Source organism: uncultured Flavobacterium sp., assembly GCF_963925185.1.
Lineage (GTDB): Bacteria > Bacteroidota > Bacteroidia > Flavobacteriales > Flavobacteriaceae > Flavobacterium.
This window is the reverse complement of record NZ_CAWURC010000035.1, coordinates 1-44,466: the sequence shown is the minus strand read 5'-3', so window position 1 is coordinate 44,466 and position 44,466 is coordinate 1. Positions and strand designations below refer to the sequence as shown.

33 protein-coding genes are annotated in these 44,466 nt (G+C 35.1%); 19 read left to right on the top strand and 14 right to left on the bottom strand.

Going from position 1 to position 44,466, the window contains the following annotated elements:
• Positions 1-231: 231 nt before the first annotated feature.
• The 3 genes from AABM59_RS08490 (at position 232) to pepT (ending at position 3,030) form a co-directional block, all read left to right on the top strand.
• Complete coding sequence (locus AABM59_RS08490; RefSeq protein WP_338408536.1) at positions 232-909, top strand: hypothetical protein; 678 nt, start codon at positions 232-234, stop codon at positions 907-909.
• Positions 910-1,265: 356 nt separating this feature from the next.
• Positions 1,266-1,490, top strand: a complete 225-nt coding sequence (locus tag AABM59_RS08485; RefSeq protein ID WP_338408535.1) for a hypothetical protein — start codon at positions 1,266-1,268, stop codon at positions 1,488-1,490.
• 295 nt (positions 1,491-1,785) lie between these two features.
• Positions 1,786-3,030 (top strand): peptidase T, encoded by a 1,245-nt coding sequence (gene pepT, locus AABM59_RS08480; RefSeq protein ID WP_338408534.1) that lies wholly within the window; start codon positions 1,786-1,788, stop codon positions 3,028-3,030.
• Positions 3,031-3,137: 107 nt separating this feature from the next.
• Here the strand turns inward: pepT and yajC are convergent, their stop codons facing one another.
• Positions 3,138-3,419 (bottom strand): preprotein translocase subunit YajC, encoded by a 282-nt coding sequence (gene yajC / locus AABM59_RS08475; RefSeq protein WP_338408533.1) that lies wholly within the window; start codon positions 3,417-3,419, stop codon positions 3,138-3,140.
• Between the two features lie 31 nt (positions 3,420-3,450).
• Positions 3,451-4,362: a transcription antitermination factor NusB gene (gene nusB, locus AABM59_RS08470; protein ID WP_338408537.1), complete on the bottom strand. Its 912-nt coding sequence runs from the start codon at positions 4,360-4,362 to the stop codon at positions 3,451-3,453.
• 156 nt (positions 4,363-4,518) lie between these two features.
• Here nusB and AABM59_RS08465 point away from each other — a divergent pair, with 156 nt between their 5' ends.
• Positions 4,519-6,279 carry an ABC transporter ATP-binding protein gene (locus AABM59_RS08465; RefSeq protein ID WP_338408532.1) on the top strand — a complete coding sequence of 587 codons (1,761 nt, stop codon included), beginning with the start codon at positions 4,519-4,521 and terminating at the stop codon, positions 6,277-6,279.
• Between the two features lie 70 nt (positions 6,280-6,349).
• Positions 6,350-6,730: a PUR family DNA/RNA-binding protein gene (locus tag AABM59_RS08460; RefSeq protein ID WP_338408531.1), complete on the top strand. Its 381-nt coding sequence runs from the start codon at positions 6,350-6,352 to the stop codon at positions 6,728-6,730.
• A 93-nt stretch (positions 6,731-6,823) separates the two neighbouring features.
• On the opposite strand, the gene AABM59_RS08455 is transcribed toward AABM59_RS08460, so the two are convergent.
• A complete protein-coding gene (locus tag AABM59_RS08455) occupies positions 6,824-8,362 on the bottom strand; it encodes a carboxypeptidase (protein WP_338408530.1) in 1,539 nt (512 codons plus the stop codon).
• Between the two features lie 59 nt (positions 8,363-8,421).
• The gene (locus AABM59_RS08450) at positions 8,422-8,757 is read right to left on the bottom strand and encodes a tRNA-binding protein (protein ID WP_338408529.1); all 336 of its coding nucleotides are present in this window, start codon (positions 8,755-8,757) and stop codon (positions 8,422-8,424) included.
• Positions 8,758-8,867: 110 nt separating this feature from the next.
• Here AABM59_RS08450 and AABM59_RS08445 point away from each other — a divergent pair, with 110 nt between their 5' ends.
• Entirely contained in the window at positions 8,868-9,428 is a 561-nt protein-coding gene (locus AABM59_RS08445) for a thioredoxin family protein (RefSeq protein ID WP_338408528.1), read from the top strand.
• A 75-nt stretch (positions 9,429-9,503) separates the two neighbouring features.
• Here the strand turns inward: AABM59_RS08445 and AABM59_RS08440 are convergent, their stop codons facing one another.
• A complete protein-coding gene (locus tag AABM59_RS08440; protein ID WP_338408527.1) occupies positions 9,504-10,436 on the bottom strand; it encodes a peptidylprolyl isomerase in 933 nt (310 codons plus the stop codon).
• Between the two features lie 119 nt (positions 10,437-10,555).
• On the opposite strand from AABM59_RS08440, the gene trmD reads away from it, so the two are divergent.
• The 10 genes from trmD to AABM59_RS08390 all read left to right on the top strand — a co-directional run bounded on the left by trmD (position 10,556) and on the right by AABM59_RS08390 (position 24,374).
• Positions 10,556-11,233 carry a tRNA (guanosine(37)-N1)-methyltransferase TrmD gene (gene trmD / locus AABM59_RS08435; protein ID WP_338408526.1) on the top strand — a complete coding sequence of 226 codons (678 nt, stop codon included), beginning with the start codon at positions 10,556-10,558 and terminating at the stop codon, positions 11,231-11,233.
• A 165-nt stretch (positions 11,234-11,398) separates the two neighbouring features.
• Positions 11,399-11,749, top strand: a complete 351-nt coding sequence (rplS, locus tag AABM59_RS08430) for a 50S ribosomal protein L19 (RefSeq protein ID WP_338408525.1) — start codon at positions 11,399-11,401, stop codon at positions 11,747-11,749.
• 255 nt (positions 11,750-12,004) lie between these two features.
• Positions 12,005-13,228, top strand: coding sequence for an NADP-dependent isocitrate dehydrogenase (locus AABM59_RS08425; RefSeq protein WP_338408524.1), 1,224 nt, complete (start codon positions 12,005-12,007; stop codon positions 13,226-13,228).
• A 130-nt stretch (positions 13,229-13,358) separates the two neighbouring features.
• On the top strand, positions 13,359-15,740 hold the full coding sequence (locus AABM59_RS08420) for a carboxypeptidase-like regulatory domain-containing protein (protein ID WP_338408523.1): 2,382 nt from the start codon (positions 13,359-13,361) through the stop codon (positions 15,738-15,740).
• 4 nt (positions 15,741-15,744) lie between these two features.
• Positions 15,745-16,566 (top strand): DUF4249 domain-containing protein, encoded by an 822-nt coding sequence (locus tag AABM59_RS08415; RefSeq protein WP_338408522.1) that lies wholly within the window; start codon positions 15,745-15,747, stop codon positions 16,564-16,566.
• A gap of 104 nt (positions 16,567-16,670) precedes the next feature.
• Complete coding sequence (locus AABM59_RS08410) at positions 16,671-17,333, top strand: thiamine diphosphokinase (RefSeq protein WP_338408521.1); 663 nt, start codon at positions 16,671-16,673, stop codon at positions 17,331-17,333.
• Positions 17,334-17,462: 129 nt separating this feature from the next.
• Complete coding sequence (rlmF, locus tag AABM59_RS08405; RefSeq protein ID WP_338408520.1) at positions 17,463-18,419, top strand: 23S rRNA (adenine(1618)-N(6))-methyltransferase RlmF; 957 nt, start codon at positions 17,463-17,465, stop codon at positions 18,417-18,419.
• A 191-nt stretch (positions 18,420-18,610) separates the two neighbouring features.
• Positions 18,611-21,553, top strand: a complete 2,943-nt coding sequence (locus AABM59_RS08400) for a TonB-dependent receptor (RefSeq protein ID WP_338408519.1) — start codon at positions 18,611-18,613, stop codon at positions 21,551-21,553.
• A 118-nt stretch (positions 21,554-21,671) separates the two neighbouring features.
• Positions 21,672-23,660, top strand: a complete 1,989-nt coding sequence (gene uvrB, locus AABM59_RS08395) for an excinuclease ABC subunit UvrB (RefSeq protein WP_338408518.1) — start codon at positions 21,672-21,674, stop codon at positions 23,658-23,660.
• Positions 23,661-23,906: 246 nt separating this feature from the next.
• Positions 23,907-24,374: a DUF1456 family protein gene (locus tag AABM59_RS08390; RefSeq protein WP_338408517.1), complete on the top strand. Its 468-nt coding sequence runs from the start codon at positions 23,907-23,909 to the stop codon at positions 24,372-24,374.
• Between the two features lie 55 nt (positions 24,375-24,429).
• Here AABM59_RS08390 and sucC read toward each other — a convergent pair whose 3' ends face one another.
• Positions 24,430-25,623, bottom strand: a complete 1,194-nt coding sequence (gene sucC / locus AABM59_RS08385; protein WP_338408516.1) for an ADP-forming succinate--CoA ligase subunit beta — start codon at positions 25,621-25,623, stop codon at positions 24,430-24,432.
• 421 nt (positions 25,624-26,044) lie between these two features.
• Here sucC and gltB point away from each other — a divergent pair, with 421 nt between their 5' ends.
• From gltB to lysA, 3 genes are all read left to right on the top strand, one after another.
• On the top strand, positions 26,045-30,562 hold the full coding sequence (gene gltB / locus AABM59_RS08380; RefSeq protein WP_338408515.1) for a glutamate synthase large subunit: 4,518 nt from the start codon (positions 26,045-26,047) through the stop codon (positions 30,560-30,562).
• A gap of 2 nt (positions 30,563-30,564) precedes the next feature.
• Entirely contained in the window at positions 30,565-32,019 is a 1,455-nt protein-coding gene (locus AABM59_RS08375) for a glutamate synthase subunit beta (RefSeq protein ID WP_338408514.1), read from the top strand.
• Positions 32,020-32,198: 179 nt separating this feature from the next.
• Complete coding sequence (gene lysA, locus AABM59_RS08370; protein ID WP_338408513.1) at positions 32,199-33,419, top strand: diaminopimelate decarboxylase; 1,221 nt, start codon at positions 32,199-32,201, stop codon at positions 33,417-33,419.
• Between the two features lie 142 nt (positions 33,420-33,561).
• Here the strand turns inward: lysA and pafA are convergent, their stop codons facing one another.
• From pafA to AABM59_RS08330, 8 genes are all read right to left on the bottom strand, one after another.
• On the bottom strand, positions 33,562-35,178 hold the full coding sequence (pafA, locus tag AABM59_RS08365; protein ID WP_338408512.1) for an alkaline phosphatase PafA: 1,617 nt from the start codon (positions 35,176-35,178) through the stop codon (positions 33,562-33,564).
• A 94-nt stretch (positions 35,179-35,272) separates the two neighbouring features.
• Positions 35,273-35,686 (bottom strand): hypothetical protein, encoded by a 414-nt coding sequence (locus tag AABM59_RS08360; protein WP_338408511.1) that lies wholly within the window; start codon positions 35,684-35,686, stop codon positions 35,273-35,275.
• Positions 35,687-35,730: 44 nt separating this feature from the next.
• Positions 35,731-36,675, bottom strand: coding sequence for a nitronate monooxygenase (locus AABM59_RS08355; RefSeq protein ID WP_338408510.1), 945 nt, complete (start codon positions 36,673-36,675; stop codon positions 35,731-35,733).
• Between the two features lie 14 nt (positions 36,676-36,689).
• Positions 36,690-38,309 (bottom strand): S8 family serine peptidase, encoded by a 1,620-nt coding sequence (locus AABM59_RS08350; protein ID WP_338408509.1) that lies wholly within the window; start codon positions 38,307-38,309, stop codon positions 36,690-36,692.
• A 26-nt stretch (positions 38,310-38,335) separates the two neighbouring features.
• A complete protein-coding gene (mnmA, locus tag AABM59_RS08345; RefSeq protein ID WP_338408508.1) occupies positions 38,336-39,523 on the bottom strand; it encodes a tRNA 2-thiouridine(34) synthase MnmA in 1,188 nt (395 codons plus the stop codon).
• 71 nt (positions 39,524-39,594) lie between these two features.
• On the bottom strand, positions 39,595-40,311 hold the full coding sequence (locus AABM59_RS08340) for a hypothetical protein (protein WP_338408507.1): 717 nt from the start codon (positions 40,309-40,311) through the stop codon (positions 39,595-39,597).
• Positions 40,312-40,398: 87 nt separating this feature from the next.
• Complete coding sequence (yidC, locus tag AABM59_RS08335; protein ID WP_338408506.1) at positions 40,399-42,300, bottom strand: membrane protein insertase YidC; 1,902 nt, start codon at positions 42,298-42,300, stop codon at positions 40,399-40,401.
• 36 nt (positions 42,301-42,336) lie between these two features.
• Positions 42,337-43,950 (bottom strand): CTP synthase, encoded by a 1,614-nt coding sequence (locus AABM59_RS08330; RefSeq protein WP_338408505.1) that lies wholly within the window; start codon positions 43,948-43,950, stop codon positions 42,337-42,339.
• Between the last annotated feature and the right edge of the window lie 516 nt (positions 43,951-44,466).

Below are 44,466 nucleotides of genomic sequence, written 5' to 3'. Positions count from 1 at the left end.
AGATTGGAGCCATTTTATGGCACCTATATACAAGTTGGCGGTAATTGCACTAAAACAAAATTGAAAATAAAAGGAAAATGTTGTTATTAAATAGCTGGAAAGGGGAAAATGGTTCTAAAAATTCAACGTACGTGTATATTTTTAAAGATTCAATAATTTAACATCATGTCGCACAGGGAAAAAATACTAAATAGTCTAAAAAAGCACGGTGACGTCAGGCAAGTACAAAGATTGGATGACATTCCAGCGACCGATTATGTCTACACTGTAATTAATGGTGACAATGTCTTGCAAATTGGAAAATCCAGTCCAGGAAACAGAGGCCGCCTCAAGCTGCTTTTTAATGGTAGCATTCTAGGTAAACATAACAAGGCCTTTATCTGCGGCCTGTACCCATCTCTCGTGGCTTCTGATAATGAGTATTATGCCATCGCTCTAAAAGAAGGCCATGACAAGTCAATAGTCGAAAGCGCCATTCATAAAGATATGGGCATCACTACAAACGTAGAGGCTGCTACTTTCATTGATGACATAACCAATGAAGGTATTCCTGAATTCCATCTCTTACTTTGGGAAAGATTCAAAGAGCATCCTAGGTACGAACAAATGGATGCAATCGAAAAACTTATGGCACTTGAACTATATGAGCTGGTCACTTTTGGAACCAGCCAAATCACTCGGACTAGTGGTAAAATAAAGCCCAGTAAGCAGGCTGACAATCTTGAAGGTAATATCCTCAAGTGTTTAGACAAGCTATACCTCACCACCATCTGGCTCAAGATGTGCAACAGCTACTTTCGTTACGGCAATGCCCACTCCATTTCTAATGCTGAGTTTCAGGCAGCCAAAGAAAAATACCAGTATAAAGAGCGTAGAGTTCCATTTCAAGTGTTTGGTGAATCTAGGTAAAACAGATGTATAAAAATTTGATTCATTACAATTATGAAATGGGTCTCAACATAATTCAAGAATAGATTCAATTAGAGCGTACATGAAGTTCTTATTAATAATGTATAAAACAAAATGATAAAACTACCGCCAACAAAGCCTAAACTGCATTAAAACGCCGTTTAGCCAAAACCGATGGTAGGCAATCCCTCCGGGCTTGCCTACCATCGGCCCCCGGCTACGCCGGCGATGACGTCCGCCCCTTTCAGGGACTGCCGACATCACCGCCTTGGACGCATTCCTTTCGGGAGAAAACTCCCTCAGGAACGACGACCAAGCCGGGGGCCGACGTTAAAATAAAACTAAAAATTTAACAAATGGAAAAAAAATGGATACTATTAATCGCAATACTGATTTTCTTAATATTCACTTTTCTGTTTTGGAGGCTGACTAGTGGTTATGCTAAAAAAGGATATGGTACAAAGATTTGGAATCTTTGGCCAACCAGATTATACTATTGGCAAGCTGCAATTTTATATAGTATTGGATTTACAGCTATAACAATGTTTCTTTTAAAATGGGGAAATGTTTTGAAGTTTTAGAAGTTTAAAACAGAATGACATAACTTGAAGTCGCAACCGATTTTAAAACTTTTGCTGAATCCGAAAAATATGCCACGGTTGACGGACAAACTTTAAAAATCAAAAACAAAATCAAAAACTAATATTGGATATACCGATTGGGATAAAGGGAGTCAATTTGGTGTTATGCTTCAAAATATGTAAAATTTTGAAGAAATAATGTGCTTATCTACTTCTAGAAAATTCTATATATAAGTTGTTCTTTTCCGGAATTTCACTCCTGAAAAATTGATTATATTTGTATAAAAAATATAAAATGCAAAATATCATTGACCGCTTCATTAGTTACGTAATTATTGACACCGAATCCGATTCGAATTCAAAAACAACTCCCAGCACAAAAAAACAATGGGTTCTTGCCGAAAAGCTAGTAGAGGAATTAAAAGCCATCGGAATGCAAGAGGTAACCATTGACAAAAAGGCTTATATAATGGCGACTTTGCCTTCTAATGTTGACCACGATGTGCCAACAATTGGATTTATTTCGCACTTTGATACCACGCCAGATTTTACAGGTGCCAATGTAAAGCCACAAATTATTCCGAATTATGACGGCAAAGACATCATTTTAAATGCCGACCAAAATATTATTTTATCGCCAAAATATTTCAAGGATTTATTGCAATACAAAGGACAAACTTTGATTACAACAGACGGAACCACACTCCTTGGCGCAGACGATAAAGCCGGAATCACCGAAATTATGACCGCAATGGAATTCCTGATAAAAAATCCAGAAATAAAACACGGAAAAATAAGAGTTGGATTCACACCCGATGAAGAAATTGGTCGTGGCGCACATCATTTCGACGTAGAAAAATTTGGATGCGATTGGGCTTACACCATGGACGGAAGCCAAGTGGGCGAACTCGAATATGAAAATTTTAATGCAGCTGGAGCTAAAATTACTTTCAAAGGAAAAAGCGTTCATCCTGGTTATGCCAAAGGGAAGATGATAAATTCGATGCTTATTGCTACTGATTTTATCAACGAATTACCAAAGGGTGAAACTCCACAAGAAACAAGAGGTTATGAAGGTTTTTTTCATGTACATCATTTAACAGGAAGCATCGAAGAAACCATTTTAGAATTAATTATTAGAGATCACAGCAAGAAAAAATTCGAAAAACGCAAAGAATTAATTGCCAAAATCACCAAGAAATTGAATAAGAAATTTGCAAAGCAATTTGGCGAAGACATTGTAATTAGTGAAGTAAAAGACCAATATTACAATATGAAAGAAAAGGTTTTGCCTGTAAAACACATAGTTGATATTGCCGAAATTGCGATGAAACAATTGGGAATTAAACCACTCATAAAACCCATTCGTGGTGGAACTGATGGTTGCCAATTATCGTATAAAGGTTTGCCATGTCCAAACATTTTTGCCGGAGGACACAATTTTCACGGAAAATACGAGTATGTCCCTGTCGAAAGTATGCAAAAAGCAATTGACGTGATTGTAAAAATCGCGGAGTTAACAGCTTTAAAAGAGAAATAGAAATAATTTACCTTAAAAAAACCGCAAATTTGCAAATTAGATCAAATGATTTGATATCTATAATTTGCAAATTTGCGGTTACTATTTTTTCTGAATCTAATCCAGAATTATTTTTTGTTCAACGTGGCGCTCATTTCCATAGAAATAGCAGAACGCTCCATTTTAAGTTTTCCAGCCATAGTTTCGATTACAACAGTTGTATCAGAAAGCTCAGCAACTTTTCCGTGAAGTCCACTTTTTGTGATGACTTTGTCACCTACTTTTAAAGCGCTTTCGAAAGCTTTTTCTTGTTTGGCTCTTTTTTGTTGTGGTCTAATCATAAAGAAATAGATTACCACAAACATTAATAAAAACGGTGCAAATTGTCCTAATTGTCCTAATCCTTCCATAATTTTAATCTTTTTTTGTTTATTATTTATATTACATTAATCCACGACCCACTTTAATAATCCTATTGTTGGCCTGTAGTTCTTTTACTAAATTGTCTAAAATTCCGTTGATAAAAATACTGCTTTTTGGCGTAGAATATTCTTTGGCAAGCTCTAAATATTCATTTAAAGTTACTTTTACAGGAATCGAAGGAAATTTCAAGAATTCGCAAATCGCCATTTTAAGAATAATGGTGTCAATTTCTGCAATTCTATCGCTATCCCAGTTAGGGGTTTTGTCTATGTATTCTTTCGCTAATTCTGATTCGTTTAAGGCTGTTTTTCTATATAAATCCTTGACAAAATCCCTATCTTCATTGTCTTTATATAATTTTGGAACCCTGAAATTTCCTTCTTCAACAGGTTTTATAGCTTTTAATTGCTTAATAATCTCTGTATTTACTAAAGGAATATCGTCAACCCAAGTCAACTTGTTATCTTCTAAATATTCATACAGTTTGTCATTGGGAACAATAACATCCATAAACAAATTAACAATAAATTCCTTGTCTTCTTCAAAAGTATTAATGGCATTACTCATGTATTTTGCGTACAATTTACTTTGCTTTATGTCATTAAGAAGAATTAGAATGTAATCATCGTTTAACGTCCAATTGTTGATTTTACGGTTTTCCAATGCCGTACTTAGAGAATTATTTTCGGCAAGAATTTGAAAAATACTATTCTTGATAAACTTCTCGTTTGGTTTGCGTTCCTGAGGAGTGGCAAGATGTTTTTGACTTGATTTATGCAAAAAGATGGTTTCTTTTTTACAAATTTCTATCAACGATGAAATCATAATAAGATATAAATCTTGGATGGCATCAATACTGTGAAAAAGAAATTTTTCTTCTTTTTCTAAATCATCTGATCCATTTTGATGCATCGCATAAATGGATTGCATGACCTTAACACGAATATGTCTTCTATTTACCACCTTGTAAGAACTTTTATTAATTAGTTGGCAAAAATATGAATTTCATTTTTTAAAATATAATTAAACTTGAAAAATATCTTAATTTCATCTTACCTTTGAATTTCTAAAGAATCTTTAATCCACATGAAAGAATTAAGTTACTTAAATAAATATTTCGTCAAATATAAATTCAGTTTTTTGCTGGGCATTTTTATAACCATTATTGCCCAGATATTTTCTTTGTTTACACCAAAATTAATCAGCAAATCATTTAAAATAATTGAAAGTTTTTCCACAGACAATACTACTGGAAAAGCTATTGTTCAACAGGAATTAATTTCAAACATTTTATGGATAATTGCCACGACAATGATAGCTGGTTTTCTTTCCTTTTTGATGAGACAAACTCTTATTGTAATGTCACGTCATATCGAATTTGATTTGAAAAATGAAGTTTTTAGACAATATGAAAATCTTTCGCAGAATTTTTACAAACAAAATCGAACTGGAGATTTGATGAGCCGGATTAGCGAAGATGTTTCAAAAGTAAGAATGTACGTGGGGCCTGCGGTGATGTACTCTATAAATACGTTTGTCCGATTTGCCATCGTGATTATATATATGTTCAACGTTTCGCCACGACTAACTTTTTACACCTTGATTCCTTTGCCTATTTTGTCTTATGCTATTTATAAAATAAGTTCAGAAATCAACAACAGAAGTACAGTTTTTCAACAATATTTATCCAAAATTTCCAGTTTCACCCAAGAAATATTTTCGGGAATTCGGGTAATTAAAGCCTATTCATTAGAAGACCAATACCAAAAAAATCTTGGAGAATTAGCCAATGAAAGCAAAAGCAAGAGTTTAAATTTGGCAAGAATACAGGCATTATTTGGACCCCTGATGATTGCACTTATCGGAATTAGCAACTTGATTGTTATTTATTTTGGCGGATTAATGTACATTGACGGAACCATAAAAAGTATTGGAACCATCGCTGAATTTATCCTATATGTAAATATGCTTACCTGGCCAGTGGCTTCCCTAGGTTGGGTTTCGTCTATGGTTCAAGAAGCAGAAGCTTCTCAAAAAAGGATTAATGAATTCTTAAAAATCGAACCCGAAATACAAAACAAGAACCCCGAAAAATCAATTATAGAAGGTGCCATTTCTTTCGAAAATGTTTGTTACACTTACGAAGACACGAATATAAAAGCACTACAAGGCGTTAGCTTTAAAGTTAATAAAGGGGAAACTTTGGCTATTTTAGGAAAAACAGGTTCTGGGAAATCAACCGTCATTTCACTAATTTCTCGTCTGTACGAAGTAACCGAAGGGCAAATCACCATTGACGGAAACGAAATTAGTAAGATTAACTTATCCGATTTGAGAAATAGCATTGGAATCGTGCCACAAGATGCTTTTTTGTTTTCAGACTCTATTAAAAATAACATCAAGTTTGGCAAAGAAGAGGCCAGTGATGAGGAAGTTGAAGCTGCTGCTAAAAGTGCCGAAGTTCACGATAATATTATTGGTTTCAACAAGCAATACAATACAATTCTTGGCGAAAGAGGAATCACGCTTTCTGGCGGACAAAAACAACGAGTTTCTATTGCTAGGGCAATCATTAAAGACCCAAAAATATTACTTTTCGACGATTGTTTGTCAGCTATTGATACGGAAACCGAAGAAGCTATTTTGAATAATTTACAGGGGATTTGCAAGAGCAAAACAACCATTATTGTGAGTCACAGAGTCTCTTCAGCTAAAAATGCAGATAGAATTATTATCCTCGATGAAGGGAAAATAATCGAACAAGGCTCTCATAATCAATTGATAAATAAAAATGGCTATTATGCCGCCTTATATTTGAAACAACTTTCTGAAAAAGAATTGCAATAATAGTTGTGTAATACAACTATTTTTTAGATTTTTGATTACTGCTTAACAACACACACTTGACAGAAAGATTATGAGAGAAAATGATATGTTAGAAAAAGAAGAGATATTTTCTAAAGTTTTACGAGCTGGAAGAAGAACCTATTTCTTTGATGTAAGAGCCACAAAAGCGGACGATTACTATATTACCATTACTGAAAGCAAAAAATTTACCGAAGCCGATGGTTCTTTTCACTTCAAGAAACACAAAATTTATTTATACAAAGAAGATTTTACCTCTTTCGCCGAAATTCTTGACGAAATGACTTCCTACGTTTTGAACCATAAAGGCGAGGAAGTAATCTCTGAAAGACACCAAAAAGATTTCAAAAAAGAATACACTTCTGACAAAACAGAAGAAGATGAATTACCTTCAACATCAAGTTTCACTGATATCGAATTTGATGACATTTAATTAGCATACAAAACCAAAAAACTAACCAAACCAAAAAAGTCCAGAAATCTTTCGATTTTTGGACTTTTACTTTATAATTCGGTCGTTACTTTTTTAATATTTTGCGGGTTGACCTGGTTTTTGCAAGGATTCTTTAATAAACTGTCTAATATCCTCATTAGCATTTATTAAATCTTCATATCGAAGATACATCATGTGCCCGCTGCGATAGCCTTTCCAGGAAATCCGTTCTTTCAATTTGCCACTAGGATCCATTTGCCAAAGATTATACTTCGCATTAAAGTAATCACAAGCTCCATCATAATAACCTGATTGCACCATTAAATGCATATATGGATTTTGTGCCATCGCTTTGCGTAGATTTTCACCCGTGTTATCGCCCGTATTATCCCAAGGACGAACTGCCCCGAACATATTGTATTTTAAATCCGTTTTAAAATTCAAATTATTACGAAGATAGATGTTGATTGCAGGCGTAAATGAATGAAGCCAAGAAGTTAATTCTGGATTAAAATCAGGACTATCGCCAGCGGCTTTAGCATCAATACCTCTATAACGCGAATCTAAACGACCAATTGTAAATCCTTTATCACGCAATAATTCCTTCCAAAAATAATTTAATGGAACGTTCAAGTTATTATCCAAAATTACTTTTTCAGATAAACCAGAATAGCGAGACATCCTTGCGGCAATTTCATTCCGTTTTTGATCTTCTAGAAAACTTCCTTTACTTATGGCTGGAAGAAGTTCATTTATAGTGAAATTCTCCACTTCTGGTAACATGTCGGTTAAGTCTTTATTCTGTAAATCAGAAGCTAACATTTTATGAAACCAAGCAGTGGCTGCAAAATAAGGCAGTTTTAGTGCTGCTTGAGAAGCAACGCCGCGTTCAATTCCTAATGTTGTAGGAGAAACTAAAATAATCCCATTAAGATACATCCATTCATTTTCTTGTAATTCAAGTGCAAGTCCTGAGACCCGTGTAGTTCCATAGCTTTCGCCAATAAGATATTTAGGTGAAGCCCAACGATTATTTCGGGTTACAAAACTATTGATCCAATCTGCCAAATATTTAATATCGGCATTGACCCCGAAAAATTTTGTCTTTGGAATGTCTTTACTAATAGGTCTAGAATAGGCGGTATTAACTGGATTAACAAAAACAATATCGGCAACATCAAGAATGGATTCCGGATTTTCTTTAATTCCGTAGGGCTGAACCGGATACCCCTCATCGTCAATATTAAGCAAATGGGGACCTGTATAAGCAATTTGCATCCAAACAGAAGCAGAACCTGGTCCACCATTAAATGAAATAATCAAAGGACGCGTGGAACGGTCTTTAACATCCGAACGTTCATAATACGTATAAAACAAACCTGCTATAGTCTTACCTTCTTCGTCCCAAACCGGCATTGTTCCAGTAATAGCTTGAAAAGGAACCCGTTGACCTTTAATTGTAGTGATGTGTTGTGTAATTACATTTGAATCAGGATTGAATTTAATATCTGATTCAAAACTTGCTTCTTTAGCCGCGGGAACTTTTGCCGCTGCTGCTTGGTTTTTAGACTCTTGTGCATAAGCCAAGGATAAAAAACCAGTAAAAATAAAAGAAATCAACAATTTTTTCATAATGGTATTTGTTAGCTATTATTTATAAATGTATTCTTCAAAATATTCGTGAGTACTTATTAACCAATTCGCAAACCATTTTCTATCTTAAAATTGGGCGCTAATAAAATAACATCCCCATCCTCTCCCATTGCTCCTAAAATAAGACATTCGCTCCAGAATTTTCCAATTTGCTTTTTGGGAAAATTTACTACAGCAACAATTTGTCTTTGAATTAATTCTTCTTTTTGATAGCGTTTAGTGATTTGCGCCGATGTTTTTCGAATACCAATTTCAGAACCAAAATCAATCGTAAGTTGATAGGCGGGCTTTCTTGCTTCAGGAAACTCATTGACTTCCAGTATTGTACCCACACGCATTTCTACTTTTTCGAATTCAGTCCAAGTTAAATCCATTCAAAATTTAAGGTTTTAGTATTAAAATTTATGGACTAAATTACTGTTTTTTGCCTAAAAAACAATCCTTTTTTAGTAACTTTAAACTTTAAACACAAAAAACACAATTTATGTCACGGACCCCATCGAATATGCTGGAACTTGAAACAATTGCTCCTGAGTTTTATATAAAAGACACCGCTATTGACAATGCTTATTTCTCTTTTGCGGATATAAAAGGAGAAAAAGGAACTTTGGTAATGTTTATTTGTAACCATTGCCCGTTTGTGCATCACGTTATTGATGAAGTAGTGCGAATTGCAAATGATTACAGAGTGCAGGGTCTTGGCGTTTTAGCAATTTCCAGTAATGATGTCATAAATTTTCCACAGGATTCCCCTGAATTAATGACCGAATTCGCTTTCGAAAACAATTTTGAATTTCCCTATTTATACGACGAAAGTCAGGAAGTAGCAAAAGCATATGATGCTGCCTGCACGCCTGATTTCTTTTTATTCGACAGACAAAATAAATTAGTTTATCGCGGTCAACTTGATGACAGCAGACCAGGAAACGGAATCCCGTTGAGTGGAAATGATTTGCGTGGTGCGATTGACAGCGTTGTTTATAACCGAATTAGCAATCCCAATCAAAAACCGAGTATTGGATGTAATATTAAGTGGAAAAAATAAAAGTTTTCTAAAAAAAAAGCTTCCAGCCTTTGAAAGACTGGAAGTTTTAAAATAAGATTGCTCCTTATATTAAGATTATTTTACGTCCATTAATTCAACGTCAAAAATCAAAGTAGCGTTAGGTGGAATTGCTCCTCCAGCTCCTGCAGGACCGTAGCCTAAATCGGATGGAATTACAAAACGAGCTTTATCTCCCACTCTTAACAAAGCTATACCTTCATCCCAACCTTCGATAACTTGACCTATTCCTAATTTAAATTCGATTGGTTTTTTTCTTGGATAAGAAGAGTCAAAAACTTTTCCGTTCTCTAATGAACCTTCATAATGAACAGCAACTGTTTTCCCTTTTTCGGCTTGTTTTCCATCGCCTTTTTGGATGAATTGGTAACGCAAACCGCTTTCTGTTTTTTCGAAACCAGCAGCCAATTTTTCCATTTTTGCTTCCGATTCTGCTTTTAAAGTTGCTTGTTTTTTTAAACGAGCTCCTTTTAAACCAACATAAGCTTCAATTGCATTCCAATTTTTAGCTTCCTCACCTACTCTAATAATTTCAAGCGTTTCTAATGTATCGCCTTGAGCAATTGCATCAACAACACCTTGACCTTCAATTACATTTCCAAAAACGGTGTGTTTATCATCTAACCAAGGTGTTGCCACGTGCGTGATAAAAAATTGAGATCCGTTTGAACCTGGACCTGAGTTTGCCATAGACAATACACCTGGCGTATCGTGACGCAAATCTTGGTGAAATTCATCATCAAATTTGTATCCTGGATCTCCAGTTCCAGTTCCTTGAGGACAACCCCCTTGAATCATAAAATTCGGAATTACTCTATGAAAATTTAAACCATCGTAGAATTTAACTCCTTGAGGTTTAATTTTATTTTCCATATTTCCTTCGGCAAGAGCTACAAAGTTTCCTACAGTTCCTGGTGTTAAATCATGTGATAGTTTTACTAAAATTGCACCTTTTGTGGTGTTGAATTTAGCGTATATTCCGTTTTCCATTTTTTATTTTTATTTATTGAAATGCAAATTTACGAATTAAATAGAGAATTTGAAAATTTGGAAACCTTGAACTTTTCAATCTACAAAACTTCGTACCTTTGTAACCTAGAAAATAAATTATGCGCATCGATATTATTACCGTTTTACCTGAATTATTACGAAGTCCGTTTGAGGCTTCGATGATGAAACGTGCTATTGACAAAGAAATCGTAGAAGTACATTTTCACAATTTACGGGATTACACAACTAACAAGCAGAAGAGTGTAGATGATTACCCTTATGGAGGTGGTGCCGGAATGGTAATGAATATACAACCTATTGATGATTGTATAACCCATTTGAAAAGCGAAAGAACCTACGACGAAATCATTTATATGTCGCCTGACGGAGAAACTTTGAATCAGAAAATGGCCAATACCATGTCGATGTATGAAAATATAATCATTCTTTGCGGACATTATAAAGGTGTAGATCAACGCGTTCGTGATCATTTTATCACCAGAGAAATCTCGATTGGTGATTATGTTTTAAGCGGTGGCGAATTAGGTGCTTTGGTTTTATGCGATACTTTAATTCGTTTAATTCCCGGAGTTTTAAGCGATGAAACCTCCGCTTTGACAGATAGTTTTCAGGACAATTTATTGTCAGGTCCAATATATACAAGACCTGCCGACTACAAAGGCTGGAAAGTCCCCGAAGTTTTAACCAGCGGAAATTTTGCCAAAATCGATAAATGGCGTGAAGACATGGCTTATGAACATACGAAGAATCGACGACCGGATTTATTAGAAGAATAAGCCCCTTAACTCCCAAAGGGGAAACTAAAAGTTGATGTAAAAAACTTTTTGAACTTTAAACTTTAAACTTTGAACATTTTTTTTTACATTTGCGCCCACATTAGACCAACCTCTGGCGAAAACCGTGAATGTTGCTCCGATTTAAAACCATAATTATACAATAAAATGGCAGATTTAATGAAATTCGTTAAAGACGAATTAGTTGCAAAAAAAGATTTCCCTGTTTTCGGAGCTGGTGATACCATCACCGTTTATTACGAAATTAAAGAGGGTGAAAAAACAAGAACACAGTTTTTTAAAGGTGTTGTTATTCAAAGAAGAGGTTCTGGAAACACAGAAACTTTTACCATTCGTAAAATGTCAGGTGCAATTGGAGTAGAGCGTATCTTCCCAGTAAACTTACCCGCTTTACAAAAAGTTGAAATAAACAAAAAAGGTGCTGTTCGTAGAGCTAGAATTTTCTACTTTAGAGAACTTACTGGTAAAAAAGCTAAGATTAGAGATAAAAGAAGATAGTCAAACATCTCTTTATAATAAAGTCCCGATGTTTTTCGGGACTTTTTTTTGATAAAAATTAGACTGTCGAATTCATAATTTGACAATAAAAATCATTCTATTTTTTTTATTCTCATTTATGAAAGCAAAAAACAAAGAATTCATAATTTTATAAGTGGGATTAATAAACTTAATAAAAACGCATTCCATTTTACGATAACGTTTTATTACCTTTGCCGCGCACATTATAAAATATAATATTTACATCAATACATTATGACAAAAATTAAAGTAGCTAATCCAGTAGTTGAATTGGATGGAGATGAAATGACTCGAATTATTTGGTCTTTTATAAAAGAAAAATTAATCCTTCCTTTCTTGGAATTAGATATCAAGTATTATGATTTAGGAATTGAAAGCCGCGAAGCTACTAAAGATCAAATAACGATTGACTCGGCGGAAGCCATCAAAAAATACAATGTTGGAATCAAATGTGCCACCATTACTCCTGATGAAGATCGTGTCAAAGAATTTAATCTTTCTAAAATGTGGAAATCTCCAAACGGAACTATTCGTAACATCGTAGGAGGAACCGTTTTCCGGGAGCCAATCATTATGAAAAATGTACCTAGATACGTTCAAGGCTGGACAAAACCAATCGTTATTGGTCGTCATGCTTTTGGAGATCAGTATAAAGCCACCGATACCGTTATCAAAGGAAAAGGAAAATTAACAATGACTTTCGTTCCTGAAGAAGGGGAAACCAAAACCTGGGAAGTTTATGATTATCAAGGCGATGGGGTTGCAATGGCAATGTACAACACCGATGAAAGCATATACGGATTTGCACATTCTTCGTTCCAAATGGCTTTGACTAAAAAATGGCCCTTGTTTCTTTCGACAAAAAATACGATTTTGAAAGCATATGATGGGCGTTTTAAAGATATTTTCGAAGAAGTTTTCCAAGGACATTATAAAGCACAATTCGAAGCTGTCGGAATTACTTACGAACACAGGCTTATTGATGACATGGTTGCATCTTGTATGAAATGGAATGGTGGATTTGTTTGGGCTTGCAAAAATTATGATGGCGATGTTCAGTCTGATACCGTTGCACAAGGATTTGGTTCTTTAGGCCTAATGACTTCTGTCTTAGTAACTCCTGATGGAAAAACTGTAGAAGCAGAAGCAGCACATGGAACGGTAACACGTCACTATAGAGAACACCAAAAAGGAAGAGCTACTTCTACAAACCCAATTGCTAGTATTTTTGCTTGGACTAGAGGTTTAGAACACAGAGGAAAATTGGACGGAAATCAAGAATTAATAGATTTTTGCCATACTTTAGAACAAGTTTGTATTGATACCGTTGAAAGTGGAAAAATGACTAAAGATTTAGCAATTCTAGTGAAACCAGAAGGAATGACAGAAGCTGACTATTTGACTACCGAAGCTTTCTTAGCAGCAATAAAAGAAAATTTGGAAGCGAAACTAGCTTAATTTTTTCTATTATAAATACTTCTAAAAAGACAACTGGAAGCAGTTGTCTTTTTTACTTAATAACATTTTAACACTTGTTAACTCTCGATATAGTTTTAAATTAGCGAAATTTGCAGTTAAAATTTCATCCATGGTTTTAAAGAAAATTCTCCCGTTATTTCTCGTTATAGTTTCGAGTCTGTCTTCTTTTTCTCAGGAAAAATTTACGCTTAGTGGAACAATTACCGATGCTAATAGCAACGAAACTTTGATTGGCGTAAATGTTTCGATTCCCGAATTAAAAACAGTAATTCCCACAAATGAATATGGGTTTTATTCGCTTACGCTGCCAAAAGGTATTTATAAAGTTCAGATAACTTCCTTGGGGTATCAAACTATAGAAGAAACCATAAATTTGAATAATAACATAAAAAACAATTTCAAACTTATTGGCGACGAAACCGTTTTACAAGAAGTCGTTATTCTTGACAATAAGAATGCTGCCGTAATTCGAAGACCGGAAATGAGTGTAAATAAACTCTCTATTTCAAACATCAAAAAAATGCCAGTTATTCTTGGAGAAGTCGATGTTTTAAAATCTATTTTATTACTCCCTGGAATTACTAATGCTGGAGAAGGCGCTTCCGGTTTCAATGTTCGTGGTGGCGGTGCCGACCAGAATTTAATTTTACTAGATGAAGCCACAATCTTTAATTCTTCCCATGTTTTTGGTTTATTCTCCGTTTTTAATCCCGATGCTATCAAAGATTTAAAATTATATAAAGGTGGTATTCCCGCTCGTTTTGGAGGAAGAGCCTCCTCGGTTTTAGATATTTACCAAAAGGATGGGAGCAGCAAAGAATTTCACGTAAATGGAGGAATTGGTTTGATTTCTAGCAGGCTTTTGGCTGAAGGACCAATCGTGAAAGACAAGGGTTCTTTTCTAATTGGCGGTCGGGCTTCCTATGCCCATTTGTTCCTAAAATTATCCGAAAAACAAAAAAATAATTCTGCCTATTTTTATGATTTAAACACCAAATTAAGTTACAAAATTAACCCAAACAACAATCTATACTTGTCGGGATATTTTGGTAGAGATGTTTTTTCTTTGAACAAGAGTTTTACAAATACCTATGGGAATTCTACCTTAAATCTGAGATGGAGTCATTTATTTTCCGATAAATTATTTTCGAATTTATCTCTAATTTACAGTGATTATTATTATGGTTTAAACTTGGATTTTGTAGGTTTCAAATGGGATTCGGGCATCAAAAATTACAATATTAAATATGATTTTAAGAATTATATTTCCGATAAATTCAAATTGAATTATGGTGTAAATGTCATTTATTATGAATTTAATCCAGGAGTTATTCAACCATCAAATCTGAATTCAGGTATTAATTTTCTACAATTGGACAAAAAATATGCATTTGAACCCGCTCTATACATCAATGCTGAACAGGAAATATCGCAAAAAATATCACTTTCTTATGGACTTCGATACAGCCAGTTTTATCGTCTTGGACAATCAACCCTGAATATCTATGCCAACAATAATCCCGTGATTTTCAATCCGGATATGCAGATTTATGAAAAAGCAACTCCTATTGAAACTAAATTCTACGGCAAAAATCAAGTAATTCAAAGCTATGGCAACTTGGAACCAAGATTTTCTATCGGATTTGAACTCCATGAAAACCAGTCTGTAAAGGCAAGCTACAATCGAATGGTTCAGTATTTACAACTCATTTCGAACACCTCGTCTCCTACTCCATTAGATGTATGGACACCAATCGATAATTTTATCAAACCGCAAATTGCCGATCAAGTGGCGTTGGGCTATTTCAGGAATTTCAAGGAAAATTTGTATTCCCTCGAAATAGAAACCTATTATAAAGAAGTGCAAAACCGATTGGATTATATTGACGGAGCCAATTTAGTTGCCAACAACGCCATCGAACAAGTTATCTTGAATGGACAGTTAAGATCATATGGTTTGGAAATTATGTTTCGAAAAAATGAAGGAAAATGGAATGGCTGGATTTCGTATACTTTATCAAAATCAGAACAACAAACCCCCGGAAGAACTCCAAGCGAAACAGGAATCAACAACGGAAATTGGTATAATTCTGTTTATGACAAAACACATAATATAGCCATCACAGGCTCTTATAATTTAAATAAAAAATGGTCTTTTGCTTCCAATTTCATTTACCAAACGGGTCAACCTGTAACGTACCCGAACGGCCAATATGAATATCTAGAAATGACCATTCCAAGCTATGGATTAAGAAATGAAAACCGCCTTCCCGCCTATCATCACTTGGATGTATCGGCTTCTTTGACACCTCACAAAAATGACAAACGAAACTGGAAAAGCGAATGGGTTTTTAGCATTTATAATCTCTATAATCGAAAAAATGCAGCATCAATAAATTTCAGACAAAATATCGACACTGGCGAAAACGAAGCTGTGAAAACTTCCATCTTTGGGATGGTCCCTGCCGTTAGTTATAATTTTAAATTTTAAGAAAATGAAAAAAGCAACCCTCTTTTTCGTGGTTTTAATTGCTATTCTCTTCAATAGTTGTGAAGATGTCGTTTCTGTAAATTTGAATACGGCTCCTCCAAAACTAGTTATAGAAGCCTCTATAAACTGGTTAAGAGGAACTGCTGGAAATGAACAAAAAATAAAATTATCAACGACTACTGACTATTACAGCAATGTAATTCCAAAATTTTCGGGAGCCACCGTATTTATCAAAAATGGCTTCAATGCCGTTTTTAATTTTGTTGAAAAACCCAACTCAGGTGAATATATTTGCAGCAATTTTGTTCCTATAATCAACGAAACTTATATCTTAACCATCATTAGCGATGGACAAACCTACACGGCCACCGAAACACTTAAGGCAGTTGCACCCATCACAAAAATCGTTCAAAACTACCAAGAAGGATTTAATGGAAGCACCATTGAAATTAAAGCGTTCTACAATGACCCTTCAAATGAAAATAATTATTATTTGTTCAAATACCTGTATTCAAACCAAGTGAAATCGAATTATAATGTAAATGAAGATACGTTTTATCAAGGAAACGAATTCTTCAGCATTTCCCGAAATAGCGAATTAAAAATAGGAGACACCGTGCAAATAAGCCATTTAGGGGTTTCAAAAACATATTACAACTATATGAGTGTTTTAGTAAGCCTTGCTGGAAACAGCGGAGGGAGACCGTTTCAATCTCCGCAGTCAACCATTAGGGGAAACATAATTAACACAACAAATATAGACAACTATGCCTTGGGTTATTTTTCTTTAAGCGAAGTAGATACCCGAAATTACGTAATACAGTAAGAATCATTTTCTATCCTGGCTAAAATAATTACGAATTAAAAATTACGAATTATGAAACACTATCTTTGCAATCGTAATTTTCAATTTGTAATTCATAATAAACTATGTCTTCACACCACATTGTTCGCGACGACCAAGAACCAGCATTAATAATAGCTAATGGTGCTTCCTGTAATATTGAATTGTTAGGGCAATTGCTCGAATGGTCACCTTTAGTAATCGTTCTCGACTCGGCAATGGATCGGGTTTTGGAATTGGGTATCAAAGTAGATGTTTTACTTGGTGATTTCGACCGAGGTTTTGATCCCAATTATTACAAGGAAAAACAATATCCACTAGAAATTGTCCACACTTTAGATCAAAACAAAACGGATTTAGAAAAAGCTTTCGACTATTTAATAGAGAGAAAAATTCCTGCGGTGAATGTGGTTTGGGCAACCGGGAAGCGAGCTGATCACACCATAACTAACATCACGAATATTACTCAATACAGGGACACCTTAAAGATTGTGGTTCTCGACGATCACTCCAAAATATTCTTATTGCCAAAAAAGTTCGAAAAATGGTATCCCGCAAATACGCCCATTTCATTGATTCCCATTGGGAATGTGACGGGAATTCATTCCAAGAATTTATTTTATCCTTTAGAAAATGACACTTTAACCATTGGCTACCGAACCGGAAGCAGCAATCACGTTACAGCAGATGGATTAGTAAGAATAGAACATAAAGGCGGCGACTTACTGTTGATGGAATGTTGGGATTAAATTTTAGATTGCAGATTTTTGATCCCATAAATCAATAATCTTTTTTATTTATCAACACCAAATCTAAAATCCGAGCTCTAAAATCTAAAATTCTTATTTTACAACTATCTTTGTCTCGAAATGGAAAAAATGAAACCGAAAACGATTACCGAAAAAACCAATTTACATCCCAGAAATCTGCATCGATTAGGATATAATTTTGAACAATTGATTGCCATTTATCCTGAACTGCAAAAATTTGTCGGCAACAATATACACAATCCAGAAGATTCGGTACAAACCATTGATTTCAGCAATCCCAAAGCTGTAAAAGCACTCAATAAAGCATTATTGATGGCAGATTACGACATCCAAAATTGGGATATTCCAGAAAATTATCTTTGCCCTCCAATTCCGGGACGAGTTGATTACATTCATTATATCGCTGATTTATTGGCTTCGACCAATAACGGAATTATTCCTGAAGGCGAAAACGTACAAGTTTTGGATATTGGTATTGGTGCCAATTGCATTTATCCAATTTTGGGAAATTCTGTTTATGGATGGTCATTCGTAGGAACGGAAATCGATGAAAAAGCCATTCAAAATTGCAAAAAAATCATTGAAGATAATCCGAAATTGATGGATGCAATAAGCTTGCAACTGCAAATAGAATCCCGTTTTATATTCAAAAACATAATCACTCCCGAAGATAAATTTGCTCTCACTATATGCAATCCTCCTTTTCATAATTCCAAGGAAGAAGCTACAAAAGCGGCTATTCGCAAAGTCAATAATTTAGAAAATACCCGAACTAAAGACCCAGTCCTAAATTTTGGCGGACAAAACGCCGAATTGTGGTGTGATGGAGGTGAATTCGGTTTCGTTACTCAAATGATTTTCGAAAGTGCCAAATACCCAATGCAAATCCTTTGGTTTACTACATTAGTTTCTAAGAAAGAAAATCTTTCTAGTTTTTACAAAACCTTGAATAAAGTAAATGTCGCCGAAGTAAAAACAATTGACATGGCACAAGGTCAAAAAACAAGCCGAATCCTGGCATGGACTTTCCTAACAGAAGCCCAAAAAAAAGCGTGGAAGTTTTAAAAATAACTAGTTCTCTGATTAATATTAAACTAATTTAAGCATTGTAAACTTGGTAACTTATTCGCTTATTTTTTATCAAAAAGTTATTAAAAAACAACATTTTTTTAACTTTATGTTTTTATTTACATAGATATTAGGAAAGACTAATTAATTGTTTACTTTCGTGTCTTAAACTCAAAAAAAAAAAAAAAATGAAAAAATTATTTTTTATTCTAACTTTAATTTTCACGGCAAGTATTACTGCCCAAGAAATTAAAGTTTCTGGAGTCGTTACTGACGACTCAAAAGCACCATTAGCAGGTGCATCAATCAATGTAAAAGGAACTCAAAATGGAGCTTCAGCTGATTTTGACGGAAAATTTACAATCAATGCAAAAATTGGAGATGTCCTACTTGTTTCTTTTATTGGCTTTGAAACTAAATCAATCACTGTAAAAGGTTCAACAGTAAATGTTAGCTTAGTAACAAGTGGCGAATTGCTTCAAGATGTTGTTGTTATAGGTTCTCGTAGCTCTGCAAGAACAATTACCGAATCTGCAGTGCCAATTGATGTGATTAGCATGAAAGATATTGCTTCACAAGGGCCACAGGTCAATTTAAATCAAATTTTGAACATGGTAGCGCCTTCGTTTACTTCAAACACTACAACAGTAGCGGATGGAACAGACCACATTGACCCAGCTCAATTAAGAGGTTTAGGACCAGATCAAGTTTTAGTATTAGTGAATGGAAAAAGAAGACATAATTCTTCCTTAGTAAACATTAATGGATCACCAGGAAGAGGAGCTGTAGGAACAGATTTAAACGCTATTCCAGCATTTGCAATAGACAGAATTGAGGTTCTTAGAGATGGTGCTTCTGCTCAATATGGTTCTGATGCTATTGCTGGTGTTATCAACATCAATGTAAAAAAAGCTACCAACAAATTAGACATTGCTCTTTTTGGAGGAAGTCATTATTCTAAAAATGCAAACGACCATACCGGCGGGAATGATGGTAACAATATCCAACTTGATTTGAACTACGGAACTGGTCTTGGTAAAGATAAAAGTTTCATCAATGTTACTGGTAGTTTTCAGCTAAGAGACCAAACTAGTAGAACAAGAGATGTAACAGGAGAATTATTAAGTGCTTTTAATGCTGTTGAACAAAGAGCATCTCAAGCTGGAACAAACATTAACGCTTTATGGGGAAATATTACAAACACTCCCAATTCTGCTCAAATCCTTTCAGCTATTCATACTTATGCTCCTCAAGTAAGTTATTTTACAAGTGCACAACAAACTGCAATTAGCAACGCTTCAACTATTGGGGCAATGCAAGCAGCATTAAAATTTGACGCTACTGAAGGAGAATTAGCCTATAGAGGATTAGAAAGAAGCAATTTTAACATGAAAGTGGGACAATCTTCTCTAGAAAGTGCGCAGTTTTTTGTAAATGGTGCTTACCCTATCAATGAAGATCTTGAAGTGTATGCTTTTGGAGGAACTAGTCATAGAACTGGTCAAGCGGAAGGTTTTTTCAGAAAACCAAATCAATCTAGAGCTTATACCGCTATATTTCCAAATGGTTTCTTACCTGAAATTCATTCTACTATCAAAGATTTATCTGTTGCTGCTGGTTTAAGAGGTAAAATATTCAAAACTTGGAACTTTGATTTAAGTAATACTTACGGTAAAAATAGTTTTGATTACAACATCGAAAACACATTAAATACCACACTAAGAGAAGACTCTCCAACTGAATTTGATGCTGGTGGATTGGCATTTTCTCAAAACACAACCAATTTTGATATTAACAAAAAATTCGACAAATTAAATGTAGCTTTTGGTTCAGAATACCGTCATGAAAACTTTACCATTAATGCGGGGGTTCCAGATTCATACAATCAATATGATATCAATGGAAATGTTGCTTCTGGAATTCCTTCAGAAAGTAATCTTTTGCCAACTGATTTCTATGGTGCCGTTAGACCAGGTGGTGCGCAAGTATTTCCAGGTTTTAGACCTGCAAATGCAATTGATAATGGACGTAACAGTGTTGCTTTATACACTGATTTAGAATATGATGTTACTGAAAAATGGTTGTTGAACGGAGCGCTTCGTTATGAAAACTATTCTGATTTTGGTAATACAACCAATTACAAATTGGCAACTCGTTATAAATTAACAGATAACATTAACCTACGTGGTGCGGTATCAACAGGATTTAGAGCGCCTTCGTTACACCAAATTTATTTTAATTCCACTTCCACTTTATTTACAAACGGAGTTCCATCAGAAGTGGGTACGTTTAGTAATGATTCTCAAGTGGCTAAACTGTTGGGTATCCCACAATTGAAACAAGAAGAATCTCAAAGTGCGAGTGTTGGTTTTACTGCTAAAATTCCAGATGCAAAAATCACTTTAACTGCTGATGCTTATATCGTGAGAATTGATGACAGAGTAGTACTTACAGATCAGTTCGTTCCAAACACTCCTGAATTAGTAACTCTTTTTAATCAAGCTGGAGCGACTAAAGCCTCTTTCTTTTCCAATGCAATTGATACTGAATCAAAAGGAATTGATATCGTTATTAGCCATAAAGCTAACATCGGAAATGGATTGACTTTGAAAACTGATTTATCAGGAACGCTTTCTAGTACAAAAAGAGTAGGTTCTATTCATGCCTCTAAAATATTAGAAGATGCAGGTCAAATAAACAGTTACTATTCTGAATCAAGTAGAGTATATCTTCAAGAAGCTATACCAAGAGTTAAGGCTAATTTAACTAACTCTATGACCGTTAAAAAATTCGATTTCTTTTTAAGAAACGTATATTTCGGTCAAGTTACAGATCCTAATACAGGTGATGCTAATGGAGATGGAAAAGTAGATACTGCAATAATTAATGGTAAAACAGTTAATGTTGAACACCCAGTTTGGGGAGCAAAAGTAATAACTGACCTATCTGTAGGATATAAATTTACAGAAAGTGCTAAAATTGTAGTTGGTGCAAATAATCTTTTTGATGTTTATCCAGATGAAAATCTAGAATCATTAAAAAGTTCAAACCAATTTATATATTCAAGAAACGTATCTCAATTTGGACAAAACGGTCGTTTTGTGTTCGCTAGATTAAGTTATAATTTCTAAAATATATTTTCTTTTTATTGAAGAGGCTGTCCTAAACGGGCAGCCTCTTTTTTTTGGATTTAACTTTCGATTACAATGATAATAAACTTTGTAACTTTGCAACTCTGAATCTTTTTAAATGAAATTCCAAGTTGTATCCGATTATCTACCAAAAGGCGACCAACCACAAGCCATTGAAAAATTAACTCAAGGCATTGAGGCGGGCGAACGCTATCAAACTTTATTGGGTGTTACCGGTTCCGGGAAAACTTTTACAGTGGCCAACGTCATTCAGGAAGTCCAAAAACCAACTTTGATTTTGGCACACAACAAAACCCTGGCAGCGCAATTATATTCCGAATTCAAGCAATTTTTTCCAAATAATGCCGTAGAATATTTTGTTTCTTACTACGATTATTACCAACCTGAAGCTTTTATGCCTGTTTCCGGTGTCTTCATTGAAAAGGACTTATCCATCAATGAAGAATTGGAAAAAATGCGTCTGAGCACTACCTCTTCCCTACTTTCGGGACGAAGAGACATCATAGTTGTGGCATCGGTTTCTTGTATTTACGGTATTGGAAATCCCGTAGAATTTCAGAAAAATGTCATTGCAATAGAGAAAAACCAAATTATTTCCCGTACCAAATTATTACATAGTTTGGTTCAAAGTTTATATTCCAGAACCGAAGCCGATTTCAATCCAGGAAATTTTAGAATAAAAGGCGACACGCTCGAGGTTTATCCGAGTTATGCCGACGATGCATTTCGAATTCACTTCTTTGGCGATGAGATTGAAGAAATAGAATCTTTTGACGTAAAGAATTCACGAGTAATCGAAAAGCACGAGCAACTCACGATTTATCCTGCAAATATGTTTGTTACTTCGCCCGATGTTTTGCAAAATGCCATTTGGGAAATCCAACAGGACTTGGTCAAACAAGTCGATTATTTCAAGGAAATCGGCAAATATTTAGAAGCCAAAAGACTGGAAGAACGCACCAATTTCGATTTAGAAATGATTCGGGAACTAGGGTATTGTTCCGGTATCGAAAACTATTCCCGTTACCTCGACGGAAGACAAGCCGGCACGAGACCGTTTTGTTTGTTGGATTATTTTCCAAAGGACTTCTTGATGGTCGTTGACGAAAGTCATGTCACACTTTCTCAAGTGCATGCCATGTATGGAGGCGACAGAAGCCGAAAGGAAAACTTGGTAGAATATGGTTTTAGGCTTCCAGCTGCAATGGACAATCGCCCGTTGAAGTTTGAGGAATTTGAAGCAATGCAAAACCAGGTCATCTATGTTTCGGCAACACCGGCAGATTATGAATTACAAAAAACCGACGGTGTTTATATAGAACAAGTCATTCGACCTACGGGATTATTGGATCCCATTATCGAAATTCGCCCAAGCCTGAATCAAATTGATGATTTGATAGAGGAAATTCAAGCCAGAGCCGAGATTGACGAACGTGTTTTAGTCACCACTTTGACTAAAAGAATGGCAGAAGAATTGGCAAAATATTTGGCAAAAGTAAGCATTCGTTGCAGTTATATCCATTCGGATGTGGACACATTGGAACGCATCGAAATCATGCAGGACTTGCGAAAAGGAATTTTTGATGTTTTGATTGGCGTCAACTTATTGCGTGAAGGACTAGATTTACCCGAAGTTTCCTTGGTCGCGATTCTCGATGCCGACAAAGAGGGTTTTCTACGAAGTCATCGCTCGCTTACACAAACCATAGGGCGTGCGGCGAGAAACCTCAACGGAAAGGCGATTATGTATGCGGACAAGATTACGGCGAGTATGCAAAAGACGATTGATGAAACTAATTATCGCAGAACGAAACAAATTAATTTCAACATTGAAAACAACCAAGTTCCGGAATCTTTAAACAAGAAAATAGAAAGTGCCTTTACCAAAAATCCTTTGGTGGATTATGAATTGGGCTACACAACTTCAATAGCAGCAGAGCCCAAAACGGAATATCTTTCTAAACCTGAAATCGAAAAAAGAATTCGCGAAAAACGAAAATTAATGGAGAAAGCCGCAAAAGACTTGGATTTTATGCAAGCCGCAAAATTGCGAGATGCCATAAAATCATTGCAAGAAAAAATCTAAAGATGAAAAAAGTCCTTTTGTATTTATTTCTATTTTTATATCATTCAAATGTATTGAAGGCTCAAGAAAGTTCTGTTTCAAAACAAATAACAACCTTTGTGATTTAAGCGCCACAATTAAAAACTATGAAATAATTTGGTTATACCATACTAAAAATTATGGAGAGATGGTTTTGTAAAAGCGTATCTTTGCCTTTTTTAAATTAGGTTTTAAACCTTTTATCTTTAAACTTATTACATTATGAAAATGACAAACAACGATATACTCAAAAAACTACGTGTTGCCTTGATGTTACGAGACGATCAAATAGTTGAAATACTAGAATTAGTAGATTTCAGGATTTCGAAATCGGAGTTGGGTGCTTTTTTCCGTGCCGAAGACCACGAAAATTACGTGGAATGTGGCGACCAAGTATTACGGAATTTCCTAAACGGATTGGTGATTCACCTTCGTGGAACCAAGGAAAATCCGAAAAATCCAACAGCCGTTTTGGCAAAACATAAAGCCCAGATTCCAGTAAAAGAAGGAGCTTCAGAAAGAGCTGAATTCAAACCAAAACCAAAAGACGAAGATAAAGCGAGAGGCGATCAAAGTCCTTCTAAATCGAAACCTGCTGCCAAAAGAACTTCAAAAAAAGAATTTCCAAAAGGAAATAACAAAATTAAAGTGGTAGAAAAAGTGAAATATAATTTCGGAAAAAACAAGAAATCATAGTAGAGACCACTGCAGTATGTTTCTATAGCTTATATTCATATAACTATTTCTATAATTAAGAAAGCGCTACTTTTACTTGATCCGCTGCTTCTTGAAACTCAACAGCCGATAAAATTGGCATTCCAGAATTATCAATTAATTCTTTTGCGATTACCGCATTAGTTCCTTGTAAACGAACAATAATTGGCACTTTAATCGCATCACCCATATTTTTGTAAGCATCAACAACTCCTTGTGCCACACGATCACAACGAACTATACCACCAAAAATATTGATCAAAATTGCTTTCACATTTGGATCTTTCAAAATGATACGAAAAGCCAATTCTACCCGTTTTGCATCGGCAGTTCCACCAACGTCTAAGAAGTTTGCTGGTTCAAAACCTGCATATTTTATCAAATCCATCGTTGCCATAGCAAGTCCGGCTCCATTTACCATACAACCTACAGTTCCATCAAGATCAACGTAATTTAATCCTGCTTCTTTTGCTTCAACCTCAATTGCATTTTCCTCACGAACGTCCCGCATTTCGGCTAATTTCGGATGACGATACAAAGCGTTGTCATCTAAATTTACTTTGGCATCAACAGCTATAATCTTGTTATCTGAAGTTTTTAAAACTGGATTAATTTCAAACATGGAAGCATCAGAACCAATGTAAGCATTATACAAAGAAGTTGCAAATTGAGTCATTTCTTTAAAAGCATTTCCAGAAAGACCTAAATTAAAGGCGATTCTTCTAGCTTGAAAACCTTGTAATCCTAAAGAAGGATCAATTTCTTCGGTAAAAATTAAATGTGGTGTGTGTTCAGCTACATGTTCAATATCCATTCCACCTTCGGTAGAGTACATAATCATATTGCGACCTTTACTTCTATTCAATAAAACCGACATATAAAACTCAGAAGTTTCACTTTCTCCAGGGTAATAAACGTCCTCAGCAACTAAAACTTTGTGCACTTTTTTACCTTCAGCAGATGTTTGAGGTGTAATTAAATTCATCCCTATAATTTGTCCTGCAATTTCCTCAACTTGTTGAAGATTTTTTGCAAGCTTAACGCCACCCCCTTTCCCACGACCACCTGCGTGAACTTGAGCTTTTATAACATGCCAACCCGTTCCTGTTTCGGCCGTTAATTGTTTTGCAGCAGCAACTGCTTCTTGGGGATTGTTTGCAACATAACCACGTTGCACTTTTACGCCATAACTGGCAAGTATTTCTTTTCCTTGGTATTCGTGTATATCCATATTAAAATATTTGACAAGATTCTGAATTTATTCCAGAAATAAAGTGCCACAAAAATAACAAATTCATCCTAAACTAAAATCTTTTTCTATTAATAAAACTGAAATAATATTTATGGCTAATTATTTGGATTTGGTTATTTATGAAATATGGAATTTAGGAAGCTAAAAATAAGAATTATTGAATTCAAAACTACTATAACGATTGAGAATCCTTTATGAAAACAGGAATTTTTCTAGTTTAATGCTAAAATAAAAAAAATAAACTAAAATGAATTGTGAATTTGACAATTTCAATGTGTCAAAATGATTTATCACTATTTAATATACGTTTTTCTATTATTACAATAAAAATACAGGAAACATGACCTTTAAAATCCATAATAATTAATGAAATCTTTATTTTTGTAAAAAATAATTAAGGATGAAAGTTAAAGAACAAGGCCTCTATTTGCCCGAATTTGAACACGACAACTGTGGCGCAGGATTTATTTGCAATTTAAATGGAATCAAGTCGAATGACATTATTCATAAAGCACTCGATATTTTAATTAACCTGGATCATCGTGGTGCCGTAAGTTCTGACGGAAGAACTGGAGATGGAGCAGGAATATTATTTGATATACCTCATGTATTTTTCAAGAAAGTTTGCGATTTTGAAATTCCAGAACCAAGAGAATATGCCGTAGGAATGGTTTTTATGCCAAAAAGCATAAACCAGACTGTTTTTTGCAAAACTACTTTTGAAGACTCGATACGAAATCAAAATCTTCAAATTTTAGGATGGAGAGACGTTCCTGTTGACGCATCTAACTTAGGACAAATTGCCGGTGAAAAAGAACCTACCGTAAAACAGGTTTTCGTTGGCAAAAACGGATTAGAACTTACAGAGCAACAATTCAATGCCAAAATGTTTGCCGCAAGAAAATTTGCAGAACATACGATCCGAAATTCGAAAATTTCTGAATGCCATATGTTCTATTTTTCAAGTTTTTCTACAACTACCATCATATATAAAGGGTTACTGAGACCTGAAGATATTAGTCCTTATTATATTGATTTGTTGGATAGCGATTTAGTCACAAGACTAGCCTTGGTTCACCAACGTTTTTCTACCAATACTTTTCCTTCATGGGAATTGGCACAACCATTTAGATATATGTGCCATAATGGTGAAATCAACACGCTTCGCGGAAACATTAGTCGCATGCGCGCTCGGGAAGAATTGATGCAAAGTGATGTTTTTGGTGACGATATCAAAAAATTATTTCCAATAATATTAGAAGGAAAATCAGATTCTGCTTCGATGGATATGGTTGTCGAATTGTTATTGATGACCGGACGTTCCTTGCCAGAAGCAATGATGATGGTGGTTCCCGAAGCATGGGAAAGACACCAAACCATGTCAGCAGAAAAGAAAGCGTTTTACGAATACAATGCTTGTATCATGGAACCATGGGATGGACCAGCTTCTATTCCGTTTACGGATGGAAATGTGATTGGAGCATTGTTAGACAGAAATGGATTGAGACCTTCACGCTACACCCTTACAAAAGATGGCTTTGTGATTATGTCATCAGAAATTGGTGTCCTTGACATTAAACCAGAAAATGTTGTTCAGCACGGTCGTTTAGAGCCAGGAAAAATGTTCCTTGTCGATATGAATGAAGGAAGAATTATTGAAGATGATGAAATAAAAAATTCAATCGTAAGTAAACATCCATACAAAGAATGGCTAGACGAAAACTTGCTTAATTTGTCACAAATTCCATATACTGACAATGTTATCCCTGTTGAAACCGCAGATTTCGAAACGCGTCAAAGAATGTTTGGCTATACAATAGAAGATTTGAAAACCATAATAAATCCAATGGGGGCTATTGGTTATGAAGCAATTAGCTCAATGGGAAATGATACGCCGCTAGCTATTTTATCAGATCAACCCCAACTCTTATACAATTATTTCAAACAATTATTTGCACAAGTTACAAATCCACCTTTAGATGGAATTCGTGAAGAAATCATAACCGACATCAGTTTGGCAATTGGTGGTGACTACAATATTTTTGATATTGCACCAAAACACTGCAAGAAATTAAAAATCCAAAATCCAGTTATTTCAAACGAAGATTTGGACAAAATAAGCAACATCAATCATCCCGACTTCAAATCAACAACTATTTCTACATTATACGAAATAGAAAAAGGAGTTAATGGATTGGAAAGAGCGTTAGAAAAATGTGTGAATGCCACTTTCAAAGCGGTATCAGAGGGTTGCAACATTGTTATTCTTTCTGATAGGAGCGTTAGTGAAAAAATGGCGCCAATCCCAATGTTATTAGCCTGTTCATACATTCATCATTCTTTAAATTCGTTAAAAGCTCGTTCGAAATTCGGAATTATAATCGAATCCGCAGAACCTCGCGAACCACATCATTTTGCTTTATTATTTGGTTATGGAGCAAGTGCTATTAATCCTTACATGGTAAACGAAATCATACGTGACCAAGTTAACAAAGGGTTTATTACCAATGTAAATGCTGATTATGCAATTAAAAATTTCAACAAAGCAATCGCAAAAGGAATCCTTAAAATTATGAATAAAATTGGTATCTCTACCTTACATTCTTACAGAGGGGCACAAATTTTTGAAATTTTGGGATTAAATAAAACATTATCTTCTAAATATTTTCCGAACACTCCATCCCGAATCGAAGGAATTGGCTTGATGGAAGTAGAAAAAGAAGTCAAAAAAAGATACCAGAAAGCTTTTCCAAATTCAAAAGTTGCCAGTTTATTGCCTTTAGAAATTGGAGGGATTTACAGATGGAGACGTAATGGCGAAAAACACATGTTTAACCCTACCACGATTGCAAAATTACAGCAAGCGGTTCGATTGAACAGTCCTGAAAGTTATAAGGAATATGCCGATATGGTCAATGACCAAAGCAAAAACTTAATGACCATCAGAGGGTTATTTGAATTTAATAATCTCGATCCTATTCCAATCGATGAAGTAGAACCTTGGACAGAAATTGTAAAAAGATTCAAAACTGGCGCGATGTCTTATGGATCTATCAGTCTAGAGGCTCATGAGAATTTAGCAATTGCCATGAACAGAATTGGTGGAAAAAGTAATTCTGGAGAAGGTGGAGAAGATCCAAAACGCTTTCAAAAAGACTTGAATGGTGATTCTAGAAATAGCGCCATCAAACAAGTGGCTTCGGGAAGATTTGGTGTTTCCATCAATTATTTAACGAATGCCAAAGAGATTCAAATAAAAATGGCCCAGGGTGCAAAACCTGGAGAAGGTGGACAATTACCTGGCGAAAAAGTGTATCCTTGGATTGCTAAAGTGAGAAATTCAACACCTTATGTTGGACTGATTTCACCTCCACCGCATCACGATATTTATTCTATTGAGGATTTATCCCAATTAATTTTCGATTTAAAAAATGCCAATCGTGAAGCTAGAATTAACGTTAAGTTAGTTTCCGAAGTTGGGGTTGGAACAATCGCTGCCGGTGTTGCCAAAGCAAAAGCCGACGTGATTTTGATTTCTGGATACGATGGAGGAACAGGTGCTGCACCTTTAACTTCCTTACAACATACCGGAATTCCTTGGGAACTTGGATTAGCCGAAGCACAGCAAACCCTAATTTTGAATGATTTAAGAAGCCGTGTAGTTTTAGAATGTGACGGCCAGCTAAAAACCGGTCGTGATGTAGCTATCGCTGCTTTACTTGGAGCGGAAGAATTTGGTTTTGCAACAGCACCATTAGTGGCTTCAGGATGTATTATGATGAGAGCTTGTCACTTGAATACTTGCCCAGTAGGTATTGCAACACAAGATCCTGAATTAAGAAAAAACTTCAAAGGAACTCCAGAACACGTCATCAACTTTATGTATTTTATTGCCGAAGAGTTGAGACAAATTATGGCGCAACTTGGCTTTAGAACCTTGAAAGAAATGGTGGGACAGTCTCAAAAACTGAATGTCAACAAAGCCATTAAACACTATAAAGCAAGCGGTCTAGACTTATCGACAATCCTATACAAACCAGAAAAAGCAAATGTTGTACCTAATCACAATACAACAACCCAAGATCACGCTTTAGAAAATGTTCTAGATTTTGACATCATAAAAGCGGCACTTCCTTCAATTTACAGAAAAGAAAGAACAAGGGTTACTTTCAAAATAAAAAATACAGATCGTGCCGTTGGTGCAATTTTGAGCAACGAAATTTCTAAAATATACGGTGCACAAGGTTTGCCTGATGACACTATATTAGTCGATTTTGAAGGTTCCGCAGGACAAAGTTTTGGTGCTTTTGCAACCAATGGATTGTCCTATAAAATTCACGGAAACTGCAATGATTATTTAGGTAAAGGCCTTTCTGGCGGGAAATTAATCATCAAGGTTCCTCCTACTGCCACTTTCAAACCTGAAGAAAATATTATAGCAGGTAATGTGGCGCTTTATGGGGCAATAAACGGCGAAGCTTATATCAACGGTATTGCTGGGGAACGTTTTTGTGTTAGAAATTCTGGCGCAACCGCCGTAGTCGAAGGAATTGGAGATCACGGATGTGAGTATATGACAGGTGGAACCGTAGTTGTACTTGGCAAAACAGGTAGAAATTTTGCTGCTGGTATGAGCGGCGGAATAGCTTATGTTTTTGACGATAAAAAACAATTCGAAAATGGTTTATGCAATATGGAAATGGTCGAATTAGAAACATTAGAAGAAGATGACTTGGTAAAACTAAGACGTTTGATTCGCAATCATTCTATGTACACCAATAGTCCTTTGGCCAAACGAATCCTTGGTGACTGGGAAAATCAACAGAAGCATTTTATCAAAGTAATGCCAACAGAATACAAAAAAGCATTGATAAGAATAGCTAAAGAAAATCAATTAGAAGAACTAATAGCACAATAGTTATGGGCAAGATAGGTGGATTTAAAGAATTTAATAGAGCTGACGAAAGTAATATAGTTGTTGCGGAACGAGTTGTAAATTACAATGAGTTTACGGTTCCGTTGGCAAAAGATAAAATAAAAGAACAAGGTTCGAGATGTATGGATTGTGGCATTCCTTTTTGTCACAGTGCTTGCCCGTTAGGGAATTTAATTCCGGATTTTAACGATATGGTGCATCAAGAAGAATGGCAAAGTGCCTTGGATATTTTACAATCAACAAATAACTTTCCTGAGTTTACAGGTCGTTTATGTCCCGCGCCATGTGAAAAATCATGTGTTTTGGGAATCATAAAAGATCCAGTGGCAATCGAAAATATTGAAAAAAGCATTATCGAAAGAGGTTTCGCCGAAGGTTGGATCAAACCACAACCACCAGAAGTTAGAACTGGAAAAACTATAGCAGTTATCGGTTCTGGTCCTGCTGGTTTAGCGGCTGCACAACAATTAAATCGTGCCGGTCACAGTGTAACCGTTTTCGAAAGAGACGACGCCATAGGCGGATTATTGCGTTACGGAATTCCGAATTTCAAATTAGAAAAAGGAATAATTGACAGACGTGTTGCTATTTTAGAAGCCGAAGGAATTGTTTTTAAAACCAATGTAAATGTTGGAGTAAATTACAGTATTGATCAATTAAATAGTTTTGATTCTATCGTATTATGCGGTGGTGCAACTGAAAGCAGAAGTTTACCAACAAAAGGTATTGAAAGTAAAGGAGTGGTTCAAGCAATGACATTTTTAACACAGCAAACTAAATCCTTATATGGCGAAAAAATTGAAAACCAAGTTAAAGCAACGGGTAAAAATGTAATTGTTATTGGTGGAGGAGATACTGGATCTGATTGCGTAGGAACTTCTAATAGACACGGAGCGTTATCTGTAACCAATTTTGAAATCATGCCAAAACCACCCATTGGAAGAAGCGAAACCACACCTTGGCCATTTTGGCCTTTGCAATTAAAAACATCTTCTTCACACGAAGAAGGTTGTGGAAGAAACTGGTTAATCAACACTAAAGAATTTCTCACCAATGAAAGTGGCCAATTAGTAGGTTTGAAAACTATTGAAGTAGAATGGAAACTAAAGCCCGGTCAAAGACCTGAACTAATCGAAAAAGAAGGTTCAGAAAAAATTTGGCCTTGTGATTTAGCTTTGTTAGCTCTTGGATTTACAGGTCCTGAAAAAAACTTGAGTGATCAATTAGGAATAAAAATCGATGCGCGAAACAATTATTTTGCCACTAATTACCAAACTAATATTCCACATATATTCACAGCTGGTGATATGAGAAGAGGACAGTCGTTAATTGTTTGGGCAATTTCTGAAGGTCGTGAGGCCGCAAGAGAAGTCGATAATTATTTGATGGATTTTACCAATTTACCTACAAAAGGCAACGGCGATTTACCTAATCTTTAAGTTTAATTTATATTATATTAAACCCTTGAGAATTCTTTCTCAAGGGTTTTTTGTTTAAATAAGCCAAAATATATAGTGTAATTGTTATTTTTGGAACATTTTGTTATAATTTGTTATTTTTAATTTATTCGCTTGTTTGAATCAATAAAGAATAATAAATTTGCTAAAAATGTAGAACAATGCAATCAAAAGATTTAGTACAATTAGCAGAACAATTCGGAAGTCCATTATATGTTTATGATGCAGCAAAAATCCAATCCCAATATAAAAGATTAACAAATGCTTTTTCGAAAGTAGAAAATTTGCGTATTAATTATGCAATGAAAGCTTTGTCGAACGTTGCCATCCTTCAATTATTGAAGGAAATGGGTTCTTGTTTAGACGCAGTTTCTATACAAGAAGTTCAATTAGGACTTTATGCTGGATATTCTCCCGAACAAATATTTTTCACTCCAAATGGAGTTTCTCTCGAAGAAATCGAGGAAGTATCGGCAATGGGAGTTCAAATTAATATTGATAACTTATCGATATTAGAACAATTTGGAACAAAACACCCACATATTCCCGTTTGTATTCGTATCAATCCGCACGTAATGGCAGGAGGAAATGCAAATATTTCTGTGGGACACATTGATAGTAAATTTGGGATTTCAGTTCATCAATTGCCCCATTTAGTTCGTATTGTCGAAAATACAAAAATGCACATTGTAGGAATCCATATGCACACGGGTTCTGACATTCTTGACATTGAAGTATTTTTATATGCCGCAGAAATTTTGTTTGACGCAGCAAAAAACTTCAATGATCTTGAGTTTTTAGACTTCGGAAGCGGATTTAAAGTGCCTTACAAAAAAGACGATATTGAAACCGATATAGAAGAATTAGGAAAAAAATTATCAAAAAGATTCAACGCTTTTTGTGCCGAATACGGGAAAAATTTGACTCTAATCTTCGAACCAGGGAAATTTTTGGTAAGTGAGGCAGGTCATTTTTTGGCCAAAGTAAATGTGGTAAAACAAACAACATCTACAGTTTTTGCAGGAATTGACAGTGGTTTCAATCACTTGATAAGACCAATGTTTTATGGTTCACAACATCATATTGAAAATATTTCAAACCCAAAAGGAAAAGAGCGTTTCTACTCCGTTGTTGGATACATATGCGAAACGGACACCTTTGCCAATAATCGCAGAATCTCCGAAATAAATGAAGGCGATATTCTTAGATTTAGAAATGCCGGAGCATATTGCTTCTCAATGGCATCGAACTATAATTCGAGATACAAACCCGCCGAAGTTTTATGGCAGAATGGACAAGGTCATTTGATTCGAGCACACGAAACCTTCGACGATTTACTAAGAAATCAAATTCAGTTACCGATTGAAGTCGCTACAGTTTAATAGAAACTAATCCCATCTCAATAAAAAATGAAATGGGATTTTTTTTTAAATTATTAAGATTTTTTGAGATTAACAATCTTTAGAACAGCAGATAAAATTTTATTTCATAAAGATGAAATTTATCATGTATTTTTATTAAAAACTATTTATCTTCCAAAATTTCCGTCAAAACCTTGCCTTCTGTACCGTTTGGCATTTCAATTTTTAGTTTTAGAGCTAATGTTGGTGCAATTTGAGTAATTTCTTTTTTATCAAAACTTTCTCCGGGTTTTATTTTCCAACCATAAAAAAGCAAAGGAGCGTGCGTGTCATAAGCATAAGGCGTTCCGTGAGAAGTTCCCGTTGGTCCGTATTGAATGTATCCCGGTTTGTCCAGCACAACTATATCCCCGTTTTGGGTTGGATCATAGCCTTTAGCAATAAAATTCAAGTAATAATCATTCCCTGTCGAAGCTAAAATTTCTTCCTCAGTATAGACCCTTTTTACTTGTTCCTGCGTCATCAAATAATCCTTGAATGCTTGTTTTACTTTGACTAGTTCTAAACCTTTTGATTGGATTAAATCCTTATTGAAAAAAAGATTAAAATTAGAAAAATTAGTTACTAAATCTTCTCCAAAGGTAGCTGCAGAAAAGCTTTTTAAGGATTTCGTTATCGCTTTAGTGTCAAGATTTTTAACAGCATATTTATTATCTTTTAAATGATTGGCATTTTCTGCACAAGCGTGATCTGAAGTCAAGAAAAGTAAATAATTATCCTTACCGACCGTGTTGTCTAAATAGTCTAAAAGATCAGCAATAGTCAAGTCTAATCGCAAGTAAGTGTCTTGCAATTCCATCGATCTTGGCCCGAGAATATGACCAACATAATCTGTTGATGAAAAACTAACTGTCAGAAAATCGGTTATATTATCTTTCCCTAATTCTTCTTGTTCAATAGCTTTCTTGGCAAAATCTGCCAATAAATTGTTTCCGAAAGGAGTCGCTCTCATAATTCCGGCATCGTTTTTATCATACATTTCTTTAAGATTGTATGGAAAAACTGGTTTTTCACAATTGTATAATTTACCTTCATACGGATTATCGTCCGGCCAACTTTCGTTATAATCTGCTGCTGGCTTTAATAAGTTCCAGCCTTTATTGATATAGGATAAATAGTTTTTTTGATTATTAAATTCCGTTACCCAATCCGGGAGTTTTTCACCGTAAAATGTACTTGAAATAAACGCACCGGTCCCACTATACCAAAAAGCCCAATTAGCAAAATGTCCAGCTGGCAAAATTGCTCCACGATCTTTTAAACTCATTCCAATTACTTTTCCTTGGAAATTAGTGGCCAATCGCAATTCGTCAGTAATAGTAGTGGTTTGAAGATTTTTAGGCGACATTGCTCCTTCTTTTTCTGTTCCGTCCCCAACAGTTCTTACGGAATCATCATCTGCGCAATACATTCCTTTTCCCAGTTTTCTGCTAAACCACTCATTCCCGACGATTCCATTTACAGATGGGGTTGCTCCAGTATAAATAGAGGCATGCCCCGGACCAGTATAAGTAGGCATATAATTAAAATTTGCATTGTGAAAAACAAATCCTTTGTTCATCAAACGTTTGAAACCGTTTGGAGAAAAATCGTCCGAGAAACGATATAAATATTCCATTTTCATTTGATCGACTACAATTCCAACGACTAATTTTGGACGTTGTTGAGCTTGAAAACTGGAAATCACGGCAAATGACAATACCAAAAATAACTTTTTCATAATATAATTTTAATTTGTAAAATACACTTTCGGGTTTTAGAAAGATTTCTGATTGAGGATTTATAAAAAACAATCAAATCTAAGCTTATAATAATTATTTGAAATTGAAAACATTATAGAGTATAATTCTGTTGTCGTAGTTAATGTAAAGCTGCTTTCTATTGTCTTGTTTTTTTCTTGTAATAATAGAAAGCGTACAATCTTCACCATTATTATCTTTACAAGTAAATGAGTAAACAGCATCATTTTCATTCTCGTCAAAAGGAACATAATCTATGATTTCAAACAATTGTATCGCTTCAGAATAAACAATAATTCGGTTTTTATCTGTATCCAATTTAACCAAAATATTCACTAACTTTAAATCAGACCATTTTCCCCAATTTCCTTTATTATTTCTTTCCAAAACACTTAAACCCGAAGTTTTAAATTTGTATGTTTGACTATATGATTGATGCAACTCTAAGCAAAGAAATACCAGAAGAATTATTGTTTTTATTTTAGCCATTTTTTATAAAATTTATAAGAAACCAAAAGTAATAAAATTTGAAGCTAGAAATCATATTTTACCACTTCTTTTCTGGCGTGTTCAAAGTCGGTAATTAATTCGGAAATAATTTCATTTACTGGTTTTATTTCATGGATTATCCCAGCTATTTGACCTATTTCCAATTCGCCTTCGACCAGATCACCTTCAAACATTCCGTGTTTTGCTCTTGCTCTTCCTAATAAAGTTGACAATTCTTCTTTCGTAGGACATTTTGAATACAAATCTTGTACGTCTTGGTAAAATTTATTCTTGATTAATCGAACCGGTGCCAATTCTTTCAAAGTAACTTGTGTGTCTCCTTCCTTGGTTTCGATAATCCTGTTTTTGAAATTTTCGTGTGACGATGATTCCACCGAAGCTGCAAAACGACTTCCCATTTGAACGCCATCTGCACCAAGAACCATCGCGGCAAGCATTCCACGACCTGTGGCAATTCCACCAGCAGCAATCAATGGAATTCGTATTTTTTCCTTCACCATTGGAATCAGTGTGAAAGTTGTAGTTTCTTCTCTTCCGTTATGTCCACCGGCTTCAAATCCTTCCGCAACAACGGCATCAACTCCTGCATCTTGCGCTTTCAAAGCAAAAATAGAAGAGCTTACTACGTGAACGACTATTATTCCTTTTTCCTTCAAAAAAGAAGTCCAGGTTTTTGGATTTCCTGCGGATGTGAAAACGATTTTAACCCCTTCTTCGACAATGATTTTCATTATTTCTTCGATGTTAGGATACAGCATTGGGACATTTACACCAAACGGTTTATCAGTTGCATTTTTGCATTTTTGAATGTGTTCCCGCAAAACTTCAGGATACATTGAACCCGCGCCAATCAATCCCAAACCACCAGCATTGCTAACAGCACTTGCTAATTTATAACCGGAATTCCAGATCATTCCTCCTTGAATAATTGGATGTTTTATATTGAAAAGTTGGGTGATTTTATTCATCTAAAGCTTAAAGATTATTGTTTGATTATTTTACCACTTTTAGAAAAACCACTCGATTCTAACTTATAGAAATACAATCCACTATTCAAGGACTTCAATGAAATAGATGATGATTGAAGCGTAATTTTTTTCTCCATAACTTTTTGTCCTAAAACGTTATAAATAACGAAAATTTTAGCGTCCGATTTGTTGGGCAAAACAATAGAAATGAAATCACTAGTTGGATTTGGAAAAACCAAGAAATCATTTTTCGAAAAACTATCCACCGACAATCCATTGGCCAAAGCCAAACTAAAATCGGGAATTCCATAACCATATTGGTTTGTTGGCAACGAAAATCTATCGGCTGATTGTGTGATTAATTGTTTGATTTCCTGAGATGTTTTACCTGGTAAAGCTTGCCATAAACAAGCCACCATTCCTGCCATAATCGGACAAGAAAATGAGGTCCCGTTTGCTGTAGTAATATTCCCGGCTGTATCTGACAAAACCGAAGATTGTCCTTGCGTCATAACATCTGGTTTTACTCGACCATCAAAACTGGGCCCAATAGAGCTAAACGAGGCATAGACTTTGTCAGCTTTCACAGCCCCAACCGCAATTACACCTAGTGCTTCAGCAGGAACTCCGATGTGTTTTTCAATATTAATATCACCCCCCTCATTTCCGGCACTTGCAACGACAATAATTCCTTTACTATAAGCAATATTTGCACCCTGTGAAGCGAAATTTGAATTCCCTGTCATATCAGAATAGGTGTGGCTGTAAGCTGGATTGTCATACCCAAAATAACCCAGAGAAGTGGTTATTAAATCTACTCCTAACCTATCAGCTTCTTCTGCAGCTTCAACCCAATTCGATTCTTCTACTGGGTTTTCATCAGCTACATCTTCGGTAATGAATAGATAATATTGAGCATCTGGTGCTGTTCCTACTAATTGTCCATCTTTAAAACCACCCATTGTAGAAAGGACAAGAGTACCGTGAGAATTAGCAGTGTAAAAATTGGAGCTTTTATTTACATAATCATATCCACCCAGGATTTGATTGTTGTCTCTTAATCTTTGAAAAGGTTGCGCTGTATTTACTCCCGGAAAACCAGCATCTAAGATTGCAATTATTTTACCAAAACCTGTATAATTAAGTTGGTGTAACAAATGCCCATTCAACATCTGAATTTGATTAGCAGATGTCCCATAATTGAAATTTATGGTTGTTTCTAATACTTTCTTAACTGGCTTGAGTTTGGGTTTGACAGTAATTCTCTTTGTTGAATTGAGTGATTTATCTGCAAAATCAACACGAAGCACGGAAGGTAATAATTTTAGCGCATTAATATCGGTTTGCAAACCACGAACATGAAGACAATTGAGCCATTTAGATTTTGCTTTTACCGTAATTCCAGTTGATGCAACAATTTCATCAATATAAGGTTGATAAATCGGAACATCTTTGATATCTAGAGCAATTCCTTGAGCAGTTCGTCTGTCCAAAGATCTTTGCGAAAGTATTGTCAACGGATTAGCGAGGTCGGTTACCGAATTGGGCTTGTCTTTAAAGTAAACCCAAGCATCTTCTTGAGAAAAGCAGATGAAACTAGAAACTAAAAACAGAAAAATGAATATTTTTTTCATATATTTTTTGAAAATAAAATACGAATCTAAGAAATAACTCCGGAACCAACTAATTCATCCTCTAAATACCAAGCTACGAATTGCCCTTCGGTTATGGCTGATTGCGGCTCTTCAAAAGCGACAAACATTCCGCTTTCGAATTGGTGCAAAGTTGCCTTTTGCAAAGGTTGACGGTACCGAATTCGTGCCATAACTTCCATTGTTTCGCCATTGGCTAAAGCCAAATCAGTACGAATCCAATGCACTTCGAATTTTTCGATAAACAACGCCTTTTTGTATAATCCAGGATGTTGACTTCCCAATCCGGTATAAATAGTATTCGTCACAACATTAGTAGAGATAATAAATAGAGGATCCGTTGTTCCTCCAACATTCAGCCCTTTTCGTTGTCCAATGGTAAAATAATGTGCGCCTTGATGTTTGCCGACAACTTTCCCCATTTCTGGTTTGTAATCAATTTTTCTTGAATCAAACAATAATTCTTGCTCAACTGAAAGTCCTGCTGCTCTTTCATAAAGATATTCAGGATTGCCTTTGTCTATTTGAATAATTTGCCCTTCTTTGGCTTGTAATTTTTGTTGTAAAAATTCGGGTAATCTCACTTTTCCAATGAAACACAATCCTTGTGAATCTCTTTTTTCGGCGGTCACTAAATCCAGTTGAGTGGCAATTTCTCGCACTTCGGGTTTTGTTAATTCACCTATAGGAAATAAAGATTTTGTCAATTGTTCTTGCGATAATTGACACAGAAAATAAGATTGGTCTTTATTCGTATCGGCTCCCGCCAAAAGTTGGTATACTTTTTCGCCGTTGACTTCGATTTCACCCTTTCGGCAATAATGACCTGTTGCCACATAATCAGCACCAAGACTTAAAGCAATTTTCATAAAAACATCGAATTTTATTTCGCGGTTACAAAGCACGTCGGGATTTGGAGTTCTCCCTTTTTCATATTCGTTGAACATATAATCAACGATTTTCTCTTTGTATTCTTCACTTAAATCTACAGTTTGAAAAGGAATTCCCAATTTTTCGGCAACCAACAAAGCATCGTTGCTGTCTTCGAGCCAAGGACAATCATTAGAAATTGTAACGGAATCATCGTGCCAATTTTTCATAAATAGTCCTATAACTTCATAGCCTTGCTGCTGTAATAAATAAGCAGCAACACTTGAATCTACACCACCGGAAAGCCCAACAACTACACGCTTCATTTTAAAAAAATTTCAATTTAACAAGGTGCAAAGTTACAAAGATTTACGACAGGATTGGAGTATACAAAAACTTAATTGGTTTTGGTTTTTGACTTGCTTTGCGGAAAACTCATATTCATCTCGTTGATTAATTTTCCTTTATTAAAAAACTGCCAAATTTCAGTTTTTTTCCCATTAGTAAACTTTCCTTTGGAAACAATATTTCCGTCATCTGGATCTCTAAAGGTGGCTAATCCATCAAATTCATTATTATTGTAATTCGATTCTTCGATTATGATTCCACCTTCGGTGTATCGTTTATAAGGGCCGTTTTTTAGGTTGTTTTTATAAGTCATTTCTTCGGCGATTTTACCACTTGGATAAAAAACTGAACACAGGCCTTCTAGTTTTCCATTGCTGTAATTTTCTAAGGTCATAATAACTGATGAAGATTTGTGGTAATATTTCCATTGGCCTTCATATAATTTATTGACTACTTTGCCTTCGCTCACTTTATTCTTGAGTTGGTCGTACATAATTGTATAAGCCGAATTGTCCTTTGGACTAAATTCCCTAGTAGCAATGACTCTTGCTGTTCGAGTGTTGTCAAAGAAAGCAAAAATGCCTACTTCTTTTCCGTGTTCAAAAGTTCCTTCATATTTGGGATTTTTGGTTTCTTTATAATTCCCTTTCCAAAGTCCGTGTTTATTTCCTTTATCGTCTAATTTATTGAAATTATTTTGAGCCTGAACACTAAACATATTCAAAAAAATCAAAACGAATATTCCTTTTTTATACAACACCCTCATAATTATCTTTTTTATTATAAACGTATTTGATTAGCAAAAATTATTCCAATAAAAAATCCCGAAATATTTCGGGATTTGTGTATAAAACTATTTCTTTTTGTCTTTTGCTTTTTGAGCTTCAGCCTGTTCCATAACTTCCTGAAGTTTACGTTGAAATTTTCCTTGTTTTTTAGGCTCTTTCAGTTTATTCACTTGGATTTGGGCATGAATTTTATCACTATCGATAATATAATTTTTTATGACAAGCATGATTCCAATGGTAATCGTATTGGAAACAAAATAATACAAACTCAATCCAGAAGCATAATTATTAAAGAACAGCAACATCATAACTGGCGAAATATAGATCATATATTTCATTATTTTTGCCATATCTGGCATGCCTTCTTGTTGTGGAGCTGCCATTTGCTGGTCACCGGTGGTCATTTTCATATAAAAGAAAATCGCAATCGATGCTAAAATAGGAAACAAACTGATGTGATCTCCATAAGCAGGCACATGAAATGGCAGCTTATAAACGGAATCAAAGGAAGATAAATCATCGGCCCAAAGAAATCCTTTTTGTCTCAAACTTATCGCCGATGGGAAGAATTGAAATAAAGCATAAAAGACGGGCATTTGCAATAAACCGGGGACACAACCCGCCATTGGGTTTACTCCCGCTTTGTTGTACAGCTTCATTGTTTCTTGCTGTTTTTTCATTGGGTCTTTTTTGAATTTTTCTCCCAATTCCGTAATTTCCGGCTTCAATACTTTCATTTTTGCCTGTGACAAAAATGATTTATAGGTAACCGGCGACATAAATAGTTTGACCAATATTGTAAACAAAATAATGGCCCATCCCGGAGCAATAAACATACTTAAGAAACCATACATTGGTATAAATGCGTGGCGATTTATCCAACCGAAAATACCCCAACCCAATGGCACAATATCTTCCAAATTTTTATCATAAGTCTTTAGTATGGCGTAATCTGAAGGACCGAAATACCAATTCATTTTTTGGTCAATTTCCCCATTTTTGAAAGCTATTGGAATAATTGCTTTAAACTGTTTCGTGTAAATGGTATCTATTTTATCATCGTGAACCAAATTATTAGAATGCAATTCAGCACTTTTAAAAGGGACATCAGTCAATAAAACAGAGCAGAAAAAATGTTGTTTAAAAGCAACATAAGATACGTCACTAACCATTTCCATTTTATCTGTTCCTTGCCCTATATAGTTGCTTTTCGCATCTTCATACTCGTAGCAAATTTCGGAGTAGCGATTTTCAGTAGAAACACTTTTTTCATTTCTAAAGGATTTTAAATCCCATTCGATATTTAATGGTTTCGATGCATCTAAAACACTCTTTAATCCTTGAGAATGAATTTCAAAACCAATCATATAATCGTTTGGTTTCAAAATATATTTGTACTCCAAATATTCATTTGCCCCAGATTTCAATCGCATTGAAAGAATTTGATCTGCACCATATTTCGTCAAAATTGGCTCAAAAAACAAATCCTTTGTATTTAAAGTTCTGTTGTCAGTTGTCAGTAATTGAACATTCAAATTGGCATTATTGTCTTTTATCAATTCAACCAATTGTCCGGAACCTTTCTTGAATCTCTCGAAATTTTTCAAGGTAGCTTCTACTATGTAACCTCCTTTATTGGCAATTTTAAGTATTACCAAATCATTTTCGATAATAGTAACTGTATCTTTTGCTGATGGTAATGAAGCCGAATAAGCAAAATTTCCTAATGATTTTTGCAATTTAGCCAACTGTATTGTATCTCCAACGGCACCAATTGTTGGTACTTCTGCGTCTTGGTTCACAACAACTTTGCTTGCTTTATCTTCTTTGGCAACTTGCTCTTTCTTGGCTTTTTCTGCTACAATAGCTGCTTCAGAAGGCTGGTTTTGGTACATTATCCAAATCAAGATTCCGAAAATCAATACGAAGCCTATAATCGAATTGAGGTCTAATTTTTTTTCTTCCATTATTTTAATTAAAAACGTTTATGTTTAAAAACTTTATTATTTTTTCTTTGCCTTTACGGTTGCTGCGATGAAATTAACAAAAAGCGGATGCGGGTTCGCCACGGTGCTTTTGTATTCCGGATGGTATTGTACTCCTATAAAAAAAGGATGATCTTCTAATTCTACAATCTCGACCAAACCGGTTTCAGGATTTGTTCCAGAAGCTTTCAATCCAGCTTTTTCCAAAACAGCTACGTAACCACTATTGTATTCATAACGATGGCGATGGCGTTCCGAAATAGTTGTTTCGCCATAAATTTTAAAGGCCAAAGTATCTGGTTTTATATCGCATTTCCATGCGCCAAGACGCATTGTTCCGCCTTTATCGGTGATGGTTTTTTGCTCTTCCATTAAGTCAATAACAGGGTGTTTTGTATTGGGATTCATTTCGGTCGAATTAGCATCGGCATAACTCAAAACATTTCTTGAATATTCGATAATTGCCATTTGCATTCCCAAACAAATTCCAAAAAATGGTATTTTATTTTCCCGTGCATAACGAACCGCCTCAATTTTTCCTTCTACCCCTCTTTCTCCAAAACCTGGAGCAACAAGAATTCCGTCTAATCCAGCTAATTTATCGGCTACATCTGAAGCATCAAGAAATTCAGAATGAATAGAAACTACATTTACTTTGGTTTCATTGGCAGCACCAGCGTGGATAAAAGATTCCAAAATGGATTTGTATGAATCTTGCAATTCTACATATTTTCCAATCAAACCAATATTCACGGTATGTTTTGGATGTTTTATTCTATACAAAAAAGTGTTCCAGTTTCTTAAATCTGGAGCAGCTCTTTTTGGTAAAGCTAATTTCTTTAAAGCGACAACGTCTAATCCTTCTTCGAGCATCAAAACAGGTACTTCATAAATAGTCGAAGCATCGATAGATTGGATTACGGCTTCTCTTTTTACATTGCAAAACAAAGCTAATTTATTACGCAATTCTTCCGAAATTTCGTGCTCTGTTCTACAAACTAATATATCTGCTTTTATCCCGCTTTCCATCAAAGTTTTAACGGAATGCTGCGTTGGTTTTGTTTTCAATTCTCCGGCTGCAGCCAAATAAGGAACCAGAGTCAGGTGAATTACCAAACCATTATGTTCTCCTAATTCCCAAACTAGTTGACGAACCGATTCTATATAAGGTAAAGATTCAATATCACCAACAGTTCCACCAATTTCAGTAATTACAATATCATAATCGCCCGATTTACCAAGCAATTGCATTCTTTCCTTAATTTCATTGGTAATATGAGGAACAACTTGAACTGTTTTTCCAAGGAATTCACCTCTTCGCTCTTTTTCAATAACCGAAAGATAAATTCTTCCTGTGGTTACATTATTCGCTTGAGAAGTTGGAACATTCAAGAAACGTTCGTAATGACCTAAATCTAAATCGGTTTCAGCGCCGTCATCAGTCACGTAACATTCTCCATGTTCGTAGGGATTTAATGTTCCAGGATCAACGTTAATGTATGGATCAAATTTCTGGATGGTCGTTCGATATCCTCTTGCCTGTAATAATTTTGCCAATGAAGCCGCGATAATCCCCTTCCCTAAAGAAGAAGTTACACCGCCGGTGACAAAAATATATTTCGTTTGATTCATTCTTTTGTTGTTGTAGTTGTTGTTGTTTGGTAAATATTTAAGCAAATAAGTTTGCAAAAACGAGGCAAAAATACGATTATAAATTGAGAAAAAACTAATTTGGAATTGAGATAATTTTGATTTTATTGGGAAGATTGAAATGAATCTCTTTTTTTGGTTACCAAATGAGACAAGAAATTTTCCTATTGACAATCCTGTTATTGCGTCAACAATTGTCGATCCCACTATTTAATTTTTAACATATAACACTAAAACATTAAAACAAGAGCGCTGTAAAACATTCATCTTTACAATAGGTTTTTAATACGTAAAGCTAAGAACTGGTCCCTGTGTTCAAACACTGTTGAATCTAAAATAAAACAAAAACCCTAGGCTAATAAAAATTAAAGTTTCCAAGGTGTTAAAAAAAAATGCCAATCTTTTTAGATTGACATTTGTTAATATTTACTATTTGAATCTAACCCGTTGGGTGTAATTATTAAAAACGTCTATTCGAGTGTTTTTTGTGCAGTAAAA

Bases quoted from the DNA above. Each gene is read 5' to 3' on its own strand.
- AABM59_RS08485 (WP_338408535.1), top strand. From the start codon at position 1,266: ATGGAAAAAAAATGGATACTATTAATCGCAATACTGATTTTCTTAATA.
- pepT (WP_338408534.1), top strand. From the start codon at position 1,786: ATGCAAAATATCATTGACCGCTTCATTAGTTACGTAATTATTGACACC.
- yajC (WP_338408533.1), bottom strand. From the start codon at position 3,419: ATGGAAGGATTAGGACAATTAGGACAATTTGCACCGTTTTTATTAATG.
- nusB (WP_338408537.1), bottom strand. From the start codon at position 4,362: ATGCAATCCATTTATGCGATGCATCAAAATGGATCAGATGATTTAGAA.
- AABM59_RS08465 (WP_338408532.1), top strand. From the start codon at position 4,519: ATGAAAGAATTAAGTTACTTAAATAAATATTTCGTCAAATATAAATTC.
- AABM59_RS08460 (WP_338408531.1), top strand. From the start codon at position 6,350: ATGAGAGAAAATGATATGTTAGAAAAAGAAGAGATATTTTCTAAAGTT.
- AABM59_RS08455 (WP_338408530.1), bottom strand. From the start codon at position 8,362: ATGAAAAAATTGTTGATTTCTTTTATTTTTACTGGTTTTTTATCCTTG.
- AABM59_RS08450 (WP_338408529.1), bottom strand. From the start codon at position 8,757: ATGGATTTAACTTGGACTGAATTCGAAAAAGTAGAAATGCGTGTGGGT.
- AABM59_RS08445 (WP_338408528.1), top strand. From the start codon at position 8,868: ATGTCACGGACCCCATCGAATATGCTGGAACTTGAAACAATTGCTCCT.
- AABM59_RS08440 (WP_338408527.1), bottom strand. From the start codon at position 10,436: ATGGAAAACGGAATATACGCTAAATTCAACACCACAAAAGGTGCAATT.
- trmD (WP_338408526.1), top strand. From the start codon at position 10,556: ATGCGCATCGATATTATTACCGTTTTACCTGAATTATTACGAAGTCCG.
- rplS (WP_338408525.1), top strand. From the start codon at position 11,399: ATGGCAGATTTAATGAAATTCGTTAAAGACGAATTAGTTGCAAAAAAA.
- AABM59_RS08425 (WP_338408524.1), top strand. From the start codon at position 12,005: ATGACAAAAATTAAAGTAGCTAATCCAGTAGTTGAATTGGATGGAGAT.
- AABM59_RS08420 (WP_338408523.1), top strand. From the start codon at position 13,359: ATGGTTTTAAAGAAAATTCTCCCGTTATTTCTCGTTATAGTTTCGAGT.
- AABM59_RS08415 (WP_338408522.1), top strand. From the start codon at position 15,745: ATGAAAAAAGCAACCCTCTTTTTCGTGGTTTTAATTGCTATTCTCTTC.
- AABM59_RS08410 (WP_338408521.1), top strand. From the start codon at position 16,671: ATGTCTTCACACCACATTGTTCGCGACGACCAAGAACCAGCATTAATA.
- rlmF (WP_338408520.1), top strand. From the start codon at position 17,463: ATGAAACCGAAAACGATTACCGAAAAAACCAATTTACATCCCAGAAAT.
- AABM59_RS08400 (WP_338408519.1), top strand. From the start codon at position 18,611: ATGAAAAAATTATTTTTTATTCTAACTTTAATTTTCACGGCAAGTATT.
- uvrB (WP_338408518.1), top strand. From the start codon at position 21,672: ATGAAATTCCAAGTTGTATCCGATTATCTACCAAAAGGCGACCAACCA.
- AABM59_RS08390 (WP_338408517.1), top strand. From the start codon at position 23,907: ATGACAAACAACGATATACTCAAAAAACTACGTGTTGCCTTGATGTTA.
- sucC (WP_338408516.1), bottom strand. From the start codon at position 25,623: ATGGATATACACGAATACCAAGGAAAAGAAATACTTGCCAGTTATGGC.
- gltB (WP_338408515.1), top strand. From the start codon at position 26,045: ATGAAAGTTAAAGAACAAGGCCTCTATTTGCCCGAATTTGAACACGAC.
- AABM59_RS08375 (WP_338408514.1), top strand. From the start codon at position 30,565: ATGGGCAAGATAGGTGGATTTAAAGAATTTAATAGAGCTGACGAAAGT.
- lysA (WP_338408513.1), top strand. From the start codon at position 32,199: ATGCAATCAAAAGATTTAGTACAATTAGCAGAACAATTCGGAAGTCCA.
- pafA (WP_338408512.1), bottom strand. From the start codon at position 35,178: ATGAAAAAGTTATTTTTGGTATTGTCATTTGCCGTGATTTCCAGTTTT.
- AABM59_RS08360 (WP_338408511.1), bottom strand. From the start codon at position 35,686: ATGGCTAAAATAAAAACAATAATTCTTCTGGTATTTCTTTGCTTAGAG.
- AABM59_RS08355 (WP_338408510.1), bottom strand. From the start codon at position 36,675: ATGAATAAAATCACCCAACTTTTCAATATAAAACATCCAATTATTCAA.
- AABM59_RS08350 (WP_338408509.1), bottom strand. From the start codon at position 38,309: ATGAAAAAAATATTCATTTTTCTGTTTTTAGTTTCTAGTTTCATCTGC.
- mnmA (WP_338408508.1), bottom strand. From the start codon at position 39,523: ATGAAGCGTGTAGTTGTTGGGCTTTCCGGTGGTGTAGATTCAAGTGTT.
- AABM59_RS08340 (WP_338408507.1), bottom strand. From the start codon at position 40,311: ATGAGGGTGTTGTATAAAAAAGGAATATTCGTTTTGATTTTTTTGAAT.
- yidC (WP_338408506.1), bottom strand. From the start codon at position 42,300: ATGGAAGAAAAAAAATTAGACCTCAATTCGATTATAGGCTTCGTATTG.
- AABM59_RS08330 (WP_338408505.1), bottom strand. From the start codon at position 43,950: ATGAATCAAACGAAATATATTTTTGTCACCGGCGGTGTAACTTCTTCT.